Source organism: Metabacillus litoralis (assembly GCF_003667825.1).
Classification (GTDB): domain Bacteria; phylum Bacillota; class Bacilli; order Bacillales; family Bacillaceae; genus Metabacillus; species Metabacillus litoralis_B.
In genome coordinates this window covers 2625858-2683528 of sequence record NZ_CP033043.1, presented here as the reverse complement: position 1 = coordinate 2683528, position 57671 = coordinate 2625858, and the positions used below count along the sequence as shown (strand labels likewise).

58 protein-coding genes, 1 other RNA gene and 2 other annotated features (2 of these 61 cut by a window edge) are annotated in these 57671 nt (G+C 36.4%); of the genes, 53 read left to right on the top strand and 6 right to left on the bottom strand.

The window, feature by feature from the left end; all coding sequences use genetic code 11:
- The 24 genes from D9842_RS13435 to pheA all read left to right on the top strand — a co-directional run.
- Positions 1–382, top strand: partial view of a type II secretion system F family protein gene (locus D9842_RS13435; protein WP_121662981.1) — the 3' end only. 827 nt of this gene lie to the left of the window's left edge; the window shows 382 of its 1209 coding nt (coding positions 828–1209); its start codon lies beyond the left edge, outside the window; its stop codon occupies positions 380–382.
- Between the two features lie 93 nt (positions 383–475).
- Complete coding sequence (locus D9842_RS13430; protein WP_121662980.1) at positions 476–937, top strand: prepilin-type N-terminal cleavage/methylation domain-containing protein; 462 nt, start codon at positions 476–478, stop codon at positions 935–937.
- 67 nt (positions 938–1004) lie between these two features.
- A complete protein-coding gene (locus D9842_RS13425; RefSeq protein WP_121662979.1) occupies positions 1005–1778 on the top strand; it encodes a prepilin peptidase in 774 nt (257 codons plus the stop codon).
- 16 nt (positions 1779–1794) lie between these two features.
- Positions 1795–2790, top strand: coding sequence for a type IV pilus biogenesis protein PilM (pilM, locus tag D9842_RS13420; RefSeq protein WP_121662978.1), 996 nt, complete (start codon positions 1795–1797; stop codon positions 2788–2790).
- Between the two features lie 6 nt (positions 2791–2796).
- On the top strand, positions 2797–3381 hold the full coding sequence (locus D9842_RS13415) for a PilN domain-containing protein (protein WP_121662977.1): 585 nt from the start codon (positions 2797–2799) through the stop codon (positions 3379–3381).
- A complete protein-coding gene (locus D9842_RS13410; RefSeq protein ID WP_121662976.1) occupies positions 3378–4157 on the top strand; it encodes a pilus assembly protein PilO in 780 nt (259 codons plus the stop codon). Before D9842_RS13415 ends, D9842_RS13410 begins: the two co-directional genes overlap by 4 nt.
- 125 nt (positions 4158–4282) lie before the next feature.
- Complete coding sequence (locus tag D9842_RS13405) at positions 4283–5296, top strand: SPOR domain-containing protein (RefSeq protein WP_162987429.1); 1014 nt, start codon at positions 4283–4285, stop codon at positions 5294–5296.
- 183 nt (positions 5297–5479) lie between these two features.
- Positions 5480–6049: a Maf family protein gene (locus D9842_RS13400; RefSeq protein ID WP_121662974.1), complete on the top strand. Its 570-nt coding sequence runs from the start codon at positions 5480–5482 to the stop codon at positions 6047–6049.
- Between the two features lie 108 nt (positions 6050–6157).
- A complete protein-coding gene (radC, locus tag D9842_RS13395) occupies positions 6158–6847 on the top strand; it encodes a RadC family protein (RefSeq protein ID WP_121662973.1) in 690 nt (229 codons plus the stop codon).
- Between the two features lie 219 nt (positions 6848–7066).
- Positions 7067–8089 carry a rod shape-determining protein gene (locus D9842_RS13390; protein WP_098798738.1) on the top strand — a complete coding sequence of 341 codons (1023 nt, stop codon included), beginning with the start codon at positions 7067–7069 and terminating at the stop codon, positions 8087–8089.
- 186 nt (positions 8090–8275) lie between these two features.
- A complete protein-coding gene (gene mreC, locus D9842_RS13385) occupies positions 8276–9208 on the top strand; it encodes a rod shape-determining protein MreC (protein WP_121662972.1) in 933 nt (310 codons plus the stop codon).
- Positions 9205–9723 carry a rod shape-determining protein MreD gene (mreD, locus tag D9842_RS13380; protein WP_162987428.1) on the top strand — a complete coding sequence of 173 codons (519 nt, stop codon included), beginning with the start codon at positions 9205–9207 and terminating at the stop codon, positions 9721–9723. Before mreC ends, mreD begins: the two co-directional genes overlap by 4 nt.
- A gap of 206 nt (positions 9724–9929) precedes the next feature.
- Positions 9930–10613, top strand: coding sequence for a septum site-determining protein MinC (gene minC, locus D9842_RS13375; protein WP_121662970.1), 684 nt, complete (start codon positions 9930–9932; stop codon positions 10611–10613).
- 2 nt (positions 10614–10615) lie between these two features.
- Positions 10616–11419, top strand: a complete 804-nt coding sequence (gene minD, locus D9842_RS13370) for a septum site-determining protein MinD (RefSeq protein ID WP_098798742.1) — start codon at positions 10616–10618, stop codon at positions 11417–11419.
- A 141-nt stretch (positions 11420–11560) separates the two neighbouring features.
- Positions 11561–12352 (top strand): M23 family metallopeptidase, encoded by a 792-nt coding sequence (locus tag D9842_RS13365; protein WP_121662969.1) that lies wholly within the window; start codon positions 11561–11563, stop codon positions 12350–12352.
- Positions 12345–13211: a M50 family metallopeptidase gene (locus D9842_RS13360; protein ID WP_121662968.1), complete on the top strand. Its 867-nt coding sequence runs from the start codon at positions 12345–12347 to the stop codon at positions 13209–13211. Before D9842_RS13365 ends, D9842_RS13360 begins: the two co-directional genes overlap by 8 nt.
- Before the next feature lie 70 nt (positions 13212–13281).
- On the top strand, positions 13282–14757 hold the full coding sequence (locus D9842_RS13355; protein WP_162987427.1) for an Rne/Rng family ribonuclease: 1476 nt from the start codon (positions 13282–13284) through the stop codon (positions 14755–14757).
- 64 nt (positions 14758–14821) lie between these two features.
- Positions 14822–14899, top strand: a sequence feature (ribosomal protein L21 leader region).
- Positions 14900–14911: 12 nt separating this feature from the next.
- Complete coding sequence (gene rplU / locus D9842_RS13350) at positions 14912–15220, top strand: 50S ribosomal protein L21 (protein ID WP_121662966.1); 309 nt, start codon at positions 14912–14914, stop codon at positions 15218–15220.
- An 11-nt stretch (positions 15221–15231) separates the two neighbouring features.
- Positions 15232–15564, top strand: coding sequence for a ribosomal-processing cysteine protease Prp (locus D9842_RS13345; RefSeq protein WP_098798750.1), 333 nt, complete (start codon positions 15232–15234; stop codon positions 15562–15564).
- Between the two features lie 17 nt (positions 15565–15581).
- Positions 15582–15872, top strand: coding sequence for a 50S ribosomal protein L27 (rpmA, locus tag D9842_RS13340; protein WP_026558613.1), 291 nt, complete (start codon positions 15582–15584; stop codon positions 15870–15872).
- Positions 15873–16174: 302 nt separating this feature from the next.
- A complete protein-coding gene (locus tag D9842_RS13335) occupies positions 16175–16726 on the top strand; it encodes a sporulation initiation phosphotransferase B (RefSeq protein WP_121662965.1) in 552 nt (183 codons plus the stop codon).
- A 79-nt stretch (positions 16727–16805) separates the two neighbouring features.
- A complete protein-coding gene (gene obgE, locus D9842_RS13330) occupies positions 16806–18089 on the top strand; it encodes a GTPase ObgE (RefSeq protein ID WP_121662964.1) in 1284 nt (427 codons plus the stop codon).
- Positions 18090–18269: 180 nt separating this feature from the next.
- Positions 18270–18713 (top strand): ACT domain-containing protein, encoded by a 444-nt coding sequence (locus tag D9842_RS13325; RefSeq protein WP_098798757.1) that lies wholly within the window; start codon positions 18270–18272, stop codon positions 18711–18713.
- Between the two features lie 21 nt (positions 18714–18734).
- On the top strand, positions 18735–19616 hold the full coding sequence (gene pheA / locus D9842_RS13320; RefSeq protein WP_121665066.1) for a prephenate dehydratase: 882 nt from the start codon (positions 18735–18737) through the stop codon (positions 19614–19616).
- 459 nt (positions 19617–20075) lie between these two features.
- On the opposite strand, the gene D9842_RS13315 is transcribed toward pheA, so the two are convergent.
- Together D9842_RS13315 and D9842_RS13310 are read right to left on the bottom strand one after the other, a co-directional pair.
- The gene (locus D9842_RS13315) at positions 20076–20621 is read right to left on the bottom strand and encodes a transcription repressor NadR (RefSeq protein ID WP_121662963.1); all 546 of its coding nucleotides are present in this window, start codon (positions 20619–20621) and stop codon (positions 20076–20078) included.
- Positions 20622–20681: 60 nt separating this feature from the next.
- Positions 20682–21809, bottom strand: a complete 1128-nt coding sequence (locus tag D9842_RS13310; RefSeq protein ID WP_121662962.1) for an IscS subfamily cysteine desulfurase — start codon at positions 21807–21809, stop codon at positions 20682–20684.
- A gap of 117 nt (positions 21810–21926) precedes the next feature.
- Between D9842_RS13310 and nadB the strand changes: the two genes are divergently transcribed.
- The 12 genes from nadB (at position 21927) to yajC (ending at position 33363) form a co-directional block, all read left to right on the top strand.
- Entirely contained in the window at positions 21927–23480 is a 1554-nt protein-coding gene (nadB, locus tag D9842_RS13305) for an L-aspartate oxidase (protein ID WP_121662961.1), read from the top strand.
- A 2-nt stretch (positions 23481–23482) separates the two neighbouring features.
- The gene (gene nadC, locus D9842_RS13300; RefSeq protein ID WP_121662960.1) at positions 23483–24313 is read left to right on the top strand and encodes a carboxylating nicotinate-nucleotide diphosphorylase; all 831 of its coding nucleotides are present in this window, start codon (positions 23483–23485) and stop codon (positions 24311–24313) included.
- 12 nt (positions 24314–24325) lie between these two features.
- Entirely contained in the window at positions 24326–25438 is a 1113-nt protein-coding gene (nadA, locus tag D9842_RS13295; RefSeq protein ID WP_121662959.1) for a quinolinate synthase NadA, read from the top strand.
- Between the two features lie 332 nt (positions 25439–25770).
- On the top strand, positions 25771–27204 hold the full coding sequence (safA, locus tag D9842_RS13290; RefSeq protein WP_121662958.1) for a SafA/ExsA family spore coat assembly protein: 1434 nt from the start codon (positions 25771–25773) through the stop codon (positions 27202–27204).
- A gap of 186 nt (positions 27205–27390) precedes the next feature.
- Complete coding sequence (locus D9842_RS13285; protein WP_162987426.1) at positions 27391–28104, top strand: YhcN/YlaJ family sporulation lipoprotein; 714 nt, start codon at positions 27391–27393, stop codon at positions 28102–28104.
- Between the two features lie 124 nt (positions 28105–28228).
- Positions 28229–28756 (top strand): intercompartmental signaling factor BofC, encoded by a 528-nt coding sequence (locus tag D9842_RS13280; protein WP_098798766.1) that lies wholly within the window; start codon positions 28229–28231, stop codon positions 28754–28756.
- Positions 28757–28980: 224 nt separating this feature from the next.
- Positions 28981–29589 carry a Holliday junction branch migration protein RuvA gene (gene ruvA, locus D9842_RS13275; protein WP_121662956.1) on the top strand — a complete coding sequence of 203 codons (609 nt, stop codon included), beginning with the start codon at positions 28981–28983 and terminating at the stop codon, positions 29587–29589.
- A 9-nt stretch (positions 29590–29598) separates the two neighbouring features.
- Complete coding sequence (gene ruvB, locus D9842_RS13270; protein ID WP_121662955.1) at positions 29599–30603, top strand: Holliday junction branch migration DNA helicase RuvB; 1005 nt, start codon at positions 29599–29601, stop codon at positions 30601–30603.
- Positions 30596–30796, top strand: a complete 201-nt coding sequence (locus tag D9842_RS13265; protein WP_121662954.1) for a DUF2905 domain-containing protein — start codon at positions 30596–30598, stop codon at positions 30794–30796. Before ruvB ends, D9842_RS13265 begins: the two co-directional genes overlap by 8 nt.
- A gap of 51 nt (positions 30797–30847) precedes the next feature.
- Positions 30848–31876, top strand: coding sequence for a tRNA preQ1(34) S-adenosylmethionine ribosyltransferase-isomerase QueA (gene queA / locus D9842_RS13260; protein ID WP_121662953.1), 1029 nt, complete (start codon positions 30848–30850; stop codon positions 31874–31876).
- A gap of 55 nt (positions 31877–31931) precedes the next feature.
- Positions 31932–33077: a tRNA guanosine(34) transglycosylase Tgt gene (gene tgt / locus D9842_RS13255; protein WP_121662952.1), complete on the top strand. Its 1146-nt coding sequence runs from the start codon at positions 31932–31934 to the stop codon at positions 33075–33077.
- A gap of 25 nt (positions 33078–33102) precedes the next feature.
- Positions 33103–33363 carry a preprotein translocase subunit YajC gene (gene yajC, locus D9842_RS13250; protein ID WP_098798774.1) on the top strand — a complete coding sequence of 87 codons (261 nt, stop codon included), beginning with the start codon at positions 33103–33105 and terminating at the stop codon, positions 33361–33363.
- Positions 33364–33407: 44 nt separating this feature from the next.
- Here the strand turns inward: yajC and D9842_RS13245 are convergent, their stop codons facing one another.
- Positions 33408–33794, bottom strand: coding sequence for a TIGR04086 family membrane protein (locus D9842_RS13245; protein ID WP_257535876.1), 387 nt, complete (start codon positions 33792–33794; stop codon positions 33408–33410).
- A 247-nt stretch (positions 33795–34041) separates the two neighbouring features.
- Between D9842_RS13245 and D9842_RS13240 the strand changes: the two genes are divergently transcribed.
- Both D9842_RS13240 and D9842_RS13235 read left to right on the top strand, forming a co-directional pair.
- Entirely contained in the window at positions 34042–35334 is a 1293-nt protein-coding gene (locus tag D9842_RS13240; RefSeq protein ID WP_121662951.1) for an ArsB/NhaD family transporter, read from the top strand.
- Between the two features lie 76 nt (positions 35335–35410).
- Positions 35411–36070: a DUF421 domain-containing protein gene (locus D9842_RS13235; protein WP_232273855.1), complete on the top strand. Its 660-nt coding sequence runs from the start codon at positions 35411–35413 to the stop codon at positions 36068–36070.
- A gap of 89 nt (positions 36071–36159) precedes the next feature.
- On the opposite strand, the gene spoVB is transcribed toward D9842_RS13235, so the two are convergent.
- Positions 36160–37731, bottom strand: a complete 1572-nt coding sequence (gene spoVB / locus D9842_RS13230) for a stage V sporulation protein B (protein ID WP_121662950.1) — start codon at positions 37729–37731, stop codon at positions 36160–36162.
- Positions 37732–37877: 146 nt separating this feature from the next.
- On the opposite strand from spoVB, the gene D9842_RS13225 reads away from it, so the two are divergent.
- The 8 genes from D9842_RS13225 (at position 37878) to dtd (ending at position 47925) form a co-directional block, all read left to right on the top strand.
- A complete protein-coding gene (locus D9842_RS13225) occupies positions 37878–38171 on the top strand; it encodes a post-transcriptional regulator (protein ID WP_121665063.1) in 294 nt (97 codons plus the stop codon).
- A 136-nt stretch (positions 38172–38307) separates the two neighbouring features.
- Positions 38308–40551 carry a protein translocase subunit SecDF gene (secDF, locus tag D9842_RS13220; RefSeq protein ID WP_121662949.1) on the top strand — a complete coding sequence of 748 codons (2244 nt, stop codon included), beginning with the start codon at positions 38308–38310 and terminating at the stop codon, positions 40549–40551.
- Between the two features lie 138 nt (positions 40552–40689).
- A complete protein-coding gene (locus D9842_RS13215) occupies positions 40690–41583 on the top strand; it encodes a cation diffusion facilitator family transporter (protein ID WP_121662948.1) in 894 nt (297 codons plus the stop codon).
- An 18-nt stretch (positions 41584–41601) separates the two neighbouring features.
- A complete protein-coding gene (locus D9842_RS13210; RefSeq protein ID WP_121662947.1) occupies positions 41602–41946 on the top strand; it encodes a LapA family protein in 345 nt (114 codons plus the stop codon).
- Positions 41947–42033: 87 nt separating this feature from the next.
- Positions 42034–44388, top strand: a complete 2355-nt coding sequence (gene recJ / locus D9842_RS13205; RefSeq protein WP_121662946.1) for a single-stranded-DNA-specific exonuclease RecJ — start codon at positions 42034–42036, stop codon at positions 44386–44388.
- A gap of 16 nt (positions 44389–44404) precedes the next feature.
- Positions 44405–44917, top strand: coding sequence for an adenine phosphoribosyltransferase (locus tag D9842_RS13200; RefSeq protein ID WP_121662945.1), 513 nt, complete (start codon positions 44405–44407; stop codon positions 44915–44917).
- A gap of 346 nt (positions 44918–45263) precedes the next feature.
- The gene (locus tag D9842_RS13195) at positions 45264–47471 is read left to right on the top strand and encodes a RelA/SpoT family protein (RefSeq protein ID WP_121662944.1); all 2208 of its coding nucleotides are present in this window, start codon (positions 45264–45266) and stop codon (positions 47469–47471) included.
- A 13-nt stretch (positions 47472–47484) separates the two neighbouring features.
- Entirely contained in the window at positions 47485–47925 is a 441-nt protein-coding gene (gene dtd / locus D9842_RS13190) for a D-aminoacyl-tRNA deacylase (RefSeq protein WP_121662943.1), read from the top strand.
- Between the two features lie 61 nt (positions 47926–47986).
- Here the strand turns inward: dtd and D9842_RS13185 are convergent, their stop codons facing one another.
- Entirely contained in the window at positions 47987–49492 is a 1506-nt protein-coding gene (locus D9842_RS13185; RefSeq protein ID WP_121662942.1) for an N-acetylmuramoyl-L-alanine amidase family protein, read from the bottom strand.
- Between the two features lie 137 nt (positions 49493–49629).
- Here D9842_RS13185 and D9842_RS25935 point away from each other — a divergent pair, with 137 nt between their 5' ends.
- From D9842_RS25935 to D9842_RS13165, 5 genes are all read left to right on the top strand, one after another.
- Entirely contained in the window at positions 49630–49803 is a 174-nt protein-coding gene (locus D9842_RS25935; protein WP_162987425.1) for a hypothetical protein, read from the top strand.
- Between the two features lie 73 nt (positions 49804–49876).
- Positions 49877–50110 (top strand) — a binding site (T-box leader).
- Between the two features lie 233 nt (positions 50111–50343).
- Positions 50344–51612: a histidine--tRNA ligase gene (hisS, locus tag D9842_RS13180; RefSeq protein WP_121662941.1), complete on the top strand. Its 1269-nt coding sequence runs from the start codon at positions 50344–50346 to the stop codon at positions 51610–51612.
- Positions 51613–51626: 14 nt separating this feature from the next.
- Complete coding sequence (aspS, locus tag D9842_RS13175; protein ID WP_121662940.1) at positions 51627–53393, top strand: aspartate--tRNA ligase; 1767 nt, start codon at positions 51627–51629, stop codon at positions 53391–53393.
- 51 nt (positions 53394–53444) lie between these two features.
- Positions 53445–53632: non-coding RNA, 6S RNA (gene ssrS, locus D9842_RS13170), on the top strand.
- A gap of 350 nt (positions 53633–53982) precedes the next feature.
- Complete coding sequence (locus tag D9842_RS13165) at positions 53983–54750, top strand: tRNA threonylcarbamoyladenosine dehydratase (RefSeq protein ID WP_121662939.1); 768 nt, start codon at positions 53983–53985, stop codon at positions 54748–54750.
- Positions 54751–54786: 36 nt separating this feature from the next.
- Here D9842_RS13165 and D9842_RS13160 read toward each other — a convergent pair whose 3' ends face one another.
- Positions 54787–55374 carry a Myb-like DNA-binding domain-containing protein gene (locus D9842_RS13160; RefSeq protein WP_251403530.1) on the bottom strand — a complete coding sequence of 196 codons (588 nt, stop codon included), beginning with the start codon at positions 55372–55374 and terminating at the stop codon, positions 54787–54789.
- 191 nt (positions 55375–55565) lie between these two features.
- Between D9842_RS13160 and D9842_RS13155 the strand changes: the two genes are divergently transcribed.
- Positions 55566–56855 (top strand): replication-associated recombination protein A, encoded by a 1290-nt coding sequence (locus tag D9842_RS13155; RefSeq protein ID WP_121662938.1) that lies wholly within the window; start codon positions 55566–55568, stop codon positions 56853–56855.
- Positions 56856–57011: 156 nt separating this feature from the next.
- On the top strand, positions 57012–57671 hold the 5' portion of the coding sequence (locus D9842_RS13150; protein WP_180320391.1) for a YczE/YyaS/YitT family protein. 21 nt of this gene lie beyond the right edge of the window; 660 of the gene's 681 nt are visible here — the first part of the coding sequence; the start codon lies at positions 57012–57014; the stop codon falls past the right edge of the window.

The following is a 57671-nucleotide window of genomic DNA, read 5'->3' as shown; positions in this document are numbered from 1 at the left end:
GTTATTTTCAAGCTCTGTGCCGATTCTTCAGTCTTTATTAATTGTGGAAAAAATCGTTGAAAATGAAGTCGTAGCAAAGGTGATCGCCAATTCTCGTGTTTCCTTGGAAAATGGTTTGTCATTAACAGAACCGATGAAAAAGCATTGGGCATTCCCACCACTTGTTACTCAAATGATCGCCATTGGGGAAGAAACGGGTTCGTTAGATGAAATGCTTGGAAAAGTCGCGGACTTTTATGAAGAAGAAGTAGAAAACAGCACAGACCGACTAAAGTCACTAATTGAGCCATTAATGATCGTTCTATTAGCAGGTATAGTTGGTACGATTGTCATAGCCATTATCGTTCCAATGTTCGATATATTCAACCACGTACAGATGTGAATTTACAATATTTTTATATTCACTACCTAAACTATTGATGTATAATTAACATAGATTTAGGGAATTAGAACTAAGCTTTTAGGAGGAAAAGAAATGTTGAAAAAACTTATGAAAAATGAGCGCGGATTAACGTTAATCGAGCTTTTAGCGGTAGTTGTAATCCTTGGGATTATTGCTGCGATCGCGATTCCGGCGATTGGTGGGATGATTAATAACTCACGTATGGATGCTCATATTGCGAATGCAAAACAAATAGCAAATGCTGCTAGGTTAACAGTAGCAGCTGAGGCAACACCAATACCAGATGATGGAGTAGAAATTGGTTTAGATGACTTAATTGAAGATGGGTTAATAGAAGCAATTGACGACCCTAGTGATGATGGAGACTACAGTGCTGCAGATACTGTTGTTAACGTGTTTCAGGGAACTGATGAAATTGAATATCGTGTACAATTAGTTAGTCAAGAAGATCATAATTATATAGTAAGGGCTGAAGGACAAGATACAATCCCTAATGCTGATGATCTTGAAAGAGAAAATATTGATTTACCATAAATGAATTTTTAAAGATAGATAGCCAAAATATGTAATGGCTATCTATCTTTCTATAAGGAGCTAAGGCATGTTAACAACCATCATCCTACACACCTACATCTTCATACTAGGCGCAACACTCGGCTCCTTTTTCAATGTCGTCGGACTCCGTGTCCCACTAAAAAAATCCATTGCATACCCAAGCTCAGCATGCCCTGTATGTGACAAAAAACTATCACCAATTGAACTAATTCCAATACTTTCTTACGTACTCCAAATGGGCAAATGCAAAAACTGCAAAACGTCTATTTCACCATTATATCCATCAATGGAACTACTAACAGCGATTCTTTTTACGATTTCACCGCTTTTGGTGGGATGGTCAAAAGAATTGATTATAGCATGGTCACTTATTTCACTTTGCATGATTGTTACCGTATCAGATTTGAAATATATGATTATTCCTGATAAGGTGAATTTGTTTTTTCTTGTTTTATTTTTTATTGAAAGAATGTTCATACGTACTGAACCATGGTGGGATCCAATTGCCGGTCTAATTATTGGGACTCTTGTACCTCTCGTTATTATTTTAGTCAGTCGAGGAGGTATGGGGGGCGGAGATATGAAGCTTTTAGCTGTTTTTGGTGTTGTGCTTGGCTGGAAACTTGTGCTCCTAACCTTTTTTATAGCCACATTAGTTGGTACGATAGTAGGAGTAGCTGGAATGCTGACAGGTCGTGTGAAAAAGGGCAAACCTTTCCCTTTTGGTCCGTTTCTTGTTATTGGCGCTTTAGTGGCTTATTTCTTTGGTTCTGACCTTATCTCGCTATACATGACTACATTCTTTTCTTACTTATATTAAGAAGGGGTTTTTTATAATGGCTCTTCCTTTATTTAGACAAACTAAACATTCTATTAACTTATATATATCAAATTATTCCATTCAATTGCTTGAGCTTAAAAGTACAGATCCACTAGTTGTGAACCATTTTGTTGAAACGTATTTGCCTGAAGGAATTGTCGTAGACGGGCAGATTAAGGATGCTGATAAGCTTGCGATGATTTTGGATCAGTGTATGAGTGACTGGGGGATCAAGCGTAAACAGGTACGATTTATAACTCCGGATGCATTCATCAGTGTTCGAAAAGTGAAGGTACCGGCAGATTTAAAAGATGATGAGATAAAAGGCTATCTTTATTTAGAGCTTGGGAACAATATTCATCTTCCTTTTGAAGAGCCTGTATTTGACTTTGTTCCTCTGCAAGAAACAGAGATTGAAAAGGAAATTCTTCTGTTTGCAGCACCAGAGGCTATGATTAAGCAATACACAGAGCTACTTGATGATTTGAAGCTAGAGGCAACTGCTGCAGATTTATCGGCACTTTCTAATTACAGATTGCTTTATAACAAACAGCATGTGAAAAGTAAAGATAACACATTGTTAGTGGAAGTAAAGCTTGACTCAGTCAATTTTAGTATATTTGAAGATTGTAAGCCGATTTTTACACGTCATTTACCGTTAGAAGGAATGTTGAAAAAATGGTCGTACAAACTTGAAACGGAAACACAATTATACTATCAATATGAATGTAAAGAGCCTGAAGAGCTTTCTCTTCAATTTCGGGATGTTGTGAAAGAAATCGAAAAAATCATCAATTTCTATCGATTTAGTCTTCATCAAGGAGATCATCAAATAACACATATTGAATTATTAGGTGATAATCCGTATATACATGAATTACAGAAAGACTTAAAAGAGCTGGGAACATCCATTACTATTTCTCTTTTCAAAGATCGTGTATACACACATAAAAACATAGTTGTTCCCGCTAAGTTTCATACTGTGCTTGGATTAGCATTAAAAGAGGTGTAAATCATCATGTTAGCGGAAATTAATTTACTCCCACAAAAACAGCAAAGAAATTACACCAATATTCTCGTTATCTTAATTGTGGCCGTCATGCTACTCTGTGCAACGCTGACTATTTTTTCATTACTGAACAAGAAAAATGGACAAATAGCTCAATTAGAACAAGAATATAATACAGCTCAGCAGCAGACGACCGTTCTGCAGCAGCAAGCGAGTCAAAGTACTGATTCCGATGCTTTATCAAATTTGGAAAAGGCTATTCAATGGTCTGAAGAATATCCAGTAGATTTTGTTCCTTTATTAAATGAATTAACAAAGCAGCTGCCTGAAAAAGGGTATTTCTATCAAATGGATTACTTGGATAGCTCTTCACTGGAATTGATTGTACAGTTTGAGTCATCTAGTGAAACAGCCTATTATTTAAAAAGACTCAAAGAATCTAACTTATTAGAAGAAGTGAAATTACTAACAGTAGAAACGGTACCAATTGATGTAGCAAAAGAAGATTCTGTTCCGCGATATCTTGCTGGATATAAACTGCTTATTGACAGAGCTGCCCTTAAGGCTTTTGGAGAGGAGGACAGTGAAGAATGATTGAATGGAGAAAAAAACATACAATAATCATCGTCCTTACACTTGTTCTATCTTCTCTTGTTGTTTATTTTTCTTATTTACTTTTCATTAAGCCAAAAGCTCAACAAATAGACAGCTTGCAAAGTCAAATTGAAACGGAAAATACACTTATTCAAACTTTGCAAAAGTCTAGTGCTGGATCAACTAGTAATGAAGCGATGCTTTCTGCAGTAGAATTACAAAAAATTCTGCCAGTTAGTCCTTTTGAAGAACAATTTCTTCTAGACTTAGAAAAAGCGGAGACAATATCTAATAGTATGATTACGTCATTAACTTTTCAAGAAGGTGAAGAGGTCACTACTGAAGAAGAGGGTGACGAGCTTGTCGAAGCATACGAAGAGAAATTAGATCCTGATGCAGAAAAAGACAATGCTGCAGAAACATCCCAAGAAGTAAAAACAGAGCCAATGCCGGAAGGGTTGGAAAAATTAACGGTTGAATTAACCGTAACATCTCCGAGCTATTATGAATTAGAAGATTTTATCCGAATTTTGGAAAACTCTAAAAGAATAACACAAATTGAATCTGTTTCAGTAGAAGGAAATCCTGAATTCGTTCATCTCCTTGAAGATAGTGAGGAAACAGATTATGAATACAATGTTGTTGTTTCGACATTTTATTTACCTAGCTTGGAAGAGTTACGAGAACAGCTACCACCAATTTTTACGCCTGAGCCAAGTGATAAACAAAATCCATTTACAAATGCGATTGAAGAAGAGGACGAAGACCAATCATAGCATGTGAAAAAAATGACGAAAAAAATTAAGGATGAGACGACAAATGTCTTGTTCTTTTTTTTTATCCTTCTGTTAGCATTAGATCATTATGAATGGTCGTGTTTTCAAAGAAGGGTGGTAGGCATATGGACAAGCAGACCTCAGACACAGTAAAAATTAAAATAAATGGTAAAGATCGTCCTGTGTCAGATAAAGAACCAAAAACAGAAGAATATCAAATATCGTCATGGGAGGAGAAGCTACAGGCTGAAAAAGAAATAGCTTCTGCTAAAAAAGAAGAAGAAGATTTTCCTTGGCTTTTGCCTGAGGATGATGACACTATTTTTGAAGATGATCCTAAGGTAGTGACTCCTAAGAAGAAGAAAATTTTATCAAATTCAACAGTCACACCTTTTGTTTATTCGAAAAAAACAAAAAGCAAAAGTAATTTTGTCACATTTCCTTTAAAACAAATGTTCACAGTGATTCTTATGGCCATTTTTCTAGGAGTTGGATTTGGTTATATTGCATTAAACTTTTTATCTAATAAAGATATGCCAGATGCGTCTGTTCCTACGGTTGTCACAAATGACACACCTGATACAGCTTCAACCGAGGGTGGCAATACAGAGGAGCCAGCAGCAGCTTCAACCTCTACGACAACTCTTCAGCTTTACGCTGTACAAGGTGGGATCTTTTCAACGAAAGAAGGAGCAGATACAGTTTCGTCTAATATAAAAAATAAAGGATTCTCTTCTACAGTGATTGAGGCGGATGGATCTTTCACAGTTTTAGCTGGTATTGGGAAAGAGAAAGCCGAAACAGAAGCCTTAAACAATCTGTATAAACAAAACTCGTTTAATGATTTTTGGGGAGGAAAACAATTATCCCTTTCCATCGCAACTACTAAGACCCCCGATCAGTGGGTAAGCTCAATTGTTACTTTATCTTCACTAGCTTCTCAAGCAACAAATGGGCAAAGTGTGAATCAAGAAGACATAGTGGCTGTTGAGTCACAAATAAAAGAAATTGAAACTGCGAACGAGACAGAAAAGTCTTTACTTAGCAAGCTCTCAGAAGCTGCTGCAAATGTTAAAGGTAATAAAGGGTGGGAAGCTCAGCAAGCTATTTTAGAAGTTGTTGCAAGCTTACAATCTTAGAATAAGAGACTGATAAAAGATATTTTTACTCTTTTATCAGTCTTTTTTTATACAAATTGGCATTTGAGCAATCACTAAAATTCGACACTTTAAAATTTAATATTACAAAATTGTCCTAAAAAAAATCCTTTGGTAAGATATAGAAGTATCTTCTAATCTGAAACGAAGAAAGGATGTTTTCACATGAAAAAAAACCTCATTTTAGCTTCAGCTTCTCCCCGTAGAAAAGAACTTCTAGAGATTCTCCAACTTCCTTTTGAAGTGATCGCCAGTGAGGTGGAGGAGGTTGTTGACGAGACGCTCAGTCCTGCCGAGATTGTTCAATCATTGGCTGAGCAAAAAGCCACAAGTGTAGCCGAAAACGTTTCAAATGCTTTTGTTATTGGATCAGACACGCTTGTTGTTTATGAAGGGAAAATGCTAGGTAAGCCTAAGGACTTCTCTGAAGCCGTCCAAATGCTTAAAATGCTATCAGGAAAAACACATGAGGTGTATACAGGAGTATGTCTTATAAACAACGATGATGTGCGTTCCTTTTATGAAAAAACGAGCGTAACGTTTTATTCTTTAACAGATAAGGAAATTGATGAATATGTTCAAACAGGTGAGCCGATGGACAAAGCAGGTGCATACGGAATTCAAGGGTATGGATCATTGCTTGTAAAGGAAATTCATGGTGATTATTATTCAGTAGTTGGTCTGCCGATTGCTAGAACAAAAAGAGAACTTGTTACAGCAGGGTTTACATGGTAAGAGGAAAAATGTAAATCATTTTGTGGCATAAAAAGGTAACAAAGGAAACATTCTATTACACATAGAGAAAAGAATGAACAGAGCAGAAAGGGAAATGAAGGAGGATAAATGGAAACATCAACTTTTAAAATCCGGGATTTCCCTCAAGATGAACGACCGAGAGAACGCTTGTTAAACGAAGGTTCTGATAAGCTTTCTAATCAGGAACTATTAGCCATTTTGTTACGAACAGGCACAAAGAAAGAATCTGTACTAGATTTGTCACAAAAACTGTTAAAGCATTTTGAAGGCCTAAGAATGTTAAAAGACGCATCTGTTGAGGAGATTACGACAATTTCAGGGATTGGAACCGCTAAGGCAGTCCAAATATTAGCTGCTCTTGAGCTTGGGCGCAGAATCAACCGTTTAACGTATGAAGATCGGTATGTTATTCGTTCTCCGCAGGATGGTGCGAATTATGTTATGGAAGAAATGCGTTTTTTAAGTCAGGAACACTTTGTTTGTCTCTACTTGAATACAAAAAATCAAGTACTTCATAAACAAACCGTGTTTATTGGCAGTCTTAACGCATCTATAGTACATCCAAGGGAGGTTTTTAAGGAAGCGTTAAAAAGATCTGCGGCTTCTTTAATATGTGTCCATAATCATCCCTCGGGCGACCCGTCACCGAGTAGAGAAGACATTGAGGTAACAAAACGGTTATCAGAATGTGGAAAGGTGTTAGGTATAGAACTTTTGGACCATCTTATCATTGGTGAACAAAAATTTGTTAGTCTGAAAGAAAAAGGCTACATGTAATACTTTTTTTTTTGAGTAATTACGATATAATAAGTCTTATGGGTTTTTTAGGGTCACCAGAAAAACTCATGTTTTTATGGAAGATGAAGAAAAGTTGCGAAAAAAATCTCACTTGTTAGTAACGGGCAAGCTAACCTCCAAAAGAAGAAAGTTGCATTCTGTCAATTTTCATAAAAATAAGCAAAAGTATATTTCGTTTCAGAAAGGAAGATACACCCTATGTTCGGTATTGGTACAAGAGACCTTGGAATAGATTTGGGGACTGCAAACACACTTGTGTTTGTTAAAGGAAGAGGAATTGTTGTTCGGGAGCCATCTGTAGTTGCTCTGCAAACAGACACAAAGCAAATTGTTGCCGTTGGTAATGATGCAAAAAACATGATCGGACGTACGCCTGGAAATGTTGTTGCCCTTCGACCAATGAAGGATGGAGTTATTGCAGATTATGAAACTACAGCGACAATGATGAAGTATTATATTAAGCAAGCAACGAAAACAAAAGGTGTTTTCTCAAGAAAGCCTTATGTTATGGTTTGTGTTCCTTCAGGTATAACAGCGGTAGAGGAAAGAGCTGTTATTGATGCAACAAGACAAGCAGGTGCCCGTGATGCTTATACAATAGAAGAGCCATTCGCTGCTGCTATCGGTGCAAATCTACCTGTATGGGAACCAACAGGAAGTATGGTTGTTGATATTGGTGGTGGAACGACGGAAGTAGCCATTATATCACTAGGTGGAATTGTAACAAGTCAATCAATTCGTGTTGCCGGTGATGAAATGGATGAGGCTATTACTACATACATTCGCAAAACATATAACTTAATGATCGGTGATCGTACTGCTGAAGCGATCAAAGTAGAAATTGGTTCAGCAGGTTCTCCTGATGGCGTGGAAAACATGGATATTCGTGGACGTGACTTATTAACAGGATTGCCGAAAACAATTGAGATTACCGCTGAGGAAATTGCTGAAGCCCTGAAAGACACGGTTTATATGATTGTTGATTCAGTGAAAAATACATTGGAAAAAACTCCGCCAGAGCTTGCCGCGGATATTATGGACCGTGGAATTGTGTTAACAGGAGGGGGAGCCCTTCTTCGCAACCTTGATAAGGTGATTGGTGAAGAAACGAATATGCCGGTATTAATCGCAGAAGATCCGTTAGATTGTGTAGCAATCGGAACAGGTAAAGCTTTAGAGCATATTCATTTGTTTAAAAATAAAGCTAGAGATAGTCGTTAACTTTTGTAAAGAGCATTTGTTTTATAAATCAGGCTGGTACTGACTCGCAGTGCTGGCTCTGTTTTATGTTAGTAAGAAGGATAAGATTTTTAGGAATGATAGGATAAGAAAGACAACGGTTTTCGTCATTCTACTTGGCGCTAAGCCGAGTTTTTCTACTAAATTAGAAATAAGAGGGTGTTCATCATGCCACAGTTTTTTCTAAATAAACGCCTTATCTTGTTACTAGTAAGTGTGATCGTTTTAGTGGCATTGATTGGTTTTTCTTTAAAAGATAATCGAGAGCTATCTTGGCCGGAACAATTTTTGCAAGACACCGTAAGTGTTTTTCAATCAATTTTTCATAAGCCTGCAACATATGTATCAAACTTTTTTGAGAATGTGAACGATTTAAAAAATACGTATGAAGAAAATGAGCTACTAAAAAGTAGACTTGATGAATATATGCAGCTTGAAGCTGATCTACAAGAGTACAAAATTGAAAATGAAAAACTAAAGGCTGAGCTTGGAAAGGTTGCCGATTTAAGGGATTATGATCCAATATTTTCAGCTGTAATAGGTCGAAATCCAGATAAATGGTATGACTATGTTTCCATTGATAAAGGAGAACAAGACGGTGTTGAGCCGAACATGGCTGTTGTCACAGCACAAGGACTGGTTGGAAAAGTAAAATCAGCCTCTCAATTCACATCGACTGTACAACTTTTAAGTGCAACAGATTTGAAAAATCGAATATCAGCTGAAGTACAACCACTGCCAGTAGCTGATGGTGATGAAAAAGAAAACGACACAACTAAAAATAATGAGAAAATTACAGGGTTAATTGAAGGTTATGACGAAGAAAGAGGAGCCCTTCTGCTTCGTCGTATTAAATCAAATGTTAAGCTTATAGAAGGTCAAAAAGTCATAACAGCAGGCATAGGAGGTGTTTTCCCTGGAGGAATTCTTATTGGGGAGATTACCGAAGTAGAGCCTGATTCATATGGGTTGGAACAAATGGCCTATGTAAAGCCTGCAGCTAATTTTTACGATATTGACCGGGTATGGGTAGCGAAACGAAACGCAGCATCAGAAGATCCGGTGGAAGCATTGGCTGAAGAGGAGGAGGAGGAATCTTGAGACGTTTCATTCTTCCTTTTCTTGTCTTTTTTTCGTTTATAAGTGAAAGTACCTTTGCACATTTAGTTTCACTTTCATTTATATCCGAAGATTATATATTTGTTCCGAGGTTTATTTTAATTTTTGTCATTTTCATTACTGTATACTTAAATCGTACCCAAGGTATGTTATTTGGCTTTATATTTGGACTTTTACACGATATTATTTATATTGAAGTCATGGGAATTTATCTTTTTGCTTACGGATTTTTGGCCTATCTCATATCTAAGGCAATGAAGGTACTACATGGACACGTATTAATCGTCTTATTTCTTACGCTTATAGCTATATCTGTGCTTGAGTACTATGTTTATGGAATTAATTATTTAATTGATGCAACAAACATGTCTCTCTATGATTTTACAACGTTAAGGTTACTTCCAACCTTAGCATTAAATATTGTTGTTGCTAGTTTATGTATTTATCCATTAAAAACATTTTTAACGAAATTAAAGTTGGCAGAGTCAGAGGATTAAGATTAACGGGCAAATGAGATTCCTATAACATTCAATATAGAATGAATGATATGATTACAATAGAAAAACTCGGCTTATTTTCAAGTTCTATGGCAAAAGTCTTAGTTTTTCATATACTATCTTTCCTAAAATCTTATATTATTTGATAGTATAAAAAAGGATTTAGAGCATTTCTGTCGAATAGTAAAATCGTTGAGGTGAACGTCATGAAGGTCCAAAAACAGCAATATGTTACGATAAAAGGCACTAAAGATGGCTTAACGTTACATCTCGATGATTCATGTTCTTTTGACCAATTGCTCCAGGAGCTTGAGGAAATGCTGTCTTTAAAGCAATATGTTCAACAAGGCGGTCCGGTTATTGGAGTTAATGTAAAGGTTGGAAATCGTTTCATAGATAAGAATCAGCGAGAAAAACTAGAATCGGTTATTAAGCAGAAGCGGAATCTTCTGGTAGAGTCAATTGATAGTAATGTTATGACGAAGGATGAGGCACTAAGATTAAAAAGAGAGACTGAAATCGTTTCTATTACGAAAATTGTGCGCTCCGGTCAAGTTCTTAAGGTGAATGGAGATCTACTGCTAATAGGTGATGTGAATCCAGGTGGAACAGTAAGTGCCGCTGGGAATATTTTTGTTCTAGGAGCGTTAAGAGGTATTGCGCATGCTGGTGTAAATGGAAATCAACAAGCTGTAATTGCTGCTTCAATAATGAAGCCAACACAGCTGCGCATCGGTGAGGTTATTAATCGGGCTCCAGATCATATACCAAACGAGGGTAATGAGATGGAATGTGCTTATATTAATGAAGACGAAGAAATGGTAATTGAGAGATTACAGCAACTTACTCATCTACGACCGAATTTAACGAGGTTTGAAGGGGGAATCTAACAATGGGTGAAGCAATTGTCATTACCTCAGGTAAAGGTGGCGTTGGTAAAACAACGACATCGGCAAATATTGGGACAGCTTTAGCTATATTAGGCAAACGAGTTTGTCTAGTAGATACAGACATCGGTCTTCGAAACCTGGATGTTGTAATGGGGCTTGAGAACCGAATTATTTATGATTTAGTAGATGTGGTTGAAGGTCGTTGTAAAATGCATCAGGCGCTTGTAAAGGACAAGCGTTTTGAAGATTTACTATATTTATTACCTGCTGCGCAAACAAGTGATAAAACGGCTGTTAAACCGGAACAAATGAAAAAGCTAATTAATGAATTAAAACAAGATTATGATTATATTGTTATAGATTGTCCTGCTGGCATCGAACAAGGATATAAAAATGCGGTGGCCGGTGCGGATAAAGCAATTGTTGTTACAACACCTGAAATTTCAGCTGTTCGTGATGCAGACCGAATTATTGGGTTACTAGAGCAAGAAGAGATTGAACCACCTAAACTTATTGTTAATCGTATTCGCAACCATTTAGTGAAAAATGGAGATATGCTTGATGTAGATGAAATTGTGACACATTTATCGATTGATTTAATCGGCATTGTCGCTGATGATGATGATGTTATTAAGGCATCTAACAATGGAGAGCCGATTGCGATGAATCCGGATAACCGTGCAGCAATTGCCTACAGAAATATTGCTCGTCGAATTCTTGGAGAATCTGTCCCATTACAATCTTTAGAAGATCAAAATAAAGGGATGTTTGTTAAACTAAAAAAATTCTTCGGTGTACGAGTTTAAATACTAGATTTATAGATTAAATGACTGGTGTCTAATTCTAACCATATTACAATGGTGATTTTAGATACCGGTCATTTTTTGTTCATATCCTGGCAGGACAAGGCATACACTTGTACAAACTTGCTAAAAGGATGGATGGGGATGAGTCATCGAGCGGATGAAGTAAGAAAAAGAATTGCAAAGCGGAAACGTGAAAAAGGTTTATCAAATGGAAATAGTCATGAACCAAGCCGTACCTCATTATTTATAAGTGATGAAGAGCGATATGGCGGTATTTATTCTCCTCCTACATATGAGGGGGAACCTGGTAAGTCAAACGGAGGACACCCACTCTTTCGAACAGAAGTATTCATGTTTAAGATTTTGTTTTCAGCCATATTGGTTCTGGTCACTGCTATTGTCTTTAAAAATGGAGCACCGATGTTTGATCAAGCTAAATCGGTAATCAATTATTCACTTGAAGAAGAGTTTCAATTTGCAGCTGTATCCAAATGGTATCAAGATCAATTTGGAGAACCACTAGCTTTATTTCAACCAAAGGACGAAAATAAAACAGAGACAGAGAACGATACTCAAATGGTACAACTTGCTGTACCGGCCTCAGGTAAGGTGTTAGAGTCTTTTAAAGACAATGGACAAGGGATAATGGTAGAAACGAATCGACCGTCTGTTGAAGCGATGAATGAAGGGATTATCATCGAAGCTGGTGAAAAGGGTCAAACGGGGCTAACGATTGTTCTTCAGCATGCTGATGGCACAAAGTCATGGTATGGAAACTTAGATAAAGTTGATGTTGCACTATATGATTATGTTGAAAAAGGTAAGGAGTTAGGTAAAATAAAACTTTCTGAAAATCAAAAAGGAACGTATTATTTTGCGATAAAAAAGGGCGATGCATTTATAGACCCAATTCAGGTGATCCAATTTGAGTAAATATCTTTCACTTCTACAAAAAATTCATATACATCCTTTGTTATGGGTCATGATTGCCATTAGTATCGTCACTGCAAATTTCAAACCTCTCTTCTTTTTAATGATTATTATTTTTGTACATGAAATGGGCCATGCAATAAGTGCTCATTTTTTTTCTTGGAGGATAAAAAATATTATGCTTCTCCCATTTGGAGGGGTTGCCGAGGTTGATGAACATGGTAATCGCTCATTAAAAGAAGAGTTTATTGTGGTCCTTGCAGGTCCTATCCAGCATCTTTGGCTTCAAGGTGCAGCTTTTCTTTTGTTTTTTTTCGGGTTTGTAAACCCGGATGATTATCAACTGTTTTCGTTTTATAATATGACCATTCTCCTTTTTAATTTGTTACCAATCTGGCCCCTTGATGGCGGAAAGCTGTTATTTATTTTATTCTCAAATTTTTGGTCATATCAAAAAGCCCACTTTCATATGATGATTTCTTCTCTTATTTTTTTAGGATTATACGTGAGTAGTACGATTTTGTTTTCACCTACACATCTTAATATGTGGATCATTACTACTTTCCTTATTTATAGTTTGTATCATGAACATAAAAACAGGATGTATAGCTGTCTACGATTTTTAATGGAAAGATATTATGGAAAACAGGCATCAATCAATCATATTAAGCCAATTGTTGTGGAAGAAAATGAGTTCATTTATGATGTGCTTCTTCAATTTCAAAGAGGCTGTAAGCACTTAATAATCGTTGAAAGAGATGGCGTGAAGATTTCTCAAATGGACGAAAATGAGTTACTGCATGCTTATTTTGCTGATAAATTAACAGATTCAAAAATTGGTGATCTTGTGTATGCCTATTAATTCTCTTGTCCATGTTATGGTATAGTAAAATCAACATTCGAATTTAGTTAGAGAAAGAGAGTTCATAACTGTGAGAAGGATAATCATAAATGAAAAAACAAAAGAAACAAGATGTGCTGTTCTTGAGGAAGAGCAACTTGTTGAAATTCATCAATCATATTCCTCAGAAGATGAAATTATAGGGAATATTTTTGCAGGTCGAGTTAAAAAGGTTTTGCCAGGTATGCAGGCTGCGTTTGTTGATATCGGATTACCTCATAATGGCTATTTGCATCGTAATGATTTGGTGAGCTTTCAACTTGCGGAAGCTTCTACAAACTCATCCATCTCACATTATGTTAGAGAAGGTGAGCTACTGCTTGTACAAGTCGTTAAAAGCGGAACAGATCAAAAAGGACCTAAACTAACAACAAATATTGAATTTGGTGGCAGTCATTTAGTGTATATGCCCTATGGCAATTATAAAGCTGTGTCTAAAAAAATCGCAGATGAAGCAGAGAGAAATCGCCTTTTGGCTCTTACAGAGGAATTTTGTAAGAATCAAGAGGGGATTCTTTTGCGTACGGCAAGTAAAGGGAAATCCAAGAAAGATCTAGAGGAAGAGTATAATAGTCTGAAGAAAAAGTTTGAACAAGTGAAAAAGACAGCTATTTCGAAGCCACAATGTGTATATGAAGCAAGGAGTTTTGTTGATCGTCTTTTGAATGAAATGTCTATTAATAAGGAAGACACGTTAATCAGTGATCAACTTGAACGTGTGCAAAGCCTTAAAACAGAATATCCCGAGTCATCAATCCTTTATCATGATAAAAAGGAAGGAATATTCTCATTTTATAAAATTGAGCAGGAAATAGAGAAATTATTGAAACAAATTGTTTGGTTAAAGAACGGTGCATACATCATTATTGAACAAACAGAGGCCATGACGATAATTGACGTAAATACCGGAAAATTTTCCGGGAAATTATCGATGCGTGACACCGTTTTGAAAACAAACGAATTGGCTGCAATTGAGGCGGCAAAACAAATTCGACTTCGTAATCTTAGTGGGATTATTTTAATTGACTTTATTGATATGAAGCAAAAGGAAGATCGACAGTATATTGAAGAAACATTAAAGAAACAAATGAAACAAGACCGTGTGCAGCATAAGGTTTTAGGATTTACCGAGTTAAATATTTTACAAATCACAAGGAAAAAGGTTCGACAACCTGTCGATATTTCGATAACCGAACCATGTAGGCTTTGCAAAGGTACAGGGCGAGTACCATCAGCAGAAGCTATAGCTTTTAAGCTTGAAAGGGAACTATGGGAATATCAATTTATGGATGAGGAAGCTGTGTGGATTGAAGCAACTAATGATGTTATACACTTGTTAGCCGGTGAGAATAATGAACATCTTATTAAACTTGAGGGAATATTAAAATTTAACATTATATGTTCTGAGTATCATACCTCGAACCCAAGCTACCGGATAAAACAGTTTGGAGATTATCATTCAATAATGGAAAGGGTTCGTTCATATTCAAAGGAAAATAAAGTTTAAAGAAAAATCTATTGCATAATCTTTAGGTTTTTGATAATATGTTTAATGTTATGACTTGTAGCGCACCGTGCTACAACCGCTCAAAATAAGGTTGTAAGTAATGCTATGCATTCACCTGATTTTGGCGAGTCTTAGTCTATAGGAGGTGCAGAGAATGTACGCAATTATCGAAACTGGTGGTAAACAAATCAAGGTTGAAGAAGGTCAAGCTATCTACGTTGAAAAACTAGCTGCTGACCAAGGTGAGACTGTTACGTTTGACAAAGTTTTATTTGTAGGTGGAGACAACGTTCAAGTTGGTAGCCCAACTGTAAGTGGTGCTTCTGTAACGGCTAAAGTTGAAAAACAAGGTCGTCAAAAGAAAATCACTGTTTTCAAATACAAAGCTAAGAAAAACTACCGTAAAAAGCAAGGTCACCGTCAGCCTTACACAAAAGTTGTTATTGAAAAAATCAACGCGTAAGGCGATTTGAAATGATAAATGCCAAAATTTATCGTTCAAATGAGGGACTAATTACAGCGTTCATCTTATCTGGACATGCTGAATTCGATGAATACGGCAAGGACATTGTTTGCGCTGGAGCATCTGCTGTTACCTTCGGAGCTGTTAATGCAGTTCTCTCTTTAACAAATATTGAACCACAAATTGATCAAGGAGGAGAAGGTGGATATCTCAAAGTAGAAATCCCTGAAAATCTCGATGCATCAACAAGTGATAAAGTTCAATTGTTATTAGAAGGTATGGTTGTTTCATTACAAACAATTGAAAGAGAGTATGGACAATATATTTCGGTAACTCATCATTAAGCAGGAGGTGAAACTTCATGTTAAGATTAGATCTTCAGTTCTTCGCATCTAAGAAAGGGGTAGGTTCGACTAAAAACGGTCGTGACTCTATCTCAAAACGTCTTGGTGCTAAGCGTGCAGATGGTCAATTCGTTTCTGGTGGTTCAATTCTTTACCGTCAACGCGGTACAAAAATTTACCCAGGTGAAAACGTTGGCCGTGGCGGTGATGATACACTATTCGCAAAAGTTGATGGTGTTGTTAAGTTCGAACGTTTCGGACGTGACCGTAAAAAAGTTAGCGTATATCCAGTAGCTCAAGAAGCTTAATTTTACGAAAAACTCTAACCGGCTAGGTTAGAGTTTTTTAATTAAATGGTTATGTTCATGTTGAATATACCCTTGAATCTACAGTGATTTAGAACAACAATTAGAACTGTACATAAGCTCTCTATTTTTATTCACTCTACTAACACGTCACAAATTTTCACCTTCATTTTATACAATTCTTCTTAAATTAGAAATTACTCCTTAAGTTCTAATACAATGTTTGTTATAATTTTTAATACAGCCTAAAAATAAGTATAACTCCTTTATGAAAATGATTTTAATTAAATAGTAGGAGAAATTGTATGAAAAACAATCAAAATGATATGAATATTATTGATCTTTTAAGTCATTCCAGACATGATTGGATGAATAAATTGCAGTTAATTAAGGGGAATATGTCACTACAAAAATATGATCGTGTTCAGGATATTATTGAAGAGATTGTCATTGAAGCACAGCAAGAATCAAAGTTGTGTAATCTAAATATGCCTCTATTTGCAAGTTACCTCATGACGTTTAATTGGTTTAGTCATCATTTTACATTAGAATATGAAGTTTTAGGTGATATAAAAAGCATTTCACACTATGATGAACCAATTGCAAAATGGAGTAAGGAATTTTTGGATATACTAGATAACAGCGTTGATTATTCTGGTGAAAATCATGTAAGTATTACTTTGAATACAGGTCATTCAAATGAAGAAGGAATTCGTTTCTTTTTTGATTTTGAAGGCATACTAAAAGATAAAGAGCAAATAATGAATTGGTTTAAAAGATCAGGGAATCATTCTATTCAGGTAGATGAACTGGAAATTAGTAGATACCAGATAACGGTAGCGTTATCACTCAGGTGATTCAAATTACTCATTTTCTTAAATAGTAAGCTGAATATAGCTTACTTTATGTATAGGTATGTAGAACGGAGGAAGACAAATGTTTGTCGATCAGGTCAAGGTTTATGTAAAAGGTGGCGACGGTGGAAACGGAATGGTTGCCTTTCGTCGCGAGAAGTATGTACCAAAGGGAGGTCCTGCTGGTGGTGATGGCGGCAACGGAGCTGACGTTGTTTTTGAAGTAGAAGAAGGTCTACGAACGTTAATGGACTTTAGATACAAACGTCACTTTAAGGCACCTCGTGGAGAACATGGCATGTCAAAAAATCAACATGGGAAAAATTCTTCACCAATGATTGTAAAAGTTCCACCAGGGACTGTTGTGACAGATGAAGAAACAGGACAAGTTATTGCTGATTTAACTGAACATGGACAACAAGCGGTTATTGCAAAAGGTGGCCGTGGTGGTAGAGGGAATAGTCGATTTGCAACTCCTGCAAACCCCGCTCCAGAGCTTTCAGAAAATGGTGAACCAGGTATTGAGCGAAATGTTATTTTAGAATTAAAGGTATTAGCTGATGTTGGATTAGTAGGCTTTCCAAGTGTAGGTAAATCTACATTATTATCCGTTGTATCATCTGCAAAACCTAAAATTGCTGAATATCACTTTACAACACTCGTTCCAAATTTAGGAATGGTCGAAACTGAAGATGGAAGAAGCTTCGTTATGGCCGATCTTCCCGGATTGATTGAAGGAGCTCATGAGGGTGTTGGTTTAGGTCATCAGTTCCTTAGACATATTGAAAGAACGCGTGTAATTGTTCATGTGATTGATATGTCCGGGTTAGAGGGAAGAGATCCTTATGAAGACTATTTAACGATTAATGCGGAGTTAAAGGAATATAACTTACGTTTAACGGAAAGACCGCAAATTATTGTAGCCAATAAAATGGACATGCCTGATTCTGAGGAAAATCTTCAATCATTTAAAGAAAAGTTAGAAGAAGATCTACAAATTTTCCCTATTTCGGCAATCACTAGAGAAGGTGTCCGAGAATTATTATACGCAGTTGCAGATGCAATTGAACAAGCTCCAGAATTTCCTCTTTACGAAGAAGAAGAGACAGAAAATCGTGTTGTGTATGAGTTTAAGAAAGAAGAGCCGAATTTTGCCATTTCTCGTGACAGTGAAGGGGCATATGTTCTAACAGGAGAGAAAATTGAAAAACTCTTCAAAATGACAGATTTCTCTCGAGAAGAGTCTGTGAGACGATTTGCACGACAGCTTCGTGGCTTGGGCGTTGATGAAGCATTACGTGAACGTGGAGCAGAAGATGGAGACATTGTGAAATTACTGGATTATGAATTTGAATTCGTTGAATAGCGGATTAAACTAAGCTAGTAGGGAGCTGAACGTTAGCTCTCTTTTTTTATGTCTTAATTAAGATCTATACGTATATTTGGTCAATTTATAAGGAAATTTCGTTTTTCTTCTGAAAAAGGAAGAAATTTAGCCAATATTGTGATAAATTATCTACATTGAGAAAAAAGTGGGAGGGAAATCATGAAGGACGATACCTTTTATTTGGTGCGTGAGGATATATTACCTGAAGCGATGAAAAAAACACTTGAGGTAAAGAAGTTAATAGAAAGAGGGAAGGTAGACTCTGTAGCCGAAGCTGTGCAGCGTGTTGATATGAGCCGTAGCGCTTTTTATAAATATCGAGATGCCGTGTTTCCATTTCACACAATGGTTAAAGAAAAACTGATTACCCTTTTTTTTCACTTAGAAGATCGCAGTGGTACACTTTCTCATTTGTTATCTGTTGTCGCAAATGCTGGTTGTAATGTGTTAACGATACATCAAACGATTCCAATTCAAGGTCGTGCTAATGTGACGCTATCACTTAATACAAATGGGATGACAGAAGAGATTAATCAGCTTATGTCCAAGCTAAGAAGATTAGAGTTTGTTGAAAAGGTTGAAATTTTAGGGCAAGGAGCATAAGGAGTTGAATGGAAGTTGGCAATAAAGGTAGGTTTTTTAGGTCCGAAAGCAACATTTACCCACTTAGCTGTTCAATCATATTTTGGAGATGACATTGAGCAAGTAGCTTACTCCACAATACCGCAATGTATTGATGCAGTGGCTGGTGGGGAGATTGATTTTGCCGTCGTACCTACCGAAAATGCACTTGAAGGATCAGTAAATTTAACGATAGACTATTTAATCCATGAGCAACCATTATATATAGTAGGGGAAATTGTTTCACCAATTGAGCAACACTTTATGGTTCATCCTGCTAATAAAGAGAAATGGGAGCAAGTAACTCGTGTTTATTCACATTCCCATGCTATAGCTCAATGTCATAAATTTTTGCATAACACGTTTAAAGGCATTACATATGACTATGCTACCTCAACAGGAGCTGCAGCTTACTATGTGAGTCAGCATCCCGAAGAACTTGTTGCAGCCATTGCAAACAGGCTAGCAGCTGAGGAATATGGTTTAGAAATTGTTAAGCCTAATATTCATGATTATCACTATAATCATACTCGTTTTGCCATTGTTCATCCGTCACTTGATGGGAAGTATCCAAGTTCGAAATTGGTGTCGGAAAAGGAAAAAACAACTTTGATGGTTACCTTACCATCTGATCAGTCTGGTGCATTGCATCAAGTGTTATCCGCGTTTACTTGGCGCAAGCTAAATCTTTCGAAAATTGAATCAAGACCAATGAAAACTGGTTTAGGAAACTACTTTTTTATCATTGATATTGATATGAAAGTAGATGAAGTCTTAATACCAGGAGCTATCTCAGAATTAGAAGCTCTTGGCTGCGGCGTAAAGCTGTTAGGTACTTATGATGCTTATATGATTAAGCAGGGTGCAGAGAAAGAGGCAAAATAAGAAAGGTTTTGTGAAACGGGATCGGTTTAATTGAATAACCGATGGTTCAAATAAACGGAGTTTTTCCGGTTAGATTGAAGAATGGAACGTGGTTTGGGGGATATAAGCGGAGTTTTTCCGATTAAGCAAAGTAAAATGGTCCATTTTCATCTTTTTCGATTAAATAGGCGGAATCTTTCCGTCTATTTATTCTATTTTTCATGCTAGTTCCTCAATAAGAGAAATTTCTCCGCTTATTTAGTAGCTTACTTCCTGTTGATTCTTGAAGGTTTTAGAAATCACTTAATCTGGCTTATCTTGGTATAAAAAATGCTTGGAGCATATATGTCTCCAAGCATTTTGTTTGCTGATTTACTTGCCAAATTGTTTTTAAGCCTAGCACGAATTACTATACGAAATGCAATGTTAATTCGTATATTGTACTTCAAAACAGAACCCGTGACCTTTTGGGTCATCTTTTTATGATTCTTTTATTAAAAATCCAGCCTTATTTAACTCTTCACAAGCTAAATCTAGTTTTTCGCTTGTATCGGCTTGCAATGTATGAAGGTGTAGACCTTCTGTTAATTGTGATAAATAAGCTGCATTATGCTGATTGATTTTTTTCATAAACTCTTTTACATCATTTCGGTTTCCAACCATAATAGATGCTGTTAAGTCACCGTAAACAGGATGTTCAACAATAACATCTTTGATGAAAACACCGTGGTCCACAAGTATGGTTAGTTCCTCTTCTGTTCGTTCAGGATTATGACTACATGCAATAATACGTTCATGCAGCTTTTGTTCACTAGTTTCTTTATTTAAATAAACATAGCCTTGACTTGTTGCCATAATTGGATGGTTTTTGGCTTTTAATAGCGAAATATCCTGTACAATAACTTGTCTGCTTACATTCGCTAAGGTTGCTAGCTCTCCACCTGTGATGGGCTCCTCGGCATTTATTAGTCTATCTAATAATAGGTTTCTTCGCTCTTCTCCTAAAATTTTATCTTTCATTTTCATTCCTCCAGAGTACACTCTATACACTAGTAAACCATTGCTCTTTATATTCGATCAAGTTTTTTAGAAATTTTCTACAATTCTTATTAAAACATCAGTAAAACGTCTAATATGTTCTTCAGTTGTATCCTTTCCGAAAGATGCCCTAATAAATTGCTTTGCTTCTTGGTCGCTATATCCTAATGCAACAACAGATTTCGGGGGAGCCTGCATTCCGACTTGACATGCACTTCCTGTTGATACAGCAAAGCCAAACCGATTACATTCGAGCATGACGTATTGTCCCTCGATTCCCTTCACCATAATAGGCAGTATGTTTGGCAGAGAGTGAAACTTGTCGTCCCAGTTTAATACAGTTATTTTTTCGTTATAAGGTTGAAGTAAGTCAAAAAACAAATTTTTCAACCTTTGATAGTGATTGTAGAAGTCTTTTCTGTTAGTCATTATATCATTAGCAGCTGTTGCAAATGCTGCAACGGCCGGGACATCGACTGTTCCAGGACGAAACCCGGATTCATGTGTTGTACCTTCTATGACTGGGTGCCAATGAATAGATGGATTTATATATGCTGCCCCAATTCCTTTAGGTCCATAAATTTTATGACCTGAAATCGATATTGCATCAATATTGGTGACATTCAGAGGTATTTTTCCAAATGTTTGAACACAATCACTATGAAAAATAATTCCCATTTCTTTTAAAAATAGTCCAATTTCTTCAATAGGCTGTATGCTTCCAATCTCTGAATTACCGTGTTGAATGGAGACAAGTCCTGTATCACTCTTTATTGCCTTTTTTACTGAAGATAATGAAATGTTCCCATATTGATCAGGAGATAAGAAAGTTACTTCAAACCCTTCAGATTCTAATCTTTTGAAAAAAGTAAAAAGAGAAGAATGCTCCATTACAGTGGTAATCAAATGTTTTTTGTTAGAATCTAAGCCATTTAATAAAGATTGAATTGCAATTATATTTGCTTCACTACCTCCGCTTGTAAAATAAACGCCTTTTTCACTTCCCCCAATAGAATCTCCAATGATTTTTCTAGAGGCATGTAGTGTTTTTGCTGAAATTTCCCCAATATCATGTAAGCTGCTGCTGTTTCCAAAAGCATTTTTTGCGGCTTTAGTATATATGTGAAGAGCATTGTCACTCATTGGTGTTGTTGCTGCATAGTCAAGGTAAATCACGGTATCCCTCCTATTACTCTAATAATCTTACAAAGATCGAAATAAAAACTCTTGTCATTATTTTAAATTTATGTAAATATAGGTGTCAAGACAGGTGTAAATTACAGGAGGGGTGTTATGCCTCAAACAGATGTTATTATTATCGGTAGTGGACTTGCGGCACTTTCTGCTGCGTATCATCTTCGTTACCTGAATGTCACAATCATTACAAAGTCTTCATGGTCAGCAAGTAATTCAATGCTTGCACAAGGTGGAGTCGCTGCTGCTGTAGATTCAAAAGATACTTGGAAGCTTCATTATGAAGATACTTTGGCTGCTGGCTGTGATCATAATCATGTGCAGAATGTTGAGTACCTTGTACAAGATGGTCCTTCTGAAATCCAGAAATTAATTCAAAATGGAATGAATTTTGATACTGATTCATACGGACAATTATTGCTTGGTAAAGAAGGGGCTCATAGTAGGAATCGAATTATTCATGCTGGTGGAGATGCAACTGGAAAAGAGTTGACTACTTTCTTGTATCAGAAGACGAAGAAATATGTTTCTATGATTGAAAATGAAATGGCGATCGAGCTAGTGATTGACAATGGAAAATGTGTTGGTGTTTATACAAAGAACGACAAAGGGGAATGTCAGCAATACCTAGCAAGTAAAACAATTATTGCAAGTGGTGGCTGTGGAGCTGTTTATGGCCATACCTCAAATGCTGATGTAATCACAGGTGATGGAATTGCAATGGCATATAGAGCAGGAGCAAACATCGCTGATATGGAATTTATTCAATTTCACCCTACGATGCTTCATATAGATGGAAAGTGTGTTGGTCTTATTTCTGAGGCTGTTCGAGGAGAAGGAGCCATTTTAATTAATCAAAATGACGAAGCATTTATGAGGAAATTGCATCCTCAAGCTGACTTGGCCTCAAGAGATATTGTTTCAAGAGCCATTTTCTATGAAATGAGAAAAGGAAATCGTGTTTTTCTAGATATCTCTATGATCGAGAACTTTTCTTTAAGATTTCCCACGATTTCTGCACTTTGCAGACAATATGGAGTAAAACTTGAATCTGGAAAAATCCCCGTAGCGCCTGGCATGCATTTTTTGATGGGTGGTATCGTTACAAATGATAAAGGGGAGACAAGTATTAAGAATTTATATGCTATTGGAGAAGCGGCATGTACAGGTGTACACGGTGCCAACCGGTTAGCGAGCAACTCCTTATTAGAAGGGCTTGTATTCGGTCAAAGATTGGCAACTTATCTTTTATCACAGCCTTTTGAACATCAAAGTACAACGAATTTCAGTCTTCACTCAAATGAAATAAGTCATTATGACAACAAAAAACTTCCGACTAAACACGAAATTCAAGAAATCATGACAAAATATGTTGGAATTCAAAGAACAGAGGAAGAGCTTCTTATCGCTAAGCAATGGTTTGAATCTTATCAGGATCAGGTCTCTTTTTGGGATATTAATGTGAAGGATTTCACAATAGATGAAATAGAAAGAACAAATATGCTGACAGTTGGTTGGTTGATTACTACTTCTTCTCTTAGCAGGACTGAGAGTAGAGGCGGTCATTATCGTTTAGATTATCCAAATCAAGTAGAAAAATGGCATCGAAAACAAGTTTTTCGATCAAAGAATGAAATGGTTGTGGGGGTATAAAAATGAATGTCATAAAACTAAAGAAAAAGTTGGAAGAGTTTTTCTTAGAAGACCTAGGTGAATTAGATATATCAAGTCAGACCATCTTCGGTGAGAAGTCTAGAGGAGAGGCCGTTATTCTTGCAAAGGAAGAAGGAGTATTTGCAGGTGCTAACGTGATTGAAATTGGCTATTCTTTATTTCAATCAGATATAAAAGTAAATCTTAAAAAACAAGATGGTGATCTTCTTCAAAAAGGAGACATTATTGCAGAAATTGAAGGACCGGTTGCCGTTATTTTAAGCGGAGAACGTGTCATCTTAAATCTGCTTCAACGCATGAGTGGAATTGCAACATTAACAAATAAAGCTGTTCACTTACTTGGATCAAATACGACAAGAATTTGTGATACGAGAAAAACATCGCCTGGTTTAAGAATGTTTGAAAAATACGCTGTTCGTTGTGGTGGCGGATTTAATCATCGTTTTGGATTGTATGATGGAGTGATGATTAAAGATAATCATATCGCCTTTTCTGGCTCCATTACAAATGCTGTAAATAAAGTAAGAGAAAGTACGGGTCATATGGTAAAGGTTGAAGTGGAAATTGAAACAGAGGAGCAGTTACTAGAAGCAATTGATTCAGGTGCGGATGTTATTATGTTTGATAACCGTTCACCAGAAGAGGTGGCAAGGTTTGCAGAAATAACACCAAAGCATATTATCAGCGAAGCTTCTGGTGGAATTGGCTTACACAATTTAGCGGATTATCGTCATACGAATGTTGACTATATTTCCTTAGGAATGCTCACACACTCATACAAATCATTAGATATAAGCTTAAATGTAAAATAGGGGGGAACATCAATGGAACTGTTAGATATCCTTGAACATGAAAAGAAAGAAATGATGCCGGAATCCTACAAAAATTTAACAACGGCAGAAATGGAAAGAAGAGTAAAGGAAATTAAAGAGAAATTCGGTTCAAAGCTCTATATACCTGGACATCATTATCAGAAAGATGAAGTTGTTCAATTCTCTGATGTTACTGGTGATTCTCTGCAATTAGCGCAAGCAGCAGCATTAAATAAAGAGGCTGAGTATATTGTCTTTTGCGGTGTTCATTTTATGGCTGAAACAGCAGATATGTTAACATCAGAAAATCAAAAAGTGATCCTACCGGATATGAGAGCCGGGTGTTCAATGGCTGATATGGCAGATATCGATCAAACGGATCGTGCGTGGGAAAAGCTGCAAATTGTTTTTGGAGATACAATTCTTCCACTAACTTATGTTAACTCGACTGCTGCTATTAAAGCATTTGTTGGTAAAAATGGTGGAGCAACGGTAACATCATCCAATGCAAAAAAAATGCTAGAATGGGCATTTACTCAAAAACAACGGATATTATTTTTACCGGATCAGCATTTAGGAAGAAATACAGCTTATGACTTAGGGGTGCCTTTAGACAAAATGGCAATCTGGAATCCGATTACGAATGAGCTGGAGTATGATGGTAATAATGTAGAAGAAATTGTTGTCATTCTTTGGAAGGGGCATTGTTCCGTTCATGAGAATTTTACAGTAAAGAATATTGAACATATCCGAAAAACGGAACCTGATATGAATATCATTGTTCACCCTGAATGCAGTCGTGAGGTTGTCGGCTTATCTGATTACGCCGGTTCTACTAAATATATTATTGATATGATCGAGGCAGCTGAACCAGGAACAAAGTGGGCAATTGGAACAGAAATGAACCTTGTAAATCGACTCATCCAAAATCATTCTGATAAAAAGATTGTTTCATTAAATCCGTTTATGTGCCCGTGTTTAACAATGAACCGAATTGACTTGCCTCATCTTCTCTGGTCCTTAGAAGGACTTGAAAAAGAAGAAATCTCTAACCAAATTGTTGTACCAGAACACATTACAAAAGATGCTGTATTAGCATTAGACCGTATGCTTGCAAATGTATAAAATACACCTAAAAGGAATCGACTTGGTCGGTTCTTTTTTTATTTTAATGGGATAACTTAATACTTTTTAAAAAAACTCTAATAATTTTCAAAACCGAATCATAGTATTGTAACAAGGTCTGTTTCCATAGGTTTATCCACTTTTATTATCATTTTATTCATATTCGCCATTTCTTACTCATAAATTGTTATGAAGATTAATGGCATTATCTGAATTCTTTATAACTTGCTCAAGCAACATAATGATTTCTTCATTTTATCGAACATCATTATGTTCATTCATTCATCGAAGAAGTTGACTTAGATTTACTTTTAGGCTTAGGAGGGAAAGCATTGAAAATTCATATTGTACAAAAAGGCGACACTCTTTGGAAAATTGCAAAAAAATACGGAGTTGATTTTGAAGAGTTAAAAGGAATGAATACACAATTAAGTAATCCAGATCTTATCATGCCTGGGATGAAGATCAAAGTACCTTCTGGTAATGTGGCTGTAAAAAAGGAAGCACCAATTAAGAAGGAAGCACCTATACAGCAAACAGCGCCAATAAAAAAAGAGGCTCCTATACAGCAAACTGCACCAATTCAAGAGGAGGCACCTATCCAGAAGCAAATGCCTAAGGCTGAGCACCCATTTGCAAAAGAAAAGCCTAAGGCAGTTGTAGATGTTGAAGACACTATGCCAAAAGAGCCTTTATCAGAAAAACCATCAAAACCTTATATACCGCCTGTACCAAATGCACAACATCCGGTATATACTGGCATGGATGTGAATAATTATTATACGGTGAATATGGCAATGATGCCAAACATGGCAAATCCACAACTTCCACCAAAACCGGCAAATGTCTTACCTGATATGACAAAAGTAGACGCAGAAGAAAAACTAGAGCCATTTTACTTACCAGAAGAAACAGAAGATAAGGAGGATTTAAAAGATATGGCCAATATGCCGAATGTTCCAAACATGCCGAATTTAGCTAATATGGCAAATGTCCCGAATGTCCCTAATATGCCACAAATGCAGATGCCTGCTTATAACCAGCCGGCAATGTATCAGCCGCAATATGTTTCACCACAGTATATGGTACCTGTTTCACCAGTCTTACCAGGATCAGGGCTTTGTCCACCTGCTCCATACTATCCAATGCAAATGCCATATGGATATGGACCGGGAATGATGCCAAACCAACCCTATCCAACAGCAGTAAGTCCTGAGGAATATGATGAAGATGATGATTATGATTATGAAAATCAAGGACATATGCCAAATATGCCATACCCGCAAGCAGCAGCACCTGCACAATATGCACCTAACTTTCCGGTGAATCCATATGCAGGGGTACCAGTTTCACCAGTTATGCCTGGACCTGGCTTTACAGGATATCCTAATCAGGTTATGGGTGCTTATGATGAAATGCCAGATGATTATGATTATGACCAACCACAAATGCCAAATATGCCATATCCACAGGCAGTAGCACCAGCATATGACCAAAATGATTGTGGTTGCGGTGGTCCGACGCCATACGCGAATCCATATCAATATGGCGGATACCCTATGGCCCAACCATATGGCGGTTTTCCAGCTCAGCAGCCGTATCAACAGCTATATCAACAGCCATATCAACAGCCATTTATGGCTCAACCAGGTTATGCCCCATATGGTGCAGGTCCTTATGGATACAATCCAGCGCAACCAGTTCCAGGTGGTCAAATGTTTGGAATGCCTAATTATGATGAACGTGATGAAGAGGAAGAAGATTAATTTGCTTAAAAGCAAGGGTGAAAGCACCCTTGCTTTTTTCTTTCAATAAGTACAAGTTATTTTCTAAAGTCAGCACCATATTTTTAATTTGTTACCTTTAACTAACAGACTTATTTTCCCTTGCTTGTACAAGATAATACATGAGCGATCATCATGCTCAGATAGTATCTTGGGGAGGTTATTGATTTGACAAAAGGTAAAAAAGCTACTGCTTTAACAGCAATTGCACTGTTAACAACGGGTTTAACAGCTTGTAATGGAGATCAAGGTGCCTTAGAAAACAATAACAATAATCAAGCTCAGCCTATGGGATACTATACAAATGAAGGTAACGGTGCAGATAACGAAGGTCCTGTTACTGAAATGATGGATGGAATGAATGGCGAAAATAATCGTAATTATTTTCAACGAGTTAACAATCGGTATGATAACCGTAATATGAGCAATCCAACTGTCCCGCTAGGTAATAATGATAACGGTCTTGTTCGTGACAACCGCTATAGTCATGGAGATGCGAATTATCACCGCCATTTAAATGAAGTGGGATATTATAACCGTGGTGATGGTGAAATTGCTCAAAAAGTGAAAAACTCCGTTGAAAAAATGGACAACGTTGAGGATGCGCGAGTCATTGTTACAGATGACAATGTGCTTGTTGCGATTGATACGAATGATCGAAATGACAAAGATATGAAGCAAAAGGTAACAAAAGAGCTTCAAAAAATGTCAGAGGGACGCAATATTCAAGTTTACACAGATGACGGAACGTTTACACGCATTCGAAATATTGATAACGATATTCAAAATGCTGTAGACAGAGATGTCATTGATACAGATGTTAATGAATTATTGAATGACCTAGGAGATGCGGTTCAACGCCCTTTTAATAATAACCGTTAAACAAGGAGCTTTGCTCCTTGTTTTTTAAATTTTTTCGGGGGTGAAAATTTTTTGGTTAAAACTTCTATAAATGGTCACAATATAAAATGATTTAATAATCATTAGCGAGGTGAGATAGGTGAGAATGTTTCATCGAAGCCGCATCCTTACCATTTGTAGTTTTGTAGGAGTTATGTTGTTTATCAGTCTTTTAAATGTAAATCAACAGCCTATTCACGCTGAAGAACATAGTGTACAGGAGCCTTTAACAGTAAAGGTTATATTGAAAAGAAAATACTTAGATGGAGAAATCAGTGAGGAAGTTACAAAGGAAACCATCTTATCAATGAAAGATTTTTGGGCCGAGTATAAGGATTGGCAATTGCTAAATCAAGAAGAGGATAGAGTTGTCTTTCAAAAAAATATTGATGATATCTCTCCGTTATTAAAGACAAATGGCTATTTTGGTATTGCTGGTGATGGCACATTAACGATCTTTAATGGAAAGCCAAAAACAAATGAAGTCATTCAATCATTTTTTCAGTTAGATGTTGAGAAATTAGAGAGTCGAAAACATGATGAACTTAAAGAGGGAATTCGTATTCAATCTAAAGATCAATATCTAGAAGTCTTACAAAACCTTCAGTATTATTCAAAAACCGAAAAACAATAAAAATTAGAGCTAATCTAAAGAGTTTCTCTTAGGTTAGCTCTTTTTCTAATAAGGAAAAAAGTAAAACTTTTCTTAAAATAAGAAATACGTACAAACATCTTATAATAAATGATAAGATAGAATGATGAGAACAATTGTACCCCTTTTGAGAGATTGAGTGAAAATGACTTCTGAATAGAAACGTTTTTTGATACAATGAGGTACAGTCATAATGAGGTGAAGAAATGATTGAGTTTATTAAAGGGTTTGTTGATGATATAACCCCTGAGCACATTGTTATTGATCATCATGGATTAGGATATCAAATTCATGCCCCGAATCCTTACAGCTATACGAAAAGCCGTAAAGAGGAAGTTGTTGTTTATACATATCAACATGTGAGAGAAGATATATTAGCTTTATACGGATTTCCATCAAGGGAAGAAAAGGCGTTATTTATGAAGCTCTTAAATGTGACGGGAATTGGGCCAAAAGGTGCTTTAGCGATACTTGCATCAGGTAATCCTTCACAGGTAATAGAAGCGATTGAAAATGAAAATGATACATTTTTAGTGAAATTCCCAGGTGTTGGGAAGAAAACTGCACGTCAAATAATCTTGGATTTAAAAGGTAAATTAGGAGATGTAGCAGCTCTGTATGCACCAGATCTGTTCAACCATGAAGAGGTAGAGCAAACTGAAACAGCAAATCATGCCTTAAATGAAGCTATTGAGGCATTAAAAGTCTTAGGGTATGCAGAACGGGAAATTAAAAAGATTACCCCTTCTCTACAAGAAGAAAATCTATCAACTGATCAGTATGTAAAAAAAGCTTTGCAAAAGCTATTAAAGTAAGGTGATAACATGGACGAACGTCTTGTTTCAAGTGAAGCAGACTTACAAGAATCATCTCTTGAACAGAGTTTAAGACCTCAAACACTGAGTCAATATATCGGACAGGATAAGGTAAAAGAAAACTTAAAAGTATTTATAGAAGCTGCTAAAATGCGAAGCGAAACTCTTGATCATGTTTTGTTATATGGACCTCCTGGATTAGGAAAAACCACATTGGCAACAATTATTGCCAATGAAATGGGTGTTAATATTCGTACCACATCAGGTCCAGCGATAGAAAGACCTGGAGATTTAGCTGCTATTTTAACGGCTTTGGAACCTGGAGATGTTCTATTTATCGATGAAATTCATCGTTTACATCGATCAATCGAAGAAGTGTTGTATCCTGCAATGGAGGACTTTTGCCTAGATATTGTGATTGGAAAAGGATCGACTGCTCGATCAGTACGATTAGATCTTCCTCCGTTTACTCTCATTGGAGCAACAACAAGGGTTGGTTTATTAACAGCACCTCTTCGCGACCGATTTGGTGTATTAAGTCGACTAGAATATTATAATGAAAAACAGCTTGCCCACATCATTGAGAGAACAGCGGAAATACTAGAAATAGGGTTAGATTACGATGCTGCAGTTGAAATGGCAAGAAGATCAAGAGGAACGCCGAGGATTGCAAATCGTTTGTTAAGAAGGGTTCGAGACTTTGCTCAAGTAACAGGAGTAGAAACGATTACGAATGAATTGGCTACAGACGCTCTTGAGAGATTGCAAGTTGATAAATTAGGTCTTGATCATATTGATCACAAGCTTTTGCTTGGTATTATTGAAAAATTTCGTGGTGGTCCGGTTGGTATTGATACAATTTCGGCAACAATAGGAGAAGAATCACATACAATCGAGGATGTTTATGAACCATACTTATTACAAATAGGGTTTCTTCAACGAACACCAAGAGGAAGAATTGTAACCGACCTTGTTTACCAACATTTTAAAATGGAGGCTCCTCATCATGATTGATTTTCCTAAAGTTATAATGATCATAGGTGGAATCCTTCTTATAGTCGGATTTTTTATGCAGTTTATAGGAAAACTACCAGGAGATATTGTGTTTAAAAAAGGAAATACAACCGTATTTTTCCCGATTGTAACCTGTATTGTTATCAGTATTGTCCTTTCCTTAGTTTTTTCGTTTCTTGGACGATTTAAGTAATAAGTAGATTTAAAATATGTAAGAAGATCGATTAGAAATTAGGTGAATGTATTGAAAGTAGAATTATTTGATTTTTATCTTCCTGAAGAATTAATTGCACAAGTACCATTAAAAGAAAGAGATGCGTCAAGATTAATGGTTCTCCAAAAAGAGACCGGAGACATTCAACATGAAACATTTAAGTCTATTGTTAATTATATTAATCCAGGTGATTGTCTTGTTCTTAACAACACAAGAGTCATGCCAGCCCGACTTTTTGGAGTTAAGGAGGATACAGGAGCAAGTATCGAAATTCTGTTGTTAAAGCAACAAGAAGATGATGTATGGGAAACGCTAGTAAAGCCTGCAAAAAGAGTGAAAGAAGGAACAGTTATCACATTTGGAGCAGGAAATTTAAAAGCAACCTGTGTTGGATCAAGTGAACATGGTGGTCGTTTGTTACGATTTGACTATGAAGGAATTTTTTACGAAGTTTTAGATGCGCTTGGCGAAATGCCATTACCACCATATATTAAAGAGCAACTCGATGACCGCGAAAGATATCAAACTGTTTTTTCACGAGAAATCGGCTCTGCAGCTGCTCCAACAGCAGGCTTGCATTTTACTGAGGAGATTCTTGATGAGCTCAAAAATAAAGGTGTGCATATTGCGTTTATCACTTTGCATGTAGGGTTAGGAACTTTCCGTCCCGTTAGTGCTGAAACAGTAGAAGAGCATGAAATGCATGCTGAATTTTATCAAGTAACAGATGGAACGGCTGCTCTTTTAAATGAAGTTCGCTCAAATGGCGGAAGAATTATCTCTGTTGGTACGACTTCAACTAGAACACTTGAGACCATCGCTTCTAAACACAATGGCAAGTTTGCTAGTGAAAATGGTTGGACAAATATATTTATTTATCCTGGCTACGAGTTTAAAGGGATTGATGGCATGATTACAAATTTCCACCTGCCGAAATCTTCATTAATTATGCTTGTTAGTGCGTTAGCAACACGAGACCATGTTATGCATGCATATGAGACTGCTGTAAAGGAAAAATATCGATTTTTCAGCTTTGGAGATGCTATGCTGATTATCTAATATTGTCCCTTTACTCAAAGGACAAACAGAGCGTTACATTTAAGGAGGAAATAGGGTGTCAACTTCACCAATTCGTTACGAACTTATTAAAACATGTAAACAAACAGGAGCAAGATTAGGAAAGGTACACACCCCTCACGGCAGCTTTGAAACACCGGTGTTTATGCCAGTAGGAACACTTGCGACTGTCAAAACAATGTCTCCTGAAGAATTAAAGGAAATGGGAGCAGGAATTATCTTAAGTAATACATATCATTTGTGGCTCCGTCCAGGAAACGAGATTGTAAAAGAAGCTGGAGGGCTTCATAAATTTATGAATTGGGATCGCGCCATCTTAACAGATTCAGGTGGATTCCAAGTATTCAGTTTAAGTGAATTCCGTAAAATTGAAGAAGAGGGTGTACACTTCAGAAATCATTTGAACGGTGACAAGCTGTTTTTATCTCCTGAAAAAGCGATGCACATTCAAAATGATTTAGGCTCTGATATAATGATGGCATTTGATGAATGTCCACCGTATCCAGCTGAATATGATTATATGAAAAAGTCAGTTGAACGAACAACTCGTTGGGCTGAACGCTGCCTTAAAGCTCACAATAGACCAAATGATCAAGGGTTGTTTGGAATCATTCAAGGTGGGGAATATGAGGAATTACGAAAGCTAAGTGCAAAAGATTTAGTTTCTATGGATTTTCCGGGCTATGCGGTTGGTGGATTATCTGTTGGAGAGCCTAAAGATGTGATGAATCGGGTACTAGAATTTACAACGCCATTAATGCCTTCAAACAAGCCTCGTTATTTAATGGGTGTAGGATCTCCTGACTCATTAATTGATGGAGCTATCCGCGGTATTGATATGTTTGACTGTGTTTTACCAACTCGAATTGCGCGAAACGGTACATTGATGACGAGTGAAGGTCGATTAGTCGTGAAAAATGCAAAATTTGCAAAAGACTTTGGTCCACTGGATGAAAACTGTGACTGTTACACATGTCGTAATTTTTCTCGTGCATACATTCGACATCTTATTAAAAGTGATGAAACGTTCGGCTTAAGATTAACATCTTATCATAATCTTTATTTTCTGGTAAACTTAATGGAGAAAGTTAGACAAGCAATCCGTGAAGATCGTTTAGGCGATTTCCGCGATGAATTCTTTGAAACATATGGTTTTAATAAACCAAATGCTAAAAACTTTTAATACAGGCTTGAAAGGGGTGAAATAAATGGAAATGTTAGGAACAGTTTTACCGTTAGTATTGATGTTCGCGATTTTTTACTTCTTGCTAATTCGTCCGCAGCAAAAGCAACAAAAAGCTGTACGTGAAATGCAAAACAGTCTACAAAAGGGTGACAAAATTGTGACGATCGGAGGATTACATGGTATCCTTGATTCAGTTGACGAAAACAAAATCGTCCTAAAAGTAGGAGATGGCACTCGTTTAACATTCGATCGTAAATCAGTACGTGAAGTTATCAAAGACTAAATAGTACATAATAAAAAAACAGGGTATAAATATAACCCTGTTTTTTATTTTGCTGCTCTTGATGAAGACACGTTAACCCCAAAGATTCCACCAAGCATCGCTACTAATAAAAATCCCCCATGATACATAAGTTCTTCCATTGTAAAAATTTCCCCATAGCCCAGAAATTTAAACAATAAAATAATGAGTGAGAAAAGCAGGGCGGTAATCCCTCCGATTAGCCAGCCTTTTTCCTTGCCATTTCCTCCGGCAACAAAGCCACCAATAAATAAGGCTAAAATCGACAAACCTAAAAGCACCCATGTAATTGATGATTCTGTTAAATCGGTAAACTTTAATAATAAAGAAAATACTAGGCTTGTGGCTAACGCCATAACAAAGATGGTGATAAGACCATAAAGGATTGCTTTACCCCATTGTTTTGTTTCCACAAAGCATCCCCCTTTCCCTCTAGACAAGTCCCGAGCTTGTTGTGAGCTCGTCTTATTAAAGAATATTCATAGAATAAAAAAATAGACTATAAATATTTTAGTGGACTTGCATCATATGATGGTAAAGAGGACTTGCATATAGATTTAAAAAATCCTTTTACTTATTATTGAGTACTATTCATTCGATAGATAACACCATATTATCCGGCTGCTTTTGAGTGGTGTTTACTATCAAGGAGGATAAATAATGCTTACCACTTTAACAGTTATCATCTTTCTCATTACTTATTTTGTTATTATGACGGAAAAAATTGATCGTGCTTTAGCGGCTGGTTTGGGTGGAGTCGCTATGCTTATTGTTGGAATTTACGATATAAACAAGGCATTTCTTACGTACATAGATTGGAATACAATTTCGCTGTTATTCGCGATGATGCTGATTGTCATTATTACAAGTCAAACAGGTGTATTTGAGTTTGTAGCTATTATCATGGCTAAATTTGTAAAAGGGAGGCCTATTCCACTTCTTATTGTTATCTCTACGTTAACAGCTGTTGGATCAGCTTTTCTTGCTAATGTGACGATGGTGCTTCTACTTGTTCCAATCATCCTTACAATCGTGCGTATGTTAGATATACCAGCCATTCCTTATTTAATTACAATCATTATCGCTTCAAATATTGGTGGAACAGCCACACTAATTGGAGATCCTCCGAATATCATGATTGGTCAAGCAGTTGAGCATTTAACGTTCAATGCTTTTATTACTCATTTAAGTCCCATCGTGCTGATTATTTATGCAGTGGTTCTAATTTACTTAATCGCAATTTATTGGCCAAAGCTTCAGGTTGATACGATTGATCAAAAAAAGCTAGCGTCGATTAAGGCGAGTAACTATTTAAAACTAACACCAGCGTTACCAAAGTCCATTTTTGTTTTACTTTTAACTATTGCTGGCTTTGTCTTAAATCCCATTTTACACATTGATCTGACGAGTGTTGCGTTAGCAGGGGCATTATTGTTATTGTTGCTTACCCACGATGAATACAAGCCTGATGAGGTTTTTAAACAAGTGGAATGGGGAACATTGTTTTTCTTCGTCGGATTATTTATGTTAATTGGCGGGCTCGAGGAAGTAGGGGTTATTGATGAGCTTGCACGGGGAATGGTGTTTTACACAGAAGGTGATTTACCTAAAACATCAATGCTTATTTTATGGATGACAGGTATTTTATCCGGTTTTGTTGATAATATTCCTTTTGTCGCGGCAATGATTCCGATGATTATCGAGTTTAAAGATTACGGAATGACCAATTTAGATCCTTTATGGTGGTCATTGGCATTAGGAGCTTGTTTAGGAGGAAACGGGACATTATTAGGTGCAAGCTCTAATTTAGTTGTTGCAGGACTTGCAGCAAAGGAAAAAGAGCATATCAATTTTATCGAATTTCTTAAAGTTGGTTTTCCAATCGTTATTATCTCACTTGGTATCTCCTCTGTTTACGTTTATTTTCGATATCTTCTAAACTTTACGATGTAGATGAAATGTTTACATAAAAGTTACGTTATCGTTCAAAATAAGTGTTAAGCAATTAGATAAAAGGAGGCCATGAAAAGTGGAATATTACATCACGATCTTGGCTCGTACTTTATTTCTATACTTTCTCATTGTTCTTATTTTTAGATTAATGGGCAAGAGAGAAATTGGTGAGTTGAGCATATTGGACTTAGTGGTCTTTATCATGATTGCAGAAATGGCAGTTACAGCAATTGAGGACCCGAGTGATCCACTGATACATACAGCTATTCCTATGCTTATTTTGATGACGCTGCAGATTTCATTGGCATATCTATCACTTAAAAATCAAAAGATTAGGCATATTTTAGATGGAAAGCCAACCATTATTATTAATCGTGGAAAAGTAGATGAACACGCCATGAGAACACAAAGATATAACTTTGATGATTTAATGACACAGCTTCGTGACAAAAATATAAACAATGTTGCTGACGTCGAGTTTGCGATTTTGGAACCTACTGGGAAACTCTCTGTCATTGAAAAACAGAAAAAAAATAAAAAGCAACCAGAGCTTCAGCTTCCTCTAATTGTTGATGGAACCATTCAAGATGAGAATCTACACACGATTAATAAAAATACCTTATGGTTAAGGCAGCAGCTTCGTAAACTAGGTTATAAAGATACAAAGCAAATTTCGTTATGCACATATGGAAAAGGGATTTTTTTCATTGATTTGAAGGATGAAGATAAAAATTAATGTAGGTGGGGGTCGCATCGACTTTCATCTTTTTTTATGTGAAAGAAAAAAGCAATTGAGCATCACTCAATTGCATGGAGAGAAAAAAATTATTTTGCTGGTATTAGTCGAGCCAGAAAATGACCTACAAATGGAATGCGTTGTATTTCGTCTTTTTCTACAAGTTTTAACACTAAAAGTAAGAAGCAATAGATTAGTGATGTAACGGTTAAAGATGTAATTAACCTTAATATGATTGTGAATTCCGAAACGACATTTTCATAAAATAAATATCCTGTCACACCGGCAATGACCATGGTCATTCCACTCTTAATATAGTCCTTAACATGAATTGTAAATGGAACAACCTTTAAGACTGTTGCAAAATGTAAAAGAGTAACAAGCATTATACCTATAACAATGGCCAAAGCAGCACCCATAATACCGAGAGATGGTCTTGTTGCTAATACGAAGATAAGAGCTGTTTTGACAGCTGAACCTATTAAACTATTAATCATAGCAGCTTTTGCTAAGTCTAAAGCTTGTAGCACAGCCTGTAAAGGTCCTTGGAAATAATGAAAAATAAAAAATGGTGCCATCACTTGAACGAAGATGGCAGATTTACTGCTGCCATACATGATGCTCATTAAAGGTTCTGAAAAAACATATAACACAACACATGCCAGTCCACCACTTACAAGTGACAGTCTTAAAGCTTGCTGCAAGCGATGTTCAACGAGCTTTAGCTGATTGTTAGCCATTGCTTCACTTATTGCAGGAACAAGGGAGGTAGACAAAGAATATGTAATGAATGAAGGCAGCATCAGCAAAGGTATTGCATATCCTGTAAGACCTCCATATTGTTTTGTAGCAACAGCTGTGGCAACTCCTGCTATAGCAAGGCTGTTTGCAACAACAATTGGTTCAAAGAACCATGAAAGTGATCCGATAAAGCGACTTCCTGTTGTTGGGAGTGCTATCCCCATTAATTGATTAAATGTTTCTTTTCCATTTTTGACAGATTTAAAGAATTTTCTTCGAATTCTAATTTTCTTTTTCACTTTAAACATGGCTGCCAAGTAGATAAGTGAAACCAATTCTCCAACAACGGCTGAAATCATTGCGCCAGCTGCGGCATATTCAATTCCGTATGGTAAAAAGGCACTTGTACATATCGCAACTAAGGAAATACGAACAACTTGCTCTAATACTTGGGAAATGGCAGCAGGTCGCATATTTTGCCGTCCTTGGAAATAGCCACGGATAACAGAAGAAATTGCCACGATTGGAACTACGGGGGCAATTGCTAGCAATGGCCAATATGTTCGTTGATCAGTAAATACATGCTCAGATAAAAATGGTGCGAGAAGCATCATAGTCGGTGTGAAAATGATACTTAACGTTCCGGTTATTGATAACGAAACAACAAGTATTTTCTTTACTTTACGAGCATCACCTTTTGCTTCAGCTTCTGCAACAAGCTTTGAAATGGCAACAGGTAATCCAAGTTGTGTAAGGGTAATAGCTAAAACAAGGGTTGGGACAGCCATGTTATATAAACCAACCCCCTCTTCTCCGATAAAACGGGCAACAACTATTCGGTTAATAAATCCTAATACACGGGTTATAAATCCTGCCAAGATTAATATGAGCGTTCCTTTTAGAAACGTTTGCTTTGACATTTCTCTCCCTGCCTTCTCAAATAACGTGGAATCATATACAATTACTATATGCGTCGGAATAGGCCAAGCATGACAAGTTATATCGGATTGTGTGGTACTTCCTTTACATAGCCCTTAAAATGTCTCGTAAAAGGAGTGTATAAATGATGAATAAGCAGCCAATTGATGAATTCCGTCATCATGTGAAACCAGCGATTAAGAGCAAATTAGAAGAATTTATGATTCTAGGCTATGAGGATGTTTCTGAAGAAAAGCTTTGGTCATTTCTGAAAACAAAAAAATGGAAAAAAACACCTGAACTTTATGTGCATGAGGTTGTGCGTGATATTCTGGCACTAAAAATTGGAGATTTTATGAACTATGCCACTGTTGAATCATTTAAAGGAGGAAATTGGTTCGACAGTGACGAAGGTAAAGATTTGTTAAAAGGTTTGATTTAACATTGATTCTACATCTTTTAAAAGCGTATAATTTGATGGGGAATATTAACCTTGTAAAATAAACAAAGCCTGCATTTTTAGTAATTTATTATCGGCTTTATATCATTCGTTTTGTGGAAATTAAGGAGGATACATAATGGTTAAGCGCGGACGCATAATTGCGTTTTTTCTACTTGTCCTAGTAGTAGGTAGTATTATTGGCCTGAATACAAATAGGGCAACAAGCAACATTATTTTGGGACTAGATTTGCAGGGAGGCTTCGAAATTTTATATGAAGTTGAACCAGCAAACGAAGGGGACAAAATTACAAGGGATGTGCTTGTAAGTACAGTTAATGCTCTACAAAAGCGTGCAAATGTCCTTGGAGTAAGTGAACCGAATATTCAGATTGAAGGTGAAGATCGAATTCGTGTTCAACTTGCAGGTGTAAGTGATCAGAATAAAGCACGGGAAATTTTATCTACACAAGCTGAATTAACTTTCCGTGATTATGAAGACAAAGAGATGCTTAATGGCTCTGACTTAGTAGAAGGTGGAGCGAAGCAATCATTTGATGAGCAAGGAAAACCTAATGTTGCGATTAAGTTGAAAGATGCAACGAAGTTTAAAGAAGTAACAGAAGAAATTGTAGGAAATGCTCCTTATAATCAACTTGTTATTTGGCTTGATTATGAAGAAGGAGATTCATTCCAAGAAGAAGCGACTAAGCAAGATCCAAAATATCTTTCTGCACCAAATGTTGACCAAGTTTTTAATCAAACAGATGTTACCATAACAGGAAACTTTACAATCCAAGAAGCACAAGATTTGGCGAATTTATTAAACGCAGGTTCTCTTCCAGTAAAGTTAACAGAAATGTATTCAACATCTGTTGGAGCTCAGTTTGGTGAGCAGGCATTAGATCAAACAGTTCTGGCTGGAATTGTAGGAATAGCTATCATTTTCCTATTCATGTTATTCTTCTATCGTTTACCAGGTTTTATTGCTGTTATTACTCTTTCAACGTATATTTACTTAATTCTTCAAGTGTTCGATTGGATGAATGGTGTTTTAACATTACCAGGTATTGCTGCACTTATTCTTGGTGTCGGAATGGCGGTTGATGCAAACATTATCACATATGAACGTATTAAAGAAGAACTAAAACTCGGTCGTACCGTTCGCTCGGCCTTTAAGGCAGGAACAAGACGTTCATTTACAACGATCTTTGATGCGAATATTACCACTATTCTAGCAGGAGCTGTTCTCTTTTTCTTTGGGACAAGTTCTGTTAAAGGCTTTGCCACAATGTTAATCATCAGTATTATTGTAAGTTTCTTAACAGCTGTATTTTTATCAAGAATATTACTTGCGCTATTAGTAGAGAGCCGCTGGCTTGATAAGAAAAAAGGTTATTTTGGTGTGAAGAAGGAGCATATAATCAGTATCGAAGAAACAGATGATGATACGATTGCACCTACTCGTTTTGACAATGTAGATTTCTTAAAACATCGCAAGAAATTTTTTATGTTATCAACAATTCTTGTAATCGTAGGAATTGTCATATTAGTAGTATTCCGTTTGAATCTTGGAATTGATTTTGCGAGTGGTACACGTGTTGAGGTTCAAGCAGACAAAAGCCTAACAACACAAGAAGTAAATGATGAAATGGAAAAACTAGGTCTAGAAGCTGATGATGTTGTCTTGGCTGGTAATAACAATGAAATTGGTGTGGCTAGATTTATCGGTGTTTTAGATCAGCAAAAAATTGCTGAAGTAAAAAGCCATTTTAAAGAATTATATGGCATGGATCCAAATGTAAGTACAGTTTCTCCAACTGTTGGGAAAGAGCTTGCAAGAAATGCAATGTATGGGATATTGATCGCTTCTATAGGCATCATCATTTATGTAGCGATTCGATTTGAGTTTTATATGGCGCTTGCGTCAATTGTCGCCTTGCTTCATGACGCATTCTTTATCATTGCTTTCTTCAGTATCACCCGTTTAGAGGTTGACATTACCTTTATTGCAGCGGTTTTAACAATTGTCGGTTATTCTATAAATGATACGATTGTAACTTTTGACCGGATTAGGGAGTTATATAAGAAGAAGAAGGTTAAAACTGTTGAAGATTTAAAGTTAATTGTAAATCGCAGTTTACAGCAAACCTTTACTAGATCTGTTAATACGGTACTGACTGTTGTCATTGCTGTTGTAGCGCTAATGATCTTTGGTAGTACTTCAATTACGAATTTCTCGATTGCATTATTAGTTGGATTGGTTTCGGGTACCTATTCTTCTTTATTTATTGCTGCTCAGCTATGGCTGATTTGGAAAGGAAAGCAATTAACGAAAAAGAAGGATGTTCCTTCCCAAGTAAGTGACGAACCACAAGTATAAAAATTAAGGGTTATCTCTCTCTAATGTCATTATTTAAAGTAACCACATGGTTTACGAAATAATACAATGAGATGGGATAACCCTCATTTATTGTAAACAATTGGTTAAACTATAGGTACGAGCAAAAGAGGTGAAGATATGGGGAAAAATGATCGATTTAAGCAAGCTGAATTTGCTGCCATGATTGGAGTAGTTGGAAATATTGTACTTGCAATTATTAAAGGGGTAGTTGGTGTTATTGCTGAAAGTCGTGCGTTAGTGGCAGACGCTGTTCACTCGGCATCAGATGTTGCAGGGTCATTAGCCGTTTACATAGGTGTACGCGCTGCAAAACAGCCCCCTGATGAAGATCATCCTTATGGACATGGAAAAGCAGAGTCAATTGCTGCCATAATTGTAGCTGTTCTTTTGTTTTTAGTAGGACTTGAAATTGGTAAATCTTCCTTTGAGTCTTTTTTTGAGGAAATTCAAGCACCTAAGCCACTTGCGATATATGCAGTGATTTTGTCGATTGTCGTTAAAGAATGGATGTTTCAATATAAGTTTAGATTGGGTAAAAGAATAAAAAGTGATGCTATCATTGTAAATGCTTATGAGCATCGCTCAGATGTTTATTCTTCCATAGCTGCTTTGGCTGGTATTGGTGCAGCGATAATTGGTCAAAAGATGGGAATAGACTGGCTTGTTTATGCGGATCCTGTTGCAGGACTATTTGTAGCTGTATTGGTTATCAAGATGGCCTGGAAGCTTGGTGCTGAATCAATTCATACAACACTTGACCATGTTTTGCATGATGAAGATGTTGTTGATCTTAAGGATACAGTGAGTAAAATAAGTGAGGTTAAAAAAATCGATGAGTTGCATGCCAGAGAACATGGACATTATGTTATCGTAGATATAAAAGTTTCCGTTGACCCTCACATAACAGTTGAAGAAGGGCATAACATAGGAAAGCTTGTAAAAGAAAAGCTAATGAGTGAGCATGAACACGTACAAAATGTAATGGTACATATTAACCCTTACTCACCTTAGGAGAAAGGAGGAATACAAATGAAGCGTCAATGGAGTTTAATTCTAGCCATTATTTTTGCCATCATTATTGCCATCTTTGCTGTGATAAATGTTGAGCCAGTTGAGGTTGATTATTTATTTGGAAAAGCAGAATGGCCCCTTGTACTAATTATTTTAGGTTCAGTTTTTATGGGAGGATTTATCATTGCATCAGCAGGAGTTGTTAGAATCTTAACAATCCACCGAAGATTGAAAGTTGCTGAAAAAGAAAATGCGAAATTACAAACTGAACTAGAAACGTTAAAGGACGAAAAAGAAAAGAAGGTAACAGATCTCGATAACAAAAAGGAAGAAATGGATCATGAACCAACATCTGGTGTTTAGTAATCAAGCCTATTTACTTCTGGAATAATCCTTAAATTGAAACCCCTTGACCACTCTTGTATAATGGGATGGTTGAGGGGTGAAACTATGTTAAAGGCAAAAACAAGATGGATGGTTCAATCATCTGATGAAACCTTAATTGAAACACTTATTGATAACTTATCCATTACACCGTTAGTCGCATCTTTACTTGTAAATAGAGGCATACATTCAGTAGAAGAAGCACGCGAATTCTTGGAAACTGAAAAACAATCTTTTCATGATCCGTTTCTTCTAAAAGATATGGACAAGGCTGTCCACCGAATAAAAACGGCGATAGAACAAAATGAGCATATATTAGTTTATGGAGATTATGATGCTGATGGAGTAAGCAGTACAACTGTATTATTAACAGCTTTACGTACTCTGGGTGCAAACGTAGATTTCTATATTCCAAATCGATTTACCGAGGGTTATGGACCAAATGAAGCTGCTTTTAGACATGCACATGAAAAGGGTTTTTCTTTAATCATTACAGTTGATACAGGAATTGCAGCTGTTCATGAAGCACAAGTGGCAAAAGAATTAGGGATGGATTTGATTATTACAGACCACCATGAGCCAGGTCCGATTCTTCCAGAAGCACTTGCGATTATCCATCCAAAACAACCAGGATGTACCTATCCTTTTAAGGAGCTTGCTGGAGTTGGCGTTGCCTTTAAATTAAGTCATGCTCTGCTTGGTGATGTTCCAACTGATTTATTAGAAGTAGCAGCAATAGGAACAATCGCAGATTTAGTAGCACTTCATGATGAAAATAGATTAATAGCTAAAAAAGGTATAAACCAGTTAAAAACAACAAAACGTATTGGACTAAAAGCGTTATTAAAAATTGCCAATGTCAAGATGGATGAAATAAATGAGGATACGATAGGTTTTGCACTGGGGCCACGAATTAATGCAGTTGGTCGTTTACAATCAGCTGACCCCGCCGTGGACCTTCTCCTTTCTGAAGATGAAGAGGAAGCTTCAGTTATTGCTGAGGAAATTGATTTGCTTAACAAAGAACGTCAGAAACTTGTTAGCACAATGACAGAAGAAGCAATCGAGGAGGTAGAAACTCGTTTTCCAATCGAGGATCATCCAGTTCTTGTTATTGCTAGAGAAGGCTGGAATCCAGGTGTGGTGGGAATAGTTGCATCAAGGCTTGTAGACCGCTTTTATCGTCCAACAATTGTTTTAAGCATTGATAGAGAAAAAGGAATTGCAAAAGGGTCAGCCCGAAGTATCGTTGGCTTTGATTTGTTTGAAAATCTATCAACATGTCGCGATATTCTTCCGCATTTTGGAGGGCACCCCATGGCTGCAGGTATGACATTAAATCTGGAAGATGTTGATTCACTACGAGAAAGACTTGTTGAAAAGGCAAAAAACATATTAACAGAAAATGATTTTATACCGGTAACAAAAGTGGATGTAAGCTGTAATCTAGAAGATATTTCAGTTAATTCAATTGAAGAAATGCAACTTCTTTCACCCTTTGGTATGAATAACCCTAAACCTGTCATTCAAATAGAGAATGTTACATTGGCAAATGTTCGAAAAATTGGTTCTGAACAAAATCATTTAAAGCTGGTTTTTTCGCAAGAAGATTGTCAGCTTGATTGCGTTGGGTTTGGTATGGGGTATATCCATGATGAACTTTCACCCTCTGTTACTTTATCGGCAATTGGGGAATTATCTATTAATGAGTGGAATAATCTTCGCAAACCCCAAATCATGTTACAAGATATCAAGGTTGATGAGTGGCAGTTGTTCGATTTTAGAGGAACAAGAAATGTCGACAAGCTAGTGAGTTCAGTGACAACTTTAGAAGAGAGCATCATTGTTACTTTTGAGGAAACAACGCATGATTACGTGAAGAATTTAGGCTTCGAACAAAAAGCAATGTTAGTAAAAACAAAACAAGATGCCCTAAATCTATCTGTTAAAAATAAACATGTTATTTTAATGGATATTCCATCATCACTTGATCATTTTGATGCGCTTTTTTCTGAAGGAAAGCCAGCAAGAATTTACACAGTGTTTCAACAGGATTCAGATCACTTCTTTTCAACGATTCCAACAAGAGAACACTTTAAATGGTATTATGGATTTCTGTTAAAGAAAGGCTCTTTCAAGCTCCATGAGCAAGGTAAACAACTTGCGGCTCACAAGGGATGGACAAAAGAAACAATTGAGTTCATGTCACAGGTGTTTTTTGAACTAGAATTTGTTACAATAGAAAATGGTGTTATTTCGACAAATTCTTCAACTCGAAAACGAGATTTAACAGAATCGAAAACATATGCCCAAAAACAAATGAGATTAGAATTAGAAAAAACGTTATTATATACATCTTACATGCAGCTTAAGCAGTGGTTTGAAGAAAGATTTCCATTAGATGCGCCTGTAGGTGTATAAGGAGGACAAAGGAAAAATGGATTTAAAGCAATTCGTAACAGTCGTACCTGATTATCCGAAACCAGGAATTCAATTCAAGGATATTACAACATTAATGGATAATGGGGATGCGTATAGATATGCGACAGACCAAATTGTTGAATATGCTCGTGAAAAACAGATTGATCTTGTCGTTGGTCCTGAAGCACGCGGCTTTATTATTGGCTGCCCTGTTGCTTACTCACTTGGAGTAGGTTTTGCCCCTGTTCGTAAAGAAGGAAAATTACCTCGTGAAGTAGTTCGTGTTGAATATGGTCTTGAATATGGCAAGGATGTATTAACGATCCATAAAGATGCGATCAAGCCTGGACAACGTGTTTTAATTACAGATGATTTATTAGCAACAGGAGGAACAATTGAAGCAACCATTAAACTTGTTGAAGAGCTTGGCGGTATTGTTGCAGGGATTGCTTTCCTAATTGAGCTATCTTATTTAGATGGACGTAAATTATTAGATGGCTATGATGTATTAACATTAATGAAATTTTAATCATGAACTAAAATAAATGATAGGGGATAAGAGTTAATAAGGTAGCTCTGTCCCCTTTGTTCTTAAGAGCACTCTGAAGGGTGCTTTTTTTGCAAACTTTCTGTAAGATGGTCCTTATAATTCCTTAAGTAGGAACATATCCAGTATTTGGAGTAGCTAAAAAATAGTATGTACCTCTTTACATCTCTACTTTTTTTATTGATAATAGTTACAATATAGTAAATTTTCTAATCGTAATGATGAAATGTTTTCGTCACCTCGATTTTTACATGAATAAATCAGATTTTTCGCGCAGTTCCTTATTTAATAGAGGTTTATCAAAGTTTCAATACAAAAAGGTGATTCCATGTCTAATGAACAAGTATTATCTTCTGAGCAAGTAATTCAAAAAGCACAAAGATATTTATCGGCTGAAGATACAGCTTTTATCCAACGTGCTTATGATTTTGCTGAAGAAGCACATAGAGAACAATTCCGTAAATCGGGAGAGCCATATATTATCCATCCTATTCAAGTCGCGGGAATATTGGTAGATTTAGAGATGGATCCGTCAACAATTGCTGGTGGCTTCTTACACGATGTTGTGGAGGATACAGAGGTCACTCTTGAGGATTTGCGCAATGAGTTTAATGATGAAGTGGCAATGCTCGTCGATGGTGTTACAAAACTAGGGAAAATTAAATATAAATCAAAAGAAGAACAGCAAGCAGAAAACCATCGAAAAATGTTTGTTGCAATGGCTCAGGACATCCGGGTTATCCTCATCAAACTTGCAGACCGTCTTCATAACATGAGAACGTTAAAGCATTTGCCACAAGAAAAACAAAGACGTATATCAAACGAAACACTCGAGATTTTTGCTCCTTTAGCACATCGATTGGGGATTTCAAAAATCAAATGGGAGCTTGAAGATACATCACTAAGATACTTAAATCCACAGCAATATTACCGAATCGTAAATCTAATGAAAAAGAAACGTCAGGAACGGTTAGAGTATCTTGATCAAGTAATTGATGAAGTACGTGAGCGTGTTAACGAAGTAAATATTGAAGCTGAATTTTCTGGAAGGCCGAAACATATTTACAGTATTTATCGTAAAATGGTTCTTCAGAATAAACAATTTAATGAAATTTATGATCTTTTAGCAGTCCGAATTGTTGTAAATAGCATTAAAGATTGCTATGCTGTCCTCGGTATTATTCATACTTGCTGGAAACCAATGCCTGGACGCTTTAAGGATTATATTGCAATGCCAAAGCCTAATATGTACCAATCTCTTCACACAACGGTTATTGGACCTAAAGGAGATCCTCTTGAAGTTCAAATTAGAACATTTGAAATGCATCAGATTGCTGAATATGGAATCGCTGCACATTGGGCTTACAAAGAAGGTAAAGATATTGATGAGAAAACAACATTAGAGAAAAAACTGTCATGGTTTAGAGAAATACTAGAATTTCAAAATGATGTGACAAATGCAGAAGAATTTATGGAGTCATTAAAAATTGATCTCTTCTCAGATATGGTCTTTATTTTCACTCCTAAAGGGGATGTAATTGAATTACCATCTGGTTCCGTCCCAATTGATTTTGCCTATCGAATTCATTCCGAAATTGGGAATAAAACAATAGGTGCCAAAATAAATGGCAAGATGGTTACCCTGGATTATAAATTAAAAACTGGTGATATCATTGAAATATTAACGTCTAAGCATTCATATGGTCCAAGCCAAGATTGGTTAAAGCTTGCTCAAACATCACAAGCAAAAAATAAAATCCGCCAATTCTTTAAAAAGCAACGTCGAGAAGAAAATGTTGATAAAGGAAAAGAAATGGTTGAAAAAGAAATCAAAAATCTTGATTTCGATGTAAAAGAAGTCATGACATCTGATAATTTGCAGCGGGTAGCCGAAAAGTTTAATTTTTCAAATGAAGAAGATATGTATGCAGCTGTTGGGTATAATGGTGTAACAGCGTTGCAGGTTGCAAATCGCTTAACAGAAAAATGGCGTAAAAAACGTGATCAAGAGGAACAGGAAAAGAATATTCAGGAAGTAATGAATGAAGTAAAACAAGTTCCTTCTACATCTTCCCGTAAGCGTGATGCAGGCGTACAAGTTAAGGGTATTGATAATCTATTAATTCGCCTTTCGAAATGTTGTAATCCAGTTCCTGGGGATGACATTGTTGGTTTTATTACAAAGGGTAGAGGAGTATCTGTTCACCGATCTGACTGTACCAATGTTCATACTGAAGATGCTAAAGAGCGATTAATTGATGTTGAATGGGAAAATCAGCCATTATCAAGCCGAAAAGAATACAATGTTGAAATTGAAATACTTGGTTATGATCGTCGTGGTTTATTAAATGAAGTTCTTCAAGCTGTTAATGAGACAAAAACGAATATATCGTCTGTTGCAGGTAAATCTGATCGTAATAAAGTTGCCACCATTAATATGGCTATTTCTATCTCAAATATTAATCACTTGCAAAAAGTAGTTGAAAGAATTAAACAAATACCGGATATTTATTCGGTTCGAAGAATGATGAATTAAGGAAGGTTTTATTGTGAAGGTAGTTGTTCAACGAGCAAAGGATGCTCAAGTAACAGTCGAAGGAGACGTTGTCGGAAAAATAAAAGCAGGTGTAATGGTGCTTGTAGGAATGACACATGACGACACTGAGGCAGATGCTGAGTATTTAGCAGAAAAAATCGCTCATTTAAGAATTTTTGAAGATGAATCAGGAAAAATGAATTCGTCCTTGCTAGATATAGAAGGTGAGGTACTTTCTGTTTCACAATTCACTTTATATGGTGATTGCCGAAAAGGAAGACGTCCTAATTATATGAATGCTGCAAAGCCTGATTACGCAAATAAGTTATATGAAATCTTTAATCAAAAGTTAAAAGAAAAGGGACTACATGTTGAAACTGGTACATTTGGGGCTATGATGGATGTTCAGTTTACAAATGATGGTCCTGTTACGTTAATTATCGAGAGTAAATAAGAAGGTTAGTTTCTCCAACAAGGTGTTGGGAAGCTAACCTTTTTTGTTTTTCGAGTGTGCTTTATTTGAAGTAGTACGCAACCCCATTAAAGATCCCTTGTGAAGCATGTTCTTGATAACTTGTGCTGTTTATCGTTAATTCTTCAGTTCGATTACTTAAAAAACCTAGTTCTAAAAGGACAGCAGGTGAGTGGTTTTCTCTAAGAACATGGAAATTTCCAAATTTGACGCCACGATCAATAAGTCTTGTTTGTTGAGTTAGCTCTTTGTTAAGACTGAATGCTAATGGTGCATCCTTAAGTGAATGATAGAAGTAGGCTGAAGTACCTGAAGCATTTGGGTCAACAGCACTGTCATAGTGAAGACTGATAAACGCTTCTGCATTTCGATAATGAGATGTACTGACTCTTGAATTTAAGCTAATGTATGTGTCTGTTGATCTTGTTATAAAAACATTAGCTCCAGCAGATTTCAGCTTATCATATACTAACTTTGCTGTTGTAAGGGTGAGATTTTTCTCTAACGTCCCTCCATTGCCAACCGCTCCACCATCTTGTCCCCCATGACCAGGGTCTATAATAATTGTTTTACCTTTAACATATTGCGCGGCACCTGGTCTTCTTATTGGATCAGTTACACCACTCGTTTCAACAACCCATCCGGCAACATATCCACTTTTTTTGTCATCAAGGGCAATCTTATACCAATCACCATCTGTTTGAAGAATTTGATAGGTTTCTCCTAAATTGGCTCTTTTCACAATCTTGTTATGCGTAGAAGTCCCTGAACGGATATTGGTCCCATCGAACATAATTTTTACGGTTTGATCAGACTTGCTTAAATTTGTATCAGATTGGGTATCTGCTGTTTTTTTGATATACCATCCTGCAACCCAGCCAGTTTTATTTTTAAAAGAAATTTTATACCAGTTGTTTTTTTCTTGAAGAATCATTACCTCTGTGTTCCTTGGTACCGATGATAGAACCTTACCAGAGAAAGCTCCTTTATCCCTAATACTCAATATAGGAGCTGTAACAATTCCCCTTGCAATTCTAGTTGACGTTTTATTCGTTTTTTCTATGTAACTGTTGGACACCCAACCTGTTTTTCCCGAATAGAGTATTTGTGTCCATTCACCGCTTTTGTCAAGATATATTGCTGTTTTTCCATATTCAAAGCTACCAATCATATCAAAAGATAATCCAGGACCTGAACGAATTCTAAGTCCTGATGCGAGTGATATAACTTCATAATTAGTCGTTTTTTTATTTGAAAGTTTGGATTCAGAATTTTCTTTTGTAGTGAACCAGCTTGGGATCCATCCTGAAGAAGTTGGTGAAAGTTTAATTTTAACCCAGTTTCTTTTCTTTTCTAACACATTAAATGTTTGTCCCTTTTTAACTTTGGCAATAACTGAATATGTAAGACCAGCTCCACTTCTAACATATTCTTGTTCTACATTTATGATCACCTGATTGTTTTCTGCCTTTATAACAGAAGCATTCAGTAAAAAAGCTATAAATAAAAGTGTAAAACAAATCATGTTGGTTCGATTTTTGCGAATCAAAGAGAAAGTCCTCCTTTTAAAAGGTCTACCAAATTATTCATTCTCTACTGATCTTCATGATCCTTTAAAATCTGAAATAAATTCTTCCAAAAAGGGAATTATAAATTTGATCCTTACTGAAAAGAGGTGTATTAAAAATGAGAAATAGTGATAAAGGTGAATTAATGCATTCACGACGTGATGTTTTTGGAGTCAATTTTCATGATTTTATGACAAAAGAACAAAATGAAAGCTCCTTTGAACTTGCCTCAGAGTTTGGAATTTCATTACGCGAGGTAAAGAATTTAAAAAAACATTTAAATCGTTCTTGACAATGTACAGCAAAGATACGTATGATAAGATAAAATTCGATAGAATCTTATCAATGAACCATACATATATTTTTTTGAACCATTGAGGGAGAACAGTAAATAAGAATACACATGACAAGAGAGGAAATGCCCTGGGCTGAAAGCATTTCTACATGATGACTTATTGAAGAACACTCCTTAGGTTTCTCTCTGAAAAACATTCGTTTAGTAGGAGCAGGACGTATACAGGCGTTAACTGATTGAGTGGAAGCGGTCATTAGGCAGCTTCAACTAGGGTGGAACCACGGGTATAACTCTCGTCCCTACATGATGTAGGACGGGAGTTTTTTTGTTGTTGTAAAAATTTGTGGGAATGTTTTGATATCATTTTTATGTATGGTCTTTGTAAAAATTTTTAGTGTCTAGCTACAGGCGCCATCGGTTCGAGGTCATAAGCCAAGTAGGAATTGAAGGTGAAGAGTAACCTTCTATTCCTACTCGTCTTATGCTTGTCACCGATAAGCGGGCGCCTTCCGCATTTCGTATTAGGAGGAGAAAGTAATGTCATTCCAGATTCCTAGAGGGACTCAGGATATTTTACCTGGAGAAGTTGAGAAATGGCAGTTTGTTGAAAATACTGCTAGAGATTTATGTAACAGATATCAGTATAAGGAAATTCGCACGCCTATATTTGAACATACGGAGCTATTTGCAAGAGGTGTTGGAGAAAGTACCGATATTGTCCAAAAGGAAATGTATACCTTTTTGGATCGTAAAGGAAGAAGTATTACACTTCGACCTGAGGGAACAGCTTCAACTGTAAGATCCTTTGTTGAAAAAAAGCTTTATGCTAATCCATCACAGCCAACTAAGCTTTATTATATCGGACCTATGTTTAGATATGAACGACCACAAACAGGACGATTTCGTCAATTTGTCCAATTTGGTGTAGAAGCATTAGGAAGTAATGACCCTGCAATTGATGCAGAAGTGATTTCTTTAGCGATGAATTTATACCAAACACTTGGATTAAAGAGCTTAAAGCTAGTGATTAATAGCTTAGGTGATGCAGAAAGTCGTAAAGCTCATCGTGAAGCCCTAATAGCTCACTTTGAACCTAGAATTGAAGAGTTTTGTTCTGATTGCCAGACGCGTCTGAAGCAAAATCCATTGCGAATCTTAGATTGTAAAAAAGATCGTGACCATGAATTAATGGAAACAGCTCCATCCATTTTAGAATTTTTAAACGAAGATTCTAAGAAGTATTTCCAAAAAGTTCAGGATTATTTAGGTGCAAATGGAATCTCATTTGAAGTAGATCCTGGCCTAGTAAGAGGGTTAGATTATTATAACCATACCGCTTTCGAGATTATGAGTAACGCTGAAGGCTTTGGAGCTATCACAACTCTATGTGGTGGTGGGCGCTATAATGGATTGGCTCAAGACATAGGAGGCCCTGAAACACCTGGAATAGGTTTTGCTTTGAGCATTGAGCGTTTATTAGCAGCTCTTGAAGCAGAAAAAATTGAGCTTCCAATTACCTCATCTATTGACTGTTATTTGGTTACAATGGGAGATCAAGCTAAAGATCGTGCTGTTTCCTTACTTTATGAAATGAGAAATGCAGGTCTTATTGCAGAAAAAGATTATGAAGATAAAAAAATGAAGGCTCAATTTAAATCTGCTGATCGTCATCAAGCAAAATATGTGGCGGTACTAGGTGATGATGAGCTTGAAAGAAATATGATTGCCGTTAAAAATATGGAAACAGGCACTCAAGAAGAAGTCTCAATAGAAGAAGTTATATCATATTTAACATCTAAGTTATAAAGGAGAGGGATTACATGTTTGGCCGAACATATTATTGTGGTGAAGTTCCAGAGTCAGCAATTGGAGAAGAAGTTGTATTAAAAGGGTGGGTTGCTAAAAGACGTGATCTAGGAGGAGTTATTTTTATTGACCTTCGTGACCGTACTGGCGTTGTACAGGTGGTTTTTAACCCGGAGGTGTCAGAGGAAGCATTAGCGATTGCAGAGCGAGTTCGCAGTGAGTACGTACTAGATATAACAGGTAAGGTTGTAAGCCGTGATGAGGAAACAATTAATCCAAATGTATCAACTGGTACAATTGAGGTTATTGTGGAAAAAGTAACAATTATCAATGCGGCTAAAAATCCGCCATTTTTAATTGAAGATAAGTCAGAAGAGGTTTCAGAGGATGTTCGTTTAAAATATCGTTATTTAGATTTAAGAAGACCAGCATTGTTGAATACCATTCAAATGCGTCATAATGTGACAAAATCAATGAGAAGCTTTTTAGATGATAATGGCTTTTTAGATATTGAAACACCAATTTTAACAAAAAGTACTCCTGAAGGAGCACGCGATTATTTAGTACCTAGCCGTGTGCATGAAGGTGAGTTTTATGCATTACCACAATCACCTCAAATTTTCAAACAATTATTAATGGTTTCAGGTTTTGATAAATACTATCAAATTGCTCGCTGCTTCCGTGATGAAGATTTACGTGCTGACCGTCAGCCTGAGTTTACGCAAATAGATATTGAAGCTTCATTTATGAGTCAAGACGATATTATGTCGATGACAGAGCAAATGATGGCTAGAATCATGAAAGAAACGAAAAATGTTGACATTGAGTTGCCACTTCCAAGAATGACGTATGATGAAGCGATGGGACGTTACGGATCAGATAAGCCGGATACACGATTTGGTTTAGAGCTTGTCGATGTTAGTGAAATCGTTAAAGATAGTGGATTAAAGGTGTTTAACACGGTTGTGGCTAACGGTGGTCAAGTTAAGTCAATTAATGTAAAAGGTGCTGCTGAGAAATACTCTAGAAAAGATATGGATGCATTAGCAGAGTTTGTTGCACCTTATGGAGCAAAAGGATTAGCTTGGTTAAAAGTTGAAGAAGACGGCTTAAAAGGACCTATTATAAAATTCTTTACAGAGGAAGAACAGCAAGGTTTACTGCAAACACTCGATGCAACTATTGGAGATCTCCTTGTATTTGTTGCAGATAAAAAGTCAGTAGTGGCAGATTCATTAGGTGCTCTTCGCTCAAAGCTAGGAAGAGACTTACAATTGATCGATGAAAGCAAGTTTAATTTCCTTTGGGTTGTAGATTGGCCGTTATTAGAATATGACGAAGCAACAAAACGTTATTATGCGGCTCACCATCCATTCACAATGCCTGCTCGTGAAGACTTAGATCTTTTTGATACAGATCCAGGCAATATGAAAGCACAAGCATATGATATTGTTCTGAACGGCTACGAATTAGGTGGCGGATCTATCCGTATTTTCGAAAAAGATGTTCAGGAGAAAATGTTTAAGCTTTTAGGATTCTCAGAAGAAGAAGCAAAAGAGCAGTTTGGTTTCTTATTAGAAGCTTTTGAATATGGAACACCTCCACATGGTGGAATTGCACTTGGATTAGACAGATTAGTTATGCTTTTAGCGGGTCGAACAAATCTTCGTGATACGATTGCTTTCCCTAAAACAGCTAGTGCAAGTGATTTATTAACAAATGCACCAAGCACTGTTAGCGAAGCACAGCTCGAAGAATTAAATCTTGAAATACGTGACTAATTGTCAAGATCTTGAAATGAAAATTTGCTTATGATATTATCTCTATAACACAAAGTCCTGATGTGTTCGTTGTACACCTAGTTTTGACCTAACATTGTTTATACGGGAGCTTGAGTTTTCAGACAGAGTACATGCCTCTAACCTCGGATTGAGGACTTACAAACCTCTGGAATAAAGCACCCACCTGCTGAGTGCGGGATCAAAACGAGGGAAATGGCGACGGCACAATTGGGACTATTACATATGAACGAAGAAATTAGGGTCATTTCTCACAGTTATTTTAATAGTGAGGATGGCCCTTTTATAATTATTAAATGGGTGTAATTAATACTTACTGTTTAATGCTATATTAAAATGATAGTGTAATGGAGCGGACTTCCTCTCCGCGGAAAGCAAGTGTCTGGAGCGCAATGGAACGAACCAATTTCTACGGTTAATTCTATTTAAGCAAAACTTAGTATGAAAAGGTGTCCTTTGTAAAAATAAAAAAACGCTTGCTTTTCTATCGATGTATGTTATATTCGTTTTCAGGTAAAAATACTGTCATTATGCAAGATAACGAAATAGGTTAATAATTGGAGTGAGTTAGTTGCTACATCAATTTTCACGTAATGAACTGGCGATTGGTAAGGAAGGATTAAATATTTTAAAAAATAGCACGGTAGCTGTATTAGGAATTGGTGGTGTAGGTTCTTTTTCAGCTGAGGCTCTTGCAAGGTCGGGTGTGGGTCGACTTGTATTAGTTGATAAAGATGATGTTGATATTACAAATGTGAATCGTCAAATTCACGCATTAGTATCAACTGTTGGACAACCTAAAGTAGATTTAATGGCTGCACGTATTAAGGATATTAATCCTGAATGTGAAGTTATTTCTCTTAAAATGTTTTATACAGAAGAAACGTATGAGCAATTTTTTGATCAAAACTTGGATTATGTGATTGATGCTTCAGATACCATTTCTTACAAAATTCATTTAATGAAAGAATGTTTGAAGCGTAATATTCCCATGATTTCAAGTATGGGTGCCGCAAATAAAATGGATCCAACTCGATTTCAAATTGCTGATATTTCTAAAACACATACAGATCCAATTGCAAAAGTTATTCGAACTCGTTTACGTAAAGAAGGTATTAAAAAAGGTATTAAAGTGGTCTTTTCAGACGAAAGCCCGATCGTAATTCGTGAGGAAGTTCGTAAAGAAGTTGGTAATGATGCTGCACCGATAAGAAAGGCTAAAATGCCTCCATCTTCAAATGCATTCGTCCCGTCTGTGGCAGGGCTAATCATGGGTGGTCATGTTATTACAGAACTTTTGAAGGATATTAAAATGACAAGAGTGAAAGATGAAAAATAACAGCTAAGAGGTTGCGTTCATGCAGCCTCTTAGCTGTTAATGATAGTATTCCATTTTTAGATCTTCTTCCGATGTATTTTGTGCATGTTGAATTAAAACCATCAGCACTTTATATTCTTCTTCTAATTTATGTTTCCGCTCTATTAGTTTTTCATATCTGTCCACTAGCTCTTGATTTTTTTTATATAACGCTTGTTTTTCTTTTTGTAAATGGTTATTTTCTTCTTTCAGTGAAGAATAGCTTTCAGGCATGTTATTTAATTGATTTAGATAGATAATACAGTCATTAATATTAATAAACTCACTTTGAGTTTGTACCCTTTTTGCTCTCACCAATAAGTTAGGGTCTTCATTGGGCTTATTGCTTGAAGTTTTATTGTTATGTTGATTTAATTTGCGTTTATTTTCCTTATATTTCTTTTTTGCTAATTCAATGTCATGCGCATATTCTTTTCGAACCTCTGCATTCCAACGATAGCTGCATGCCGCAGGTGTCCGGTTTATTTTATCCGAGATCTCATTAAACGCGGCAGTTTGAGTACTACCATCCTTTATATGTTTTACTACCGTTTTTGCTAGAAGCATATCTTCTTCGTGGGTCCACGCATCATGTCTATTTTTCACGATAACCTCCTTCGAGTTACTCGTTTTAACATGTTCGTTACTTATCTTATTATTTCCTAGAAACTCATACTTATTCGAGTTCATAGATTCATATTTCATTCTTAGGAATGCTTATAACACTGAACTCCTTTTATTTCTTTACATCAAGATTCCATATATAATTAAATTAGAATTGTACTGGGGGTTTTAAAGTGAATGGAGAGCCACTTGCTTTTCGAATGAGACCGAAATCAATTGATGAGGTTGTAGGACAAAAAGATATCATTGGTGAAAAAACAAGTTTATATAAAATGATCAAAAACGGATATGTTCCATCCATGTTATTGTATGGAGAGCCAGGGGTTGGAAAAACGTCAATAGCTTTTGCCATTGCAGGTACGACTAGCATACCTTTTATAGCATTAAACGCGACAACAGCAGGAAAGAAAGATGTAGAAGCTGTTGTAGAAGAGACCCGTTTAACAGGAAAGGTTATCTTGTTTTTAGATGAAATTCATCGTTTTAATAAAGCTCAACAAGATTATTTACTTCCTCATGTAGAACGAGGTGACATTATTTTAATTGGTGCAACAACGGAAAACCCATTTCATGATGTAAATCCAGCGATACGAAGCCGATGCGGACAAATTAAGCAATTAACAAGATTAACTGTTGATGATATTGGATTGCTTCTTCAACGGGCGTTAAAAGATGAAAAAAATGGGTTAGGGATGATGAGTATCCAAATATCCGAGGAGCAGGTAAAAAAAATTGCTTATGGTGCTAATGGGGATGCAAGAAAATCTTTAACCTTATTAGAATCAATTGTTTACTCGTCCGCTAAAGAAGGGGATACCTATATAGTAGAGGATTCTATTATTAATGATCTGACAGGTAACACAGGTGTTTATGGTGATAAAAAGGGAACTCACTTTTATAATCTTCTTTCAAGCCTACAAAAAAGCATTCGTGGTAGCGATGTAGATGCAGCTTTATACTATTTGGCTCATTTACTTGAGACAGGGGATCTAATAGCCGTAAATAGAAGGCTAGTGGTGATTGCCTATGAAGATATAGGGTTGGCAAATACAGCTGTCGGAAACAATGTTTTGTCTGCTGTCATTGCAAGTGAGCGGTTAGGTCTTCCCGAGGCACGTATACCTTTATCTGTTGCGGTTGTTGAGATGTGTTTATCTTCTAAATCGAATTCTGCGTATAAAGCTTTGGATATGGCTATCGCAGATGTTCGAACAGGTAAAGTAGGGGAAATCCCGATGCATTTAAGAGATGGCCATTATGCTGGCTCAAAAGTGTTAGGACATGTTGGATATAAATACCCACATGATTACCCAATTGGAACGTTCGGCGGATGGGTGCAGCAAGAATACCTTCCAAGTAACTTAAAAGGAACTAAATATTACCAACCAATGGAAGCTGGTGAGGAAAAGAGATTATCAGCCATCTACTACAAGCTTGAGCAGTTTAAGAAGAATAATCAATAATACTTTTGCTAGTAGATTAAATCATGTCCTAGCGATATAGTCGGTTTTAGTGTCTAATATCACCATCTATGCTATAATGGCTAATGGTAAAAGTTAATGAATTGAACACTTGCTTATACAGTAAAGGGTTTATTACTTATACAGGGGGACCCTTCGTTGAAATCTTATAAAAGAAATACTCTCGAACTTCTGTTAAAATGGTCGATCTTCTTTATAGGATTGTTTATTATGTCGTTTGGAATTGTTTTAACAATTAAAGCTGATTTAGGTGTTTCAGCTTGGGATGTTTTACACATCGGACTTTATAAACAGTTTGGGTTATCAATAGGTTCATGGACAATTATGATTGGTGGTCTCGTTTTATTTTCTGCTTCATTATTAACGCGAAAGCTTCCGCAGGTAGGGGCTTTTATCAATATGTTTACAATTGGAATATTTATTGACTTGTTTTTATACATCCCTGTTCTAAAAACTCCTGAATTCTTTTTAGGCAAAATGATGATGTTGTTAATGGGAATTATCATACTATGCTATGGAATGGGTTTATATATATCTGCTAAATGTGGTGCAGGTCCAAGAGATAGCTTAATGATAGCTCTGGTTGAAAAAACGGGAAAATCTATTACATTTATTAGAGCATGGATTGAGGTAATTGTTCTTTTTATTGGATGGCTCTTAGGAGGTCCTGTTTTCATTGGAACTGTGATTGCGACAATCTCACTGGGGTATGTAGCAGGAGTTATGATTCCTTTTTGTCAGAATACAACTAATTTATTATTTGTGAAATTACTTAATAAGAACCAATTTCAAACAAGT

Coding starts and splice junctions, on each gene's coding strand:
- minD (WP_098798742.1), top strand. CDS start 10,616: ATGGGTGAAGCAATTGTCATTACCTCAGGTAAAGGTGGCGTTGGTAAA.
- rpmA (WP_026558613.1), top strand. CDS start 15,582: ATGTTAAGATTAGATCTTCAGTTCTTCGCATCTAAGAAAGGGGTAGGT.
- recJ (WP_121662946.1), top strand. CDS start 42,034: ATGTTAAAGGCAAAAACAAGATGGATGGTTCAATCATCTGATGAAACC.
- yajC (WP_098798774.1), top strand. CDS start 33,103: ATGGAAATGTTAGGAACAGTTTTACCGTTAGTATTGATGTTCGCGATT.
- obgE (WP_121662964.1), top strand. CDS start 16,806: ATGTTTGTCGATCAGGTCAAGGTTTATGTAAAAGGTGGCGACGGTGGA.
- D9842_RS13400 (WP_121662974.1), top strand. CDS start 5,480: ATGAAAAAAAACCTCATTTTAGCTTCAGCTTCTCCCCGTAGAAAAGAA.
- D9842_RS13405 (WP_162987429.1), top strand. CDS start 4,283: ATGGACAAGCAGACCTCAGACACAGTAAAAATTAAAATAAATGGTAAA.
- aspS (WP_121662940.1), top strand. CDS start 51,627: ATGTTTGGCCGAACATATTATTGTGGTGAAGTTCCAGAGTCAGCAATT.
- D9842_RS13345 (WP_098798750.1), top strand. CDS start 15,232: ATGATAAATGCCAAAATTTATCGTTCAAATGAGGGACTAATTACAGCG.
- D9842_RS13365 (WP_121662969.1), top strand. CDS start 11,561: ATGAGTCATCGAGCGGATGAAGTAAGAAAAAGAATTGCAAAGCGGAAA.
- D9842_RS13410 (WP_121662976.1), top strand. CDS start 3,378: ATGATTGAATGGAGAAAAAAACATACAATAATCATCGTCCTTACACTT.
- nadB (WP_121662961.1), top strand. CDS start 21,927: ATGCCTCAAACAGATGTTATTATTATCGGTAGTGGACTTGCGGCACTT.
- D9842_RS13390 (WP_098798738.1), top strand. CDS start 7,067: ATGTTCGGTATTGGTACAAGAGACCTTGGAATAGATTTGGGGACTGCA.
- D9842_RS13430 (WP_121662980.1), top strand. CDS start 476: ATGTTGAAAAAACTTATGAAAAATGAGCGCGGATTAACGTTAATCGAG.
- D9842_RS13215 (WP_121662948.1), top strand. CDS start 40,690: ATGGGGAAAAATGATCGATTTAAGCAAGCTGAATTTGCTGCCATGATT.
- radC (WP_121662973.1), top strand. CDS start 6,158: ATGGAAACATCAACTTTTAAAATCCGGGATTTCCCTCAAGATGAACGA.
- pilM (WP_121662978.1), top strand. CDS start 1,795: ATGGCTCTTCCTTTATTTAGACAAACTAAACATTCTATTAACTTATAT.
- secDF (WP_121662949.1), top strand. CDS start 38,308: ATGGTTAAGCGCGGACGCATAATTGCGTTTTTTCTACTTGTCCTAGTA.
- D9842_RS13225 (WP_121665063.1), top strand. CDS start 37,878: ATGAATAAGCAGCCAATTGATGAATTCCGTCATCATGTGAAACCAGCG.
- D9842_RS13315 (WP_121662963.1), bottom strand. CDS start 20,621: ATGAAAATGAAAGATAAAATTTTAGGAGAAGAGCGAAGAAACCTATTA.
- D9842_RS13210 (WP_121662947.1), top strand. CDS start 41,602: ATGAAGCGTCAATGGAGTTTAATTCTAGCCATTATTTTTGCCATCATT.
- nadC (WP_121662960.1), top strand. CDS start 23,483: ATGAATGTCATAAAACTAAAGAAAAAGTTGGAAGAGTTTTTCTTAGAA.
- ruvA (WP_121662956.1), top strand. CDS start 28,981: ATGATTGAGTTTATTAAAGGGTTTGTTGATGATATAACCCCTGAGCAC.
- D9842_RS13335 (WP_121662965.1), top strand. CDS start 16,175: ATGAAAAACAATCAAAATGATATGAATATTATTGATCTTTTAAGTCAT.
- D9842_RS13415 (WP_121662977.1), top strand. CDS start 2,797: ATGTTAGCGGAAATTAATTTACTCCCACAAAAACAGCAAAGAAATTAC.
- minC (WP_121662970.1), top strand. CDS start 9,930: ATGAAGGTCCAAAAACAGCAATATGTTACGATAAAAGGCACTAAAGAT.
- D9842_RS13200 (WP_121662945.1), top strand. CDS start 44,405: ATGGATTTAAAGCAATTCGTAACAGTCGTACCTGATTATCCGAAACCA.
- D9842_RS13265 (WP_121662954.1), top strand. CDS start 30,596: ATGATTGATTTTCCTAAAGTTATAATGATCATAGGTGGAATCCTTCTT.
- mreC (WP_121662972.1), top strand. CDS start 8,276: ATGCCACAGTTTTTTCTAAATAAACGCCTTATCTTGTTACTAGTAAGT.
- hisS (WP_121662941.1), top strand. CDS start 50,344: ATGTCATTCCAGATTCCTAGAGGGACTCAGGATATTTTACCTGGAGAA.
- D9842_RS13240 (WP_121662951.1), top strand. CDS start 34,042: ATGCTTACCACTTTAACAGTTATCATCTTTCTCATTACTTATTTTGTT.
- nadA (WP_121662959.1), top strand. CDS start 24,326: ATGGAACTGTTAGATATCCTTGAACATGAAAAGAAAGAAATGATGCCG.
- ruvB (WP_121662955.1), top strand. CDS start 29,599: ATGGACGAACGTCTTGTTTCAAGTGAAGCAGACTTACAAGAATCATCT.
- D9842_RS25935 (WP_162987425.1), top strand. CDS start 49,630: ATGAGAAATAGTGATAAAGGTGAATTAATGCATTCACGACGTGATGTT.
- D9842_RS13280 (WP_098798766.1), top strand. CDS start 28,229: ATGTTTCATCGAAGCCGCATCCTTACCATTTGTAGTTTTGTAGGAGTT.
- D9842_RS13325 (WP_098798757.1), top strand. CDS start 18,270: ATGAAGGACGATACCTTTTATTTGGTGCGTGAGGATATATTACCTGAA.
- D9842_RS13195 (WP_121662944.1), top strand. CDS start 45,264: ATGTCTAATGAACAAGTATTATCTTCTGAGCAAGTAATTCAAAAAGCA.
- rplU (WP_121662966.1), top strand. CDS start 14,912: ATGTACGCAATTATCGAAACTGGTGGTAAACAAATCAAGGTTGAAGAA.
- D9842_RS13425 (WP_121662979.1), top strand. CDS start 1,005: ATGTTAACAACCATCATCCTACACACCTACATCTTCATACTAGGCGCA.
- spoVB (WP_121662950.1), bottom strand. CDS start 37,731: ATGTCAAAGCAAACGTTTCTAAAAGGAACGCTCATATTAATCTTGGCA.